Source organism: Flagellimonas sp. B-3 (assembly GCF_056857835.1).
This window is the reverse complement of sequence record NZ_JBSXNW010000022.1, coordinates 229,569-287,239: the sequence shown is the minus strand read 5'-3', so window position 1 is coordinate 287,239 and position 57,671 is coordinate 229,569. Positions and strand designations below refer to the sequence as shown.

Annotated in this window: 41 protein-coding genes (2 of these 41 cut by a window edge); 13 read left to right on the top strand and 28 right to left on the bottom strand. The window is 43.3% G+C overall.

Annotated features, from left to right (window positions below; translation table 11 throughout):
- The 5 genes from AC13CS_RS11250 to AC13CS_RS11230 form a co-directional block, all read left to right on the top strand.
- Positions 1–455 carry the 3' portion of a MarR family transcriptional regulator gene (locus AC13CS_RS11250; RefSeq protein ID WP_293167467.1) on the top strand. 34 nt of this gene lie to the left of the window's left edge, so the window shows 455 of its 489 coding nt (coding positions 35–489); its start codon lies beyond the left edge, outside the window; its stop codon occupies positions 453–455.
- A 131-nt stretch (positions 456–586) separates the two neighbouring features.
- Positions 587–3,928, top strand: coding sequence for a SusC/RagA family TonB-linked outer membrane protein (locus AC13CS_RS11245; RefSeq protein WP_293167469.1), 3,342 nt, complete (start codon positions 587–589; stop codon positions 3,926–3,928).
- A 28-nt stretch (positions 3,929–3,956) separates the two neighbouring features.
- Positions 3,957–5,441: a SusD/RagB family nutrient-binding outer membrane lipoprotein gene (locus tag AC13CS_RS11240; protein ID WP_293167471.1), complete on the top strand. Its 1,485-nt coding sequence runs from the start codon at positions 3,957–3,959 to the stop codon at positions 5,439–5,441.
- An 85-nt stretch (positions 5,442–5,526) separates the two neighbouring features.
- The gene (locus AC13CS_RS11235; RefSeq protein WP_293167473.1) at positions 5,527–7,119 is read left to right on the top strand and encodes a BCCT family transporter; all 1,593 of its coding nucleotides are present in this window, start codon (positions 5,527–5,529) and stop codon (positions 7,117–7,119) included.
- Positions 7,109–7,990: a hypothetical protein gene (locus tag AC13CS_RS11230; protein WP_293167475.1), complete on the top strand. Its 882-nt coding sequence runs from the start codon at positions 7,109–7,111 to the stop codon at positions 7,988–7,990. The genes AC13CS_RS11235 and AC13CS_RS11230 overlap by 11 nt, the downstream gene beginning before the upstream one ends.
- A 12-nt stretch (positions 7,991–8,002) precedes the next feature.
- Here AC13CS_RS11230 and AC13CS_RS11225 read toward each other — a convergent pair whose 3' ends face one another.
- Positions 8,003–8,767: a 3-keto-disaccharide hydrolase gene (locus tag AC13CS_RS11225; RefSeq protein WP_293167477.1), complete on the bottom strand. Its 765-nt coding sequence runs from the start codon at positions 8,765–8,767 to the stop codon at positions 8,003–8,005.
- 164 nt (positions 8,768–8,931) lie between these two features.
- Between AC13CS_RS11225 and trxA the strand changes: the two genes are divergently transcribed.
- Positions 8,932–9,231, top strand: coding sequence for a thioredoxin (gene trxA / locus AC13CS_RS11220; RefSeq protein WP_163626072.1), 300 nt, complete (start codon positions 8,932–8,934; stop codon positions 9,229–9,231).
- A gap of 12 nt (positions 9,232–9,243) precedes the next feature.
- On the opposite strand, the gene AC13CS_RS11215 is transcribed toward trxA, so the two are convergent.
- The 9 genes from AC13CS_RS11215 to AC13CS_RS11175 all read right to left on the bottom strand — a co-directional run bounded on the left by AC13CS_RS11215 (position 9,244) and on the right by AC13CS_RS11175 (position 21,660).
- Complete coding sequence (locus AC13CS_RS11215; RefSeq protein ID WP_293167481.1) at positions 9,244–10,104, bottom strand: universal stress protein; 861 nt, start codon at positions 10,102–10,104, stop codon at positions 9,244–9,246.
- Positions 10,105–10,108: 4 nt separating this feature from the next.
- Positions 10,109–10,954, bottom strand: a complete 846-nt coding sequence (locus tag AC13CS_RS11210; RefSeq protein ID WP_293167483.1) for a universal stress protein — start codon at positions 10,952–10,954, stop codon at positions 10,109–10,111.
- A gap of 166 nt (positions 10,955–11,120) precedes the next feature.
- Positions 11,121–12,740 (bottom strand): sodium:solute symporter, encoded by a 1,620-nt coding sequence (locus AC13CS_RS11205; RefSeq protein ID WP_293167485.1) that lies wholly within the window; start codon positions 12,738–12,740, stop codon positions 11,121–11,123.
- Between the two features lie 6 nt (positions 12,741–12,746).
- Complete coding sequence (locus AC13CS_RS11200) at positions 12,747–13,937, bottom strand: aldose epimerase family protein (RefSeq protein ID WP_293167487.1); 1,191 nt, start codon at positions 13,935–13,937, stop codon at positions 12,747–12,749.
- Positions 13,938–13,959: 22 nt separating this feature from the next.
- Positions 13,960–15,465: an L-arabinose isomerase gene (gene araA, locus AC13CS_RS11195; protein WP_293167489.1), complete on the bottom strand. Its 1,506-nt coding sequence runs from the start codon at positions 15,463–15,465 to the stop codon at positions 13,960–13,962.
- Between the two features lie 14 nt (positions 15,466–15,479).
- Entirely contained in the window at positions 15,480–16,181 is a 702-nt protein-coding gene (locus AC13CS_RS11190; protein WP_293167491.1) for an L-ribulose-5-phosphate 4-epimerase, read from the bottom strand.
- Positions 16,182–16,184: 3 nt separating this feature from the next.
- Entirely contained in the window at positions 16,185–17,861 is a 1,677-nt protein-coding gene (locus AC13CS_RS11185; RefSeq protein WP_293167493.1) for a ribulokinase, read from the bottom strand.
- Positions 17,862–18,129: 268 nt separating this feature from the next.
- Complete coding sequence (locus AC13CS_RS11180; RefSeq protein WP_293167495.1) at positions 18,130–20,121, bottom strand: glycoside hydrolase family 127 protein; 1,992 nt, start codon at positions 20,119–20,121, stop codon at positions 18,130–18,132.
- 6 nt (positions 20,122–20,127) lie between these two features.
- On the bottom strand, positions 20,128–21,660 hold the full coding sequence (locus AC13CS_RS11175) for an alpha-N-arabinofuranosidase (protein WP_482888751.1): 1,533 nt from the start codon (positions 21,658–21,660) through the stop codon (positions 20,128–20,130).
- 381 nt (positions 21,661–22,041) lie between these two features.
- Between AC13CS_RS11175 and AC13CS_RS11170 the strand changes: the two genes are divergently transcribed.
- Positions 22,042–22,779: an NUDIX hydrolase gene (locus tag AC13CS_RS11170; RefSeq protein ID WP_014031935.1), complete on the top strand. Its 738-nt coding sequence runs from the start codon at positions 22,042–22,044 to the stop codon at positions 22,777–22,779.
- A 21-nt stretch (positions 22,780–22,800) separates the two neighbouring features.
- Here AC13CS_RS11170 and AC13CS_RS11165 read toward each other — a convergent pair whose 3' ends face one another.
- The 9 genes from AC13CS_RS11165 to AC13CS_RS11125 all read right to left on the bottom strand — a co-directional run bounded on the left by AC13CS_RS11165 (position 22,801) and on the right by AC13CS_RS11125 (position 39,810).
- Positions 22,801–24,951 (bottom strand): family 43 glycosylhydrolase, encoded by a 2,151-nt coding sequence (locus AC13CS_RS11165; RefSeq protein WP_293167500.1) that lies wholly within the window; start codon positions 24,949–24,951, stop codon positions 22,801–22,803.
- Between the two features lie 30 nt (positions 24,952–24,981).
- On the bottom strand, positions 24,982–27,684 hold the full coding sequence (locus AC13CS_RS11160) for a DUF5695 domain-containing protein (protein ID WP_293167502.1): 2,703 nt from the start codon (positions 27,682–27,684) through the stop codon (positions 24,982–24,984).
- Positions 27,685–27,758: 74 nt separating this feature from the next.
- Complete coding sequence (locus tag AC13CS_RS11155) at positions 27,759–29,456, bottom strand: DUF885 family protein (protein WP_293167504.1); 1,698 nt, start codon at positions 29,454–29,456, stop codon at positions 27,759–27,761.
- Positions 29,457–29,539: 83 nt separating this feature from the next.
- Positions 29,540–32,587, bottom strand: a complete 3,048-nt coding sequence (locus tag AC13CS_RS11150) for a beta-L-arabinofuranosidase domain-containing protein (protein ID WP_293167506.1) — start codon at positions 32,585–32,587, stop codon at positions 29,540–29,542.
- Between the two features lie 58 nt (positions 32,588–32,645).
- A complete protein-coding gene (locus AC13CS_RS11145) occupies positions 32,646–34,898 on the bottom strand; it encodes a S9 family peptidase (RefSeq protein WP_293167508.1) in 2,253 nt (750 codons plus the stop codon).
- Positions 34,899–35,045: 147 nt separating this feature from the next.
- The gene (locus AC13CS_RS11140; RefSeq protein ID WP_293167510.1) at positions 35,046–36,290 is read right to left on the bottom strand and encodes an FAD-dependent oxidoreductase; all 1,245 of its coding nucleotides are present in this window, start codon (positions 36,288–36,290) and stop codon (positions 35,046–35,048) included.
- 14 nt (positions 36,291–36,304) lie between these two features.
- Positions 36,305–37,312 carry a 4-hydroxyproline epimerase gene (locus tag AC13CS_RS11135; protein ID WP_293167512.1) on the bottom strand — a complete coding sequence of 336 codons (1,008 nt, stop codon included), beginning with the start codon at positions 37,310–37,312 and terminating at the stop codon, positions 36,305–36,307.
- A 54-nt stretch (positions 37,313–37,366) separates the two neighbouring features.
- On the bottom strand, positions 37,367–38,890 hold the full coding sequence (locus AC13CS_RS11130) for an aldehyde dehydrogenase (NADP(+)) (protein ID WP_293167514.1): 1,524 nt from the start codon (positions 38,888–38,890) through the stop codon (positions 37,367–37,369).
- Positions 38,887–39,810, bottom strand: a complete 924-nt coding sequence (locus tag AC13CS_RS11125; protein ID WP_293167516.1) for a dihydrodipicolinate synthase family protein — start codon at positions 39,808–39,810, stop codon at positions 38,887–38,889. Before AC13CS_RS11125 ends, AC13CS_RS11130 begins: the two co-directional genes overlap by 4 nt.
- A 132-nt stretch (positions 39,811–39,942) precedes the next feature.
- Between AC13CS_RS11125 and AC13CS_RS11120 the strand changes: the two genes are divergently transcribed.
- Positions 39,943–40,785 carry an AraC family transcriptional regulator gene (locus AC13CS_RS11120; protein ID WP_293167518.1) on the top strand — a complete coding sequence of 281 codons (843 nt, stop codon included), beginning with the start codon at positions 39,943–39,945 and terminating at the stop codon, positions 40,783–40,785.
- Between the two features lie 162 nt (positions 40,786–40,947).
- On the opposite strand, the gene AC13CS_RS11115 is transcribed toward AC13CS_RS11120, so the two are convergent.
- Together AC13CS_RS11115 and AC13CS_RS11110 are read right to left on the bottom strand one after the other, a co-directional pair.
- Positions 40,948–42,546: a RagB/SusD family nutrient uptake outer membrane protein gene (locus tag AC13CS_RS11115; RefSeq protein WP_293167520.1), complete on the bottom strand. Its 1,599-nt coding sequence runs from the start codon at positions 42,544–42,546 to the stop codon at positions 40,948–40,950.
- Between the two features lie 12 nt (positions 42,547–42,558).
- On the bottom strand, positions 42,559–45,555 hold the full coding sequence (locus AC13CS_RS11110; protein WP_293167522.1) for a SusC/RagA family TonB-linked outer membrane protein: 2,997 nt from the start codon (positions 45,553–45,555) through the stop codon (positions 42,559–42,561).
- Between the two features lie 387 nt (positions 45,556–45,942).
- On the opposite strand from AC13CS_RS11110, the gene AC13CS_RS11105 reads away from it, so the two are divergent.
- On the top strand, positions 45,943–47,313 hold the full coding sequence (locus AC13CS_RS11105; protein ID WP_293167524.1) for an exonuclease domain-containing protein: 1,371 nt from the start codon (positions 45,943–45,945) through the stop codon (positions 47,311–47,313).
- 18 nt (positions 47,314–47,331) lie between these two features.
- Here AC13CS_RS11105 and AC13CS_RS11100 read toward each other — a convergent pair whose 3' ends face one another.
- The 3 genes from AC13CS_RS11100 to AC13CS_RS11090 form a co-directional block, all read right to left on the bottom strand.
- Positions 47,332–48,108 (bottom strand): aldose epimerase family protein, encoded by a 777-nt coding sequence (locus AC13CS_RS11100; RefSeq protein ID WP_293167526.1) that lies wholly within the window; start codon positions 48,106–48,108, stop codon positions 47,332–47,334.
- Positions 48,108–49,406, bottom strand: a complete 1,299-nt coding sequence (locus AC13CS_RS11095; RefSeq protein ID WP_293167528.1) for a M20/M25/M40 family metallo-hydrolase — start codon at positions 49,404–49,406, stop codon at positions 48,108–48,110. The genes AC13CS_RS11100 and AC13CS_RS11095 overlap by 1 nt, the downstream gene beginning before the upstream one ends.
- Before the next feature lie 64 nt (positions 49,407–49,470).
- A complete protein-coding gene (locus AC13CS_RS11090) occupies positions 49,471–50,712 on the bottom strand; it encodes an FtsX-like permease family protein (protein ID WP_293167530.1) in 1,242 nt (413 codons plus the stop codon).
- A 3-nt stretch (positions 50,713–50,715) separates the two neighbouring features.
- On the opposite strand from AC13CS_RS11090, the gene AC13CS_RS11085 reads away from it, so the two are divergent.
- Positions 50,716–51,939 (top strand): DUF1343 domain-containing protein, encoded by a 1,224-nt coding sequence (locus tag AC13CS_RS11085; protein ID WP_293167532.1) that lies wholly within the window; start codon positions 50,716–50,718, stop codon positions 51,937–51,939.
- Positions 51,940–52,226: 287 nt separating this feature from the next.
- Here the strand turns inward: AC13CS_RS11085 and AC13CS_RS11080 are convergent, their stop codons facing one another.
- Both AC13CS_RS11080 and AC13CS_RS11075 read right to left on the bottom strand, forming a co-directional pair.
- Positions 52,227–53,075, bottom strand: a complete 849-nt coding sequence (locus AC13CS_RS11080; protein ID WP_293167534.1) for a sterol desaturase family protein — start codon at positions 53,073–53,075, stop codon at positions 52,227–52,229.
- A 21-nt stretch (positions 53,076–53,096) separates the two neighbouring features.
- Positions 53,097–53,591, bottom strand: coding sequence for a YkgJ family cysteine cluster protein (locus AC13CS_RS11075; RefSeq protein WP_293167536.1), 495 nt, complete (start codon positions 53,589–53,591; stop codon positions 53,097–53,099).
- A gap of 70 nt (positions 53,592–53,661) precedes the next feature.
- On the opposite strand from AC13CS_RS11075, the gene AC13CS_RS11070 reads away from it, so the two are divergent.
- Positions 53,662–54,372, top strand: a complete 711-nt coding sequence (locus AC13CS_RS11070) for a class I SAM-dependent methyltransferase (RefSeq protein ID WP_163626104.1) — start codon at positions 53,662–53,664, stop codon at positions 54,370–54,372.
- Positions 54,373–54,413: 41 nt separating this feature from the next.
- Positions 54,414–55,214, top strand: a complete 801-nt coding sequence (locus tag AC13CS_RS11065; RefSeq protein ID WP_293167539.1) for a hypothetical protein — start codon at positions 54,414–54,416, stop codon at positions 55,212–55,214.
- Positions 55,215–55,223: 9 nt separating this feature from the next.
- On the opposite strand, the gene AC13CS_RS11060 is transcribed toward AC13CS_RS11065, so the two are convergent.
- Positions 55,224–55,856 carry a 7-carboxy-7-deazaguanine synthase QueE gene (locus AC13CS_RS11060; protein ID WP_293167960.1) on the bottom strand — a complete coding sequence of 211 codons (633 nt, stop codon included), beginning with the start codon at positions 55,854–55,856 and terminating at the stop codon, positions 55,224–55,226.
- A 33-nt stretch (positions 55,857–55,889) separates the two neighbouring features.
- The gene (locus AC13CS_RS11055; protein ID WP_293167541.1) at positions 55,890–56,342 is read right to left on the bottom strand and encodes a Rid family detoxifying hydrolase; all 453 of its coding nucleotides are present in this window, start codon (positions 56,340–56,342) and stop codon (positions 55,890–55,892) included.
- Between the two features lie 56 nt (positions 56,343–56,398).
- On the opposite strand from AC13CS_RS11055, the gene AC13CS_RS11050 reads away from it, so the two are divergent.
- On the top strand, positions 56,399–57,671 hold the 5' portion of the coding sequence (locus tag AC13CS_RS11050) for a helicase HerA-like domain-containing protein (RefSeq protein ID WP_293167543.1). It continues 230 nt past the right edge of the window; only the first 1,273 of its 1,503 coding nucleotides appear in the window; it begins with the start codon at positions 56,399–56,401; its stop codon lies beyond the right edge, outside the window.

Sequence of the window (57,671 nt, the reverse complement as noted above, 5' to 3'; positions counted from 1 at the left end):
TCCGAAAAATAATACGCTCAGTGGATATTGACAGCAAGCGTATCGAAAAAGAGTTTGGCGTAAGTATCCCACAGTTGCTCACACTTCAATTTTTAGAAACCCAAGAGGATTTTAAGGCTACCTCTACCCAAATCAAAAATCATTTGGAACTGAACGCAAGTACCGTGACCGGTATCATTAACCGTTTACTTTCAAAAGGCTTGATTGCCAAATCGCCCAACCCCAAGGACGGGCGCGGCTATTATATTGTTTTAACGGCAAAGGGCAGCCAACTTTTAAGAAAATCCCCGGTCACCTTACAAGGAAAAGTCACCAAAAAAATTGAATCCCTGTCCAATGATGAAACAGATACCTTATATAAAGGTGTTGGTTTATTAATACAGCTTTTGGAAGCCGAAAACTTGGATGCTGCCCCACTTATTACATTATGTGACGACCTGTCCAAAAACCAATAACACAATTTTCTTTAAGAATCTTCAGTAATACCGGATGACTTTCCGTATTTCTTACTGATTTCTCATCAAAATACTTTCTGATGAAACTATTTTCAATAAATTTGGGTTTTCTTAACAAAAAATATTGTTAAATGAAGTTTATTGAAAAAATAATCTTATTTACATTTTTCACAACATCTTTTGCAATAAATGTAAATGCCCAAGAACGAAAAATCACAGGAAATGTAGTTGATAGCAATGGTATTCCCCTAGCGGGAGCCAACGTTATCGAATACAAAACTACAAATGGAACCATTACGGATTTTGACGGAAATTTTACCATAACCGTCTCTTCAGAAAATCCGAAACTGCAAGTGAGCTATGTTGGCTTTAAACCCAAAACCATAAAAGTTGGTACAGAAAGTAATTATTCCATTCAATTGGAATTCGCTGCACAACTGGACGAAGTGGTCGTAACGGCACTTGGTGTAAAACGCGAGGAAAAAGCCTTGGGGTATTCCGTTCAAAAACTGGCCACGGACGAGGTAGCCAAGGTAAAAGCCACCAACTTTACCGACAACTTGGCGGGTAAGGTTTCCGGTGTTTTCATTACAGGATCTTCTGCCGGGCCTTCGGCTTCCTCAAACATCAATATTCGTGGTGCGGCATCCCTTTTAGGGAACAACCAACCCTTGTTCGTCGTCAATGGCATGCCCATAACCAACGACCTATACAGTTTTGACGATGGGCTCAATGGTTCCACCACCATTGACTTTGGTAACGCTGCACAAAACATCAACCCAGACGACATTGAGTCCGTAAACGTGCTCAAAGGACCTGCAGCATCTGCCCTTTACGGTGCAAGGGCCGCAGACGGTGTTATTTTGGTCGAAACCAAGACGGGCGAAAATGCCAAGGGATGGGGAGTTGAAATCAATAACACCACAACCTTTTCCTCTATCCTGAAAATGCCCGATTTCCAAAACGAATATGGTTTTGGCGGGGGAGGTAAATATTCTTACTTCGATGGCACCAACTACATTGGCGAGAATGAGTACTACGAAGCCTACGGTGAAAACTGGGGACCTCGAATGAACGGTCAACTGATAAAACAGTTCAATTCCAATGGGGAAGCAGTTCCTTTTACCCCTGCCCCCGACAATGTTAAGGATTTTTACCGAATGGGATCATCGATCATTAACAATGTAGCCATCAACAATTCCACTGAGGATTCCGATTTTAGGTTTTCGTATACCCGTTTGGACAAAGAAGGCATTATGCCCAACACCAACCTAAAACGAAACACTTTCCAAGTAAGTCTTGGAAAATCCATGTTCGACGACAAACTCCAGTTTAGGGCCAATGCCATTTATGTAAATTCCTTTTCGGACAATATTCCCAATTCCGGTTACGATGAATCATCATCCGTGCAATACGGCTGGCTGTGGTACCCCAGACAGGTTGAAATAGGCGATTTGAGACAATATTGGGTGCCTGGCCAAGAAGGAGTCCAACAACGTTATGTAGAAAAAAGTTGGGTAAACAACCCTTGGTTCATCATTAACGAAAACACCAACTCCTTCCGAAACAACCGTATCATAGGAAACATAGAATTGAACTATGAGTTTACAGACCAATTTTCCATGCGCTTTAAGTACGGTGGCGATGTATTGAGCGAAAGGCGCCAGTACAGGAGGACGCCCTCCACCAAAGCCGTCCTGCTGGGAAGCTATCGTGAGGATGAAATCACCTTTTCCGAAACCAATGCCGAAATTTTGTTCTCTTATCGCAGTAACCGGCAAAACGGGTCGGATTTCCAATACGATGTAAGACTAGGGGGAAACATTATGTGGCAACGCGCCAACTTTTTGGTGGCCAACAACCCACAGTTAAAATTGTTCGGTACAGATAATAGTATATACACTTTGGCCAATAACCGATCAGGAGTATTGACCGAATCACAAAAAACAAGAGTAGGTATCAACAGTGTATTTGGTACTGCTACTTTTTCTTATAAAAACTTTTTGTATTTGGATGCAACTGCAAGAAACGATTGGTCCAGTACTTTGGTAGACCCTGAAATTGGCAACGATGAATCCAGTTTTTCTTTTTTCTACCCTTCAGTTTCCCTTAGTGCCATTATTTCTGAAATGGCCGACCTTTCAAGTACTCCCATTTCCTTCTTAAAACTCAAGGCCAACTATGCCGAGGTAGGTAATGGAGCCCCACCTTACGCATTCGGAACCACATTTACCCCACAAGCAGCATTTGGTGGAAATTCCGTTTTTACGGCAAACCGTACAGTTACCGACCCTAACTTGACCAATGAGCGTACCCGCGCCTTCGAAGTTGGTGCCGACCTCCGCTTTTGGAACAACAGACTCCGCTTGGATGCTACATATTACAACATGTTGAGTTTTGATCAGGTAATTCGCCTGCCCGTTGCCAGTACAAGTGGTTACGATTTTAGTTTGACCAACGGCGGTTCCATTAGAAACAAAGGTATTGAAGTACTGTTGAGCGGAATTCCTGTGCAAAATGAAGATTTTACATGGGAAGCCACTTTGAACCTTGGTCACAACAGGGCTGTGGTAGAGAGTCTCCCCGATATTGTAACGAGTGGACGCTACTCTATAGTGGCAGATATTTTCCCTGGTGATGAGGGAGGTTCCGATCTGGAATTTGTTGCCGAGGAAGGAGAACTCTTTGGACAACTTTATGGACTTGGTTTTGTAAGACACCCGGAAACAGGTGAAATAGTTCACCAAAATGGAGTTCCCATGATGACCCAAGAAAAAGTTTCAGCAGGATCCTACCAACCTGATTTGCGAGTAGGTCTTCAAAACACTTTTAGCTATAAAAACTTTGATTTTGGTTTCTTGTTCGACGGGCAATTTGGCGGTAAAATCTACTCTAGGTCCCACGCGCTTTACAACACAGGAGGTACCATCACCAACAACGACGACCCCAACCTACCACTATCCACCTTGGACGGAAGGCAATCGTATTCTGTTTCATACGATGAAGCGGGAGAACCGGTGTACACCTTGGAAGATGCAGGAGGCGGTGTGGTTGGCCCTGGTCTAAATTGGGAAGACTCCAATGGCGACGGCGAAATTGATTTCGACACCGAAGTATCCGAAAACGATGTGGCCGTACAGCCCGGGGGAATAGGTTATGCTGGTTATTTCTATCAATACTACGGAAATGGCTTCAACAGGGATAATATTGAAGCCGCCACCTACGATGCCACTTATGTCAAGCTAAGAGAAGTTAGTTTGGGATACAACATACCAAATTCCTTTTTGGACAAACTGGGCATTGTTAGTGCCAGGGTAGCATTGGTTGGTAGAAACCTTCTTCTGTTTTCCGATGTTCCAACAATCGATCCGGAAACTTTTTCCATCAGAAACGGAGTGTTTGTTCCCGGTTATGAAAGTCAACAGATATTCTCTACGAGAAACTATGGGTTCACCATAAATCTGTCCTTCTAAAAAATTGCATAAAATCACAAATGAAAATATGATGATTAAAAAATTTAGTTTAACCACAATACTTTCAGTGCTGCTATTTACAGCATGTGAAGATTTTGAAGACTTCAACAGTAACCCCAACGAACCAACGAGTGTAACCACAGATGTGTTGTTGCCAGGGGTTATTAGATCAAGTGTGAACACGACCCAAGATGCATCTTTCCTTGTGGGGAACAACGCGGCCCAATTAACGGCAAAAACCCTTCGTTTGGAAGTAGATGCCTACACTTGGAATGCTTTTCCCATATACTGGGAGGGGTGGTACAATAGCTTGACGGATTTGGAAATCATTGAAAACCAAGCCATACAAAACAACAACCAAGCCTTGGAAGGGGCAAGCATTGTTTTGCGCTCCTGGATTTTTGAAAACATTACCGATTCCTACGGAAATGTGCCCTATTCCGAAGCCACCAAAGGTGCGGAGCTAAACTTCACCCCTGTTTATGACGACCAAGAGGACATTTACATGGACCTGCTTTCCGAATTGGAAAGAGCTGACCAACTATTGGCCAGCAATTCCGGTAGCATTGAAGGTGATATCCTGCTAAATGGAGACATCTCCAAATGGAGGAAATTTGCAAATTCTTTACGACTCAGGTTGCTTATGCACGCTAGCAATCAATTGCCAGACGTCGCCTCAAGATTTCAAACTATTGTAAACGAAGGAAATATAATTACGGGCAATGAGGATAATGTAACGTTGACCTACACTGGGTCTTTTCCGAACGAGTACCCTTTAATTCCTTTAAAAACAGGAGATTTTGATGCAGTGGCCATAGCAGATGCTTCGGTAAGCGTAATGCAGGGATACAACGACCCACGCCTTTTGCGGTACGCCAGGCCCAACAACGAAGATTTTGAAATTGACCCAACCATTATTGGAGCTTTTAATGGTCTTGGGGACGATTGCCCAAAAAATGGAGCTTCGCGATTGGGGATCCAATATTTTAATTATCCCGATTTGACACAAGCCTCTGATTTGGACCTGCAAATTGCCGAAGGAATCGTGATGACCTATGCCGAAGTGGAGTTCTTACTTGCCGAGGCTGCCGCCAAAGGATGGATTGCCGATGATATTGAAACGCATTACAGAAATGGCATCCAATCTTCAATGGAATACCACAATGTGGATCTAGTACCTTTTGGATGGGCAAGTTTTGATGATTTTTATACCAATTCGGGAGTAGCCTATTCCACAGCTACCGATATTTGGGAGCAGAAATGGTTGGCCTTGTTTTTCCATGGTATGGAACCTTATTTTGAGGTAAGACGCTGGTATTTCGAATCTGGTAATTCTTTTGATGGTATACCCTTTTTAGGGCCAAGCTGTGGAAATTCCAACAATGACCAACTTCCCATGAGATTCCTTTATCCGGGTGAAGAACAATCATTGAACATAGATAATTACCAAGCTGCGGTAGATGCCATTGGGGGCACCGACAGTCAAAATGCAACCACTTGGTTAGTTGAATAAAACCAATAAAATGCTGTTTTTCCAAACCAGCGTTTTTTATATTGTAGCAATTTCACTATTCCCTTACGCTAAAACAACACTATAAATGGCCAAAAAAAGAGGAGGAAAAAAGTATTTTGACATTCATGCTCCTGTATTTTATCCCGCAGCGGTCATAATTTTGGCCACCATTCTGGCTTCTTTTTTCTATAGTGAATCTTTGGTGAAGTCCTTTGGCTTTTTCCAAGAAAAAACATCAGAATACGCGGGCTGGTTCTTCATCCTTTGCATGAATGTTTTTGTAGTATCTGCACTGTGGTTTGCTTTTAGCAAGTTTGGAAAAATAAGATTGGGCGGTCCCAAGGCCAGACCTCAATTTTCAACTTTTTCTTGGTTTTCCATGCTGTTTTCAGCAGGTTTGGGCATTGGATTAATGTTTTATGGGGTGGCAGAACCCATGTTCCACTATGGCAACCCACCCCTACCTGTAGAAAATATTGGGGAAAGAGCGGAAAACGCCATGTTGTTTACTTTTTTGCACTATGGCTTCCATGGGTGGGCTCCCTACGTGATCGTAGGTTTGGCATTGGCATTTTTCACCTTTAACAAAGGATACCCCTTAACCATAAGCTCCCTCTTCCGGCCTTTAATAGGAAATCGGGTCAATGGATTCTTGGGGCACTTAATTGATATCTCCGCTGTAATCGCCACATTGTTTGGGTTGGCCACAACCTTGGGGATAGGGGTTCAACAAATAGGCTCGGGGCTCGACTTTCTGTTCGGTATAGAAAATAGCACGAACACGCATATTACCCTTATTGCCTGTATCACTTTGGCAGCCACAGCCTCCGTAATTTTAGGTTTGGACAAAGGGGTTCGTTTTTTAAGTGTCGTCAACATGAGGCTGGCACTTCTTTTCTTGATTTTTATATTATTTATTGGCCCAACCTCTTTTATTATGGATGGTCTTATCCAAAACGTGGGAAACTATTTTAATTCCCTTATAAAAGTGGGAACTTGGGCAGAGACTTATCAAAATAACAATTGGCAGCATGACTGGACCGTTTTTTATTGGGCTTGGTGGATTAGTTGGTCCCCCTTTGTGGGCATGTTTATTGCGCGTGTTTCCAAAGGTCGTACCGTAAAAGAGTTTATTTTGGGCGTGCTGTTGGTGCCCTCTCTATTGGTTTTTGTATGGATGTCCGTTTTTGGCGGGGCGGCAATTTTTGTTGAATCCCAAGGAATAGCCCCAATTGCCCAAAGTGTAACCGATGACCTTTCCACAGCATTATTTGTTCTGTTGCAAGAGTTTCCGCTCTCGTCCATTACCTCTTTTGTAGGGATTGTTTTAGTGACCATTTTCTTTGTAACTTCATCCGACTCAGGTTCTTTGGTCATAGACAGCATCACCTCTGGAGGGAAATTGGACGCCCCTGTGGGCCAACGTATATTTTGGGCCTTGCTGGAAGGTGGTGTGGCAGCATCCCTTTTGTTTGCGGGAGGATTAAAAGCATTACAATCGGCCGTAATATCGGCAGGACTTCCGTTTGCCATTATTATCTTGCTGATCATTTACTCATTGGCCAAAGAGTTTACCAAAACCACGCATAAGATGTGGTTAAAAGCAAAAGAAAAGGAGAGAAAAGAATATTTGGAACAATTGAAAACAATCATCAATTCCGAAGACGATGAAGATTGACAAACTATTTATAGGTCTGGATTTATCCAAATACGACAATGCTTGTATTGAAAATGCCTATTACCTCTTGAACCATATTCCTACGATTGAGACGGTGGTACTCTACCATAACATTAAGTTTGATTTTATCGGGGAACTTGATGAGTTTACAGCTTTGAGCTGTAGTCAATTACGGGAGAAAATCCTGAAGCATTTCAAAAAAGTGTATGTTCCCATGTTCAAAGAACATTCGGAAAAGGTTATTCCCACCGTTACCGACGATAACAACACCATAAATGCTTTAAAGAACCAATTGGCTTACAACACCAATTCAACACTGTTTATTTTTGGCAGTAAATCCCAAGAGGATGGTACCGGAGATGTTCCCATGAAGACCGTATCACTTAAAATGTACGATGCCCCGGCACTTTTTTGCCCCTCACCGGCCAAAACACCTTATAAAACACTTTTTGCGGCTATCGACCTTAAAACAAAAGGGAGCGACAAAAATGTGATTACTTGGTCCAACAACTTTAGGGAACACTTTCCCAATATAGAGGTTACCGGTGTTTATGTAAACGAAACGCCCATTGCCTATTTCCCCTATATTGAACAAGGGGATGATGAAATTGCAGATGAGTTATGGCATAATTGCGAAGCCAAATTCAAGAAACTCACAGAAAACCATCAAAAACATGTAAAAGAATGGGATTTTAAACTTTTAAAAGGCAAGGGTGTGGTTCAACACTTGAAAAAAGCCATCAAAAAAGAGAAACCCAATTTATTGATTGTTGGCAGAAATTCTACTTTTTTTCGCAACACCAACGTCTACGGAAGTACTACCAGAAAACTGCTGATGAGCGCTCCGAAAGTTCCCGTACTTGTAATCTGATGAAGGATTTGCTTAGAGTTCCCTGATTTTTATATTTCGGAACCAAGTTTCAAAATACCAATACTGCAGTGCTATTTTGCCCTCGGTGGTACGGCCAAACTCAGGATATTTGGAAAAATGGGTCTCAGCGATCCTTTCTTTCCATTCAGATGTGCTGAAATCTTCCTCAGCAGTGAGAACCCCATTCAGGTAAAACGCTACTTTCCCGTCCACTTGTTTTATTCGGGTCTTGTTCCACTCCCCTTGTTTTACCTCCACTTTATTTTGCTGAGGCTGAAAAACGTACAAACAACCCGGCCTTTTCTCTGGTACATCGTAATCCATGTGGTCCGCTCCCAACATTTGATATTCCGGGCCACTTTGCCATGCGGTCGGAACATCCGGCATTTCTTGTACATTGATAAAAATTCCGCTATTTCCGTTCCCAGCCACCTTCCATTCCAATACTAGTTCATAATCGTCGTAAGTCTGATCGGTAACCAAATCGCCTGCCGTTAAAGATTCATCGCTGGTATTGCTGTGCAGTTCACCATCCACAACCTCCCAAACCGAATTGGCGTTGGGATCGTTGTACAGGTGCCATCCGTCCATCGTCTCTCCATCAAAAAGCAACTTCCATCCTTCTTTCTTTTCCACCTCCAACAATTGGTTATGGGCAGCATTTTCTATGGCAGCCTTTTTGGTTCGCCAAGTATTGGCCTCTTCCTTTTTGTTCTCGCTCTTGCAGGAAGCCAACACTAATAATGCGATAATACATGGGGTAATTCTTGAATACATTTGTGGTTTAGTTTGATTTATAGTGCAGTCGCTAAAGATAAAAAAAGAAATTCATCCAATGTTGCCCAGATATATATCAATACAATTTTTGATGGTTAAGTGACTTAAGTCACTTTGGGGAAAATCGGGTTTTTATAAATTGCAGTCTATAATTTTTAGAAACAATGAAAGGAAATTTTGCAGCTTTGATCAACAGCGACCAATTAACGCTAGTAGATTTTTCGGCAGAATGGTGTGGTCCCTGTAAAATGTTGGCCCCAATTCTAAAACAGGTAAAAGATGAAATGGGCGATGATCTAAAAATTGTGAAAATAGACGTCGACAAAAACCAAAGCCTTGCCAACACCTACCAAGTTAGGGGTGTTCCTACAATGATCTTCTTTAAAAATGGCGAACAACTCTGGAGAAAATCCGGAGTACTGCAAAAGGGGGAAATTGTGCAATTGGCAAAATCGTTCTTGTAATCTTTTACCGTGTTATTCAAATAAGTGGATGACCAAAAACGGCACCTTGGAGTTAAAGCTCACTTTTTTGATGACAGGTTCCCGTGTCAATCTTTCAAAGAAAGTATGGTTTTGATTGATCATTACAACCATATCAATGGTTTTGTCTTTTTCAACCAATTGCTGAATGGTATTGTTAACTGAAGTATCCTTTTCCACCTCAATAAATTCGTAGTCGATGGATTTAAGACGGTTTTTCAATCCTTTTTTGGAAGCTTGTTGTTCAGGAGCCAGTGCATCCAAACTGCCTACATGGGCTATCCATAATTTAGCTTTGAAATGTTCGACGAAATTCAAAAGTGGTTTCAGTTCGTAGTTTTCAAAGAGGTGTTCATAACCCGTCGCCAATAGTATGGCATCTATTTCTTTTTCTATTTGATAATCATCGGGCACGGCAATAACAGGGCAAAAATCGACTTCCTTGATAACTTTATAGGTATTGCTTCCTATAAAGACTTCTTTTAATCCCGAGGCCCCTTTGGTTCCCATAATAACATAATCAATCTCCTCGCGGTACACTGTCTTGCCAATGGCATTGACAAGGGTATCCGGAACGGAACGGGCAATAAATGTATGTTCTGGGTTTTTGTCAAAGCTTTTTATTTTTTCCAATTCCCTTTTGAGGTCACGGTCGGATTGTTCCTTGATCAAATTGTACAAACGGGTATCATTGGCTCCCGCCATTTTGGTTGATAAGCCGGAGGCACCCACCTGATAAGAATTCAGGATAAAAAAATCACAGGGAACATCTTTAAAGATCGTCAAAGCATAAGCAATGGCGTTCCAAGCATTATTGGAAAAGTCCGTGGGCAATATGATCCGTTTTTTCTTCACGATTTTATCTCTTAATGTTCTGCATTACCATAAATGGTATTTTAATCTTCAACCCCAGTAAATCTACTGTCGACCTATAGAGCATATCCTCAAAAAAGGAGTGCCTTGAGTTCAACATAACAAGCATTCCTGCGTCTTTTTGCTCAATCTGCTCCAGAATAACCTCTGCTTTGTTTTTAACGGGCGTTGTCTCAAAATGGAGGTAGCTATTGGCCAAGGTTTCTTCCAAAAACAACTTGTTATCTTCTTGTCGAGGACTGAGTTCATCAAAATCTGTGATGTACAAACAGTATACCTTGGACTTAAATTTACCGGCCAGGTCGCCTAAAAGTTTTAACTCCCTTCGCTTATAAGGAAGCAAATAATCTGTTGGAAAAAGAATGGCCTTAGGCTGTCTGTACTCAAAATCTTCCGGTATGGCCAGCACCGGACACTTTACATATTTAAAAATTTCTATGGTGAAACTCCCGAATGTGGTTTTGTGATCGCTGGTCTCCCCTTTGGTTCCCATGATCACCACATCAATGTTCATTTCATCCACAAAATCATTTATACTATCCACTAGATTGTCAAAACGTGCTACGGTCTCAAAATTGTGCAAGGGGTTTGGTGGTTCTCCAATTACGGAGTTGACCAATTTATCCAATTTCTTTACCGTTTGTTCCCTTTTCTCTTCTTTCAGTTTCTCAACACCCTCTAACACTGCTGTTTTGTACTTGCCGTACACCTCCTCGCCATAGGCATGCAGTACAAAAAAACAAGCGCGCTCACATTTAAAAAGCTCTTGTGCATATTGCAGGGCATGCAAAGCATTTTTTGAAAAATCGGTAGGAATCAATACGGTTTTCATGGGTATCTCGCTTTTACCAAAGATAAATCGATGAAAACGTATAAAAAATGACGTAGGTCACGATATTGATTGAAAATATCTTAATATCCTTTATTTTGAGAGACTTCCATAAAACAATAGTGCCCCTTAAAAGGAGCACTATTTATACTATATATTCTAATAGTTATTATTTACCATTGAACCATATCATCACATAAGCAACGATAGCTATAATAATCACAGAAATGGCAATATCTTTCCAATTGTAGCTGCTTTTGTTCTTCTTTCTTTCTTCATCAGAAATAGTGGCATAAGTAAGGTTCTTTAGTTTTTCATCTGATGGTGCCGGAGTAGCATAACTCACGACCACAATCAATATAATACAGAAAAGGAAGAACCATGATGCAAAGGACAAAAAGTTCATATCTCCTAAAAGGAACCAGAAACTTGCGGGATCCAATGAATCTTTGACCAATTCAAGAACAATCCTTAAAGCTCCAACAATAAATCCAACCACCATGGTTACAAATGCGCCTTGTGAGTTGATTCGTTTATGGAAAATACCCAGTAAGAACACCGCCGTAATCGGAGGAGCAATATAAGATTGAACGCTTTGCAGATATTCGTAGAGTACCCCGGAGATATTGGCCATGATCGGAATCCAAATAATACCGATAATCACAACTATTATTGTTGCGATCTGTCCTGTTCGCACCAATTTTTTCTCTGGCGCATTGGGTCTTAGTTTTTTATAGATGTCCACCGTAAACAAGGTAGAGCACGAATTAAATACTGAGGCCAAAGAACTCATCAAAGCGGCCAAAAGTCCTGCTGCCACCAACCCTCGAAGTCCCGATGGCAACAAGTTACTCATCAAAACCGGGAATGCTTCATCTGGACTGTCCCAGTGCAATTCTCCCCTCATCTTTAAGGTAAGGGCGATCACACCTGGAATCAAGAACAAGAATACAGGGAAGAGCTTTAACAAAGCACCAAAAATCGTTCCTCGCCTACCTTCTTTAATATTCTTTGCGGTTAAGGCACGCTGCACAATATATTGGTCCGTACACCAATACCAAATACCGGTAATGGTACTGGCAATTAAAAGTGATGGCCAAGGAAAATCAGGGTCTGAGGCCGACCTCCACATGTTAAGGTATTCAGGGGTTACGGTTTCTTTCATACTTTCCCATCCGCCTACATGGTCTAAACCAATAAATGTTAGGGCCGCGGCTCCTATTACCAAGATAATGGCCTGCAAGGTTTCTGTATATACCACGGCACGCATACCTCCAAGCACAGTATAAATCCCTGTAAGCACAACGGTTGCTATGGCACCTGTCCAAAAGTCGATACCCAATAATGCCGACACCACTACTCCACCAGCATAAATGGTTACGGAAATTTTGGTGAGCACATAGGCCACGATGGAAAATACGGAGAGAATCCATCTGGCCCTTGCATCAAATCGTTTTTCCAAAAATTCGGGCATGGTAAACACTCCCGCTCTTGCATAGAAGGGCAAGAACACCCAACCAAGAATAAGAACGATCCAAGCCTGTATTTCGTAAATAAGCATGGGCAAACGGTCCCCTGCACCAGCTCCTGCCAATCCCACAACATGCTCCGAACCAATATTCGATGCGAAAATTGAAGCACCAACAACAAACCACCCTACATTTCTACCTGCCAAGAAATAATCCTCGGTGTTGTTCTCTTTTTTTCGGATTACCCATAGGGCTATTCCTAGAAGTACCAGAAAATACATGGATATAGCAATCCAATCAAAAGTATCCAGCGTCTGCATAATAGTTTATTGTTTGGTTGATAGTTTGAACATAGTCCTAGTAGAATACGTTTCCCCAGGATTTAACCTAACTGAGGGAAAATTAGCTTGGTTAGGGCTATCTGGATAGTGTTGTGTTTCCAAACAGAACCCAGAACGTTTCCCGTAGGCACCCCCATCCTTTGCCGGTAATGTGCCATCCAAAAAGTTTCCGCTGTAAAATTGCATGCCCGGCTCATTGGTATACACCTCTAACAATCTACCCGTGTTGGGATGGTACGCCGAAGCTGCCAAACCAAAATCTTCTTCTCCCTCGTTGAGCACCCAACAATGGTCGTATCCTCCCCCAAGGTCCAACTGTTCATTGTCGGCCTCTATCTCTTCTCCGATGGATTTAGGCTCTTTAAAGTCAAAAGGAGTTCCAGCAACTTCCCTAAATTCCCCTGTTGGAATCAAACCTCCATCAACCGGCAGGTACGTATCTGCATTCAAATAGATCTCATGGTCCAAAACGGGCGTGGAAAGTTGCCCCGAAAGATTAAAATAACTGTGTTGTGTCAAGTTGACAACGGTTGGTTTGTCCGTAACAGCTTCATATTGAATATCCAATTCGTTATTATGGGTAAGGGTATAAGTAACTTTTACATCCAATTGTCCAGGGTATCCTTCTTCCCCGTCTTCGCTGGTGTAGGTAAGCTCCAAAGTCGCTCCCGCTCCTGTATTTTTGGGTATAGCGTTCCAAATTACCTTATCGAATCCTTTTTCTCCTCCGTGAAGGTGATTGTTACCATCGTTCGTGGCCAGCGTGTAGGTCTCGCCATCCAAAGAAAACTTCCCATTGGCAATACGGTTCCCATACCGGCCAATAAGTGCTCCAAAGTATGGGCTACCATCAAGGTATTGTTCCAAACTATCAAAACCTAGGACTATATCCTCGAATTTCCCCTGTTTGTCAGGGGCCGTCCAACGGGTAATGATACCACCATAGGTGATGACATCCACTTCCATTCCTGCTTCATTTTTTAAAGTGAATTTCTTCACCTTTGTGCCATCGGGCATTTCCCCAAAGATGGTTTCTTCAATGGGGCTTTGTTCATTTTCAGTTTTTGCGGTTTCCATTTCTGACTGGCTTTCTTTTTTGTTTTGCTTACAGCCTATAGTTGTAAAGACCAAAAGTAAAACACAGTAAAATATAGAAGGTTTGGCTATCCTCATCATTTATAGTTTTATGTTAGTTTGATTACATTCCATGCTGAAACAAATGATAGTATGCTTCGTTCGCGTGGAGTTGATCTTTAAATGCTCTAAGTTTCGTGTCCGAATCTATAACTAAAAGTTCTATTCCGAAAATATCGGCGAAATCTTCCATGTATTCGGTGGTCAATGCTTGTGTATACACGGTATGGTGCGCTCCACCAGCATGAATCCATGCGGTAGCGGCCACATCCAGATTTGGTTTTGCGTCCCAAAGCACACGTGCCACAGGTAATTTTGGTAAATCGGCCATGGGTTCTACGGCTTCTACTTCGTTTACGATCAAACGGAACCTGTTTCCCATATCAATCAATGATGCATTCAGCGCTTCTCCCGCTGGTGAATCAAAAACCAATCGCACAGGGTCTTCTTTCCCTCCAATACCCAAAGGATGCACTTCGCAAGATGGTTTTGCACTTGCAATGGAAGGACAGATCTCCAACATATGCGAGCCCAATACATAATCTTTTTCAGGGGTGAAGTGGTAGGTATAGTCCTCCATGAACGAAGTTCCACCGTCCAATCCGTCGGCCATTACTTTCATAGTTCTTACCATGGCAGCGGTTTTCCAATCGCCTTCGCCACCAAAACCATATCCGTCGGCCATTAAACGTTGTACTGCAAGGCCTGGCAACTGTTTTAGGGCCCCAAGGTTCTCGAAAGTGTCGGTAAAGGCCTTAAAACCACCATCGTCCAAGAAGGTTCTGAGTCCCAATTCAATTTTTGCCGAATCTATCAAGGATTGACGTTGTGCTCCATTTTTTTGAAGCGATTCCGACAAATTGTAACTGGCTTCGTATTCATCAACCAATTGATCAACGGCATGTTGGTCCAATCCATCAATAATATTGGTTATATCTGACGAATCATAACCGTTCACAGCTACGCCAAAACGCATTTGAGCGGCGACTTTATCCCCTTCGGTAACAGCAACTTCACGCATGTTGTCACCAATACGAGCGACTTTCATGTGTTGCAATTCGTCTGCCCCCAAAGCAACTCTCGCCCAAATAGTTAGTTTTTGTTGCACGCGCTCATCTTTCCAATGACCGACCACTACTTTGCGATTTTTGCGCATTCTGGACATCATAAATCCAAACTCACGGTCACCATGCGCGGATTGGTTCAGGTTCATAAAGTCCATATCAATATTATCCCAAGGGATTTCAGCATTAAATTGCGTATGTAGATGACACAATGGCTTACTCAATATTTTAAGGCCGGCAATCCACATTTTTGCCGGTGAAAAGGTATGCATCCATGCTACCAAACCAATGCAGGATGGATTGTTGCTTGCTTCACGACAAAGAGCGGTTATTTCTTGAGGTGTGGTAACAATGGGTTTAAAAACCAAGGTGACAGGCAATTTTCCAGCTGCATTCAATCCATCAACAATATCTTTTGAATTGGCGGCCACTTGTTTTAAAGTCTCTGGTCCGTACAAATGTTGGCTTCCTGTTACAAACCAGATTTCTTTTTTAGATATTTTCATTTACTGTAATTTTTTTATTGACCGTAGTAAGCATTTTTTCCGTGCTTACGTTCGTAGTGTTTTTTTATTAGTGAATCTTTTAATCTAGGCGTTTGGGGGTTTATCTGTAAGGTCAAGTAGGCCATTTGGGCCACTGTCTCCAACACTTTGGTATTGTAAACCGCCTTGGCCGCGTTTTTGCCCCAAGCAAATGGGCCATGGTTTCCAATGAGTATCATTTCAACCTCGTTGTAATCCAAATTTCTTTCCTTGAAGCAATCCAAGATTTGGATGCCCGTATTGTGCTCGTAATTTCCTTCAATCAGTTCATCTGCCATCGGCGGGGCACAGGGAATATCTTGTGTAAGGTGATCGGCATGTGTGGTTCCAAAAATTGGAATATCCCTTTGCGCCTGCGCCCAGGAAACGGAATACATGGCATGGGTATGGGCCACTCCACCAATATTTTCCCATTTTTTATAAAGATAACTATGGGTTTTGGTGTCGGATGATGGCCTAAGGTTTCCTTCAACCACATTATTATCGTAATCCACAATTACGATATCCGCTGGTTTTAGGGTTTCGTATGGCACACCACTGGGTTTTATAGCGAAAACAGCATTGTCCCTGTCCACGGCACTTACATTACCAAAGGTGTATATGACCAACCCCAGGGCATTGAGTTCCATGTTCGCCTCGTAGCATTCTTCCTTAAGCGATTTGTATTTTGAGCTCATGGCTTATTTGTTTTTGTTGGTTTGCTGTTCCACAAAACTTCCAAGTTGTTTGTAGTCTTCCAATAATTTGGCGTACACTTCCACTTGGGAGGACTGTGGAGAATATTCTGCTTCAAAGTCACTTCCCATTACTTTACTGGCCTCGATCACATTTTTATGGATACCTGATGCCACCGCAGCATAAATAGCTGCTCCTAAAGCGGGTGCTTGGTCCGATTCTGCCACTTTTATGGGCATGTTCAATACGTTGGCCAAGGTTTGCATAATAAAAGGTGACTTCCTTGCCACCCCACCGATACCGATTACGGTCTCGATTTTCACCCCTTCCTCTTCAAACCGGTCCACGATCATTTTGGAACCAAAGCAAATGGCATTGACCAAGGCCTTGAAAATATGGGGGGCTTTGGTTCCCAATGATATTCCCGAAATGGCACTTTTTAATTCTTGATCGGCATCCGGGGTTCTTCTACCATTTACCCAATCCAAGGCAACTGGCACAGCTTCGGCAAGTGGGATATTTTCTGCTTGTTCTGCCAAAGAGCGAATAAATTTTGATTCCACCTCGGCTTTAAGCTCGGCTTTTTGTTCTTCGGAAAGCACTTTGGAGTTCAAAACTAGATTATCAATGGGCCATTGCAATACGCTTTTGAACCAGGCCAACACATCGCCAAAGGCAGACTGTCCGGCTTCGAGACCGACCATTCCCGGGATTACTGAACCATCAACCTGGCCACAAATACCTTTGACGGTCTTGTCGCCAATGGCTTCATTGGAGGACACCATAATGTCACAGGTGGATGTACCCATGACCCTTACAAGTGCGTGATGGTCCACTTTGGCACCAACTGCCCCTGCATGGGCATCAAAAGTACCTACGGCAATCACGGTATCGGTGGTTAGGCCCAATTTGCCCGCCCATTCTTTGTTTAGATTTCCTGCTATTTCGTTGGATGTAAATGTTTCTTCGTACAAATTATCACGAAGTGAGGCCAAGTAGGGGTCCAGTTTTGATAAAAATGCCGCATCGGGCAGTCCGCCCCAGCTTTCGTGCCACATGGCCTTGTGGCCTGCTGCGCATCTGCTACGCTTGAATTTTTTCAAATCCTTTTCATCTGCCAAGAGATAGGTGATAAAATCGCAATGCTCCATCCACGTGTGTGTGGCATCGATTACATCTTTGTCTTCCCTGGCCACATGGAGTATTTTGGCCCAGAACCATTCCGAAGAATAGATCCCGCCTTCGTACTTGGTGTAATCCTCACCGCCCCAATTTCTTGCCAATTCGTTAATCTCGTTGGCTTCCTTAACCGCGGTATGGTCCTTCCAAAGTACCATCATAGCATTTGGATTTTCCTCAAAACCCGGCACCATGGCCAATGCCGTCCCATCTTGGGTCACTGGCATGGGCGAAGAGCCTGTGGTATCGATACAGATTCCTTTTACGGTTTCCGGGGCCACCCCACTCTGTTGTACCACAGAGGTTATGGTGTGTTCCAATCCTTCGATATGATCCAGGGGGTGCTGCCGGAATTGGTTGATTTCCGGCTTGCAATATTTCTGTGCCTTCCATCTGGGATACCAAAATACTTCCGATGCCAGTTCCGCCCCATTTTGGGTATCAATCAGTACAGCTCTTACTGAATCGGAACCATAATCAACTCCTATTACGTATGCTTTCATTGTGTTGGTCAGTCTTCATAGGGCATTTTCAATGCCCGGTGTTGTATTTGTGTAAAATCTGATTTTTAATATATCAACATGAATAACTTTTAAACCATAACCTATTTTCGATACAATTCTTCAAAACGCTGTTTTGAAAAACCACTCAAATTGACGGTTTTGAACATAAACACACTTCAGTTCGAGTTTTTTTTGGTCGATTTTTAAAAAAATGTCCGAAAAATGTATCATGAACAAGTGTTTTTTTTATCCATTATTCAAATTAATCTCAATCCATATTACCTTCTGCCTTAGCTGGCAACCATACCTTCATTTTCCCGATTCCCCTATTGGACCAAGCATAATAGGGTATGGCGGTCAATTTTTTGTTAGATATGGTATTGACACCTCCCAATAGCTCAGGTTGCTTCTCCACATTGAACTCGTCACTCGGGGTCAATTGGATATCATCAAAGCTACCTTTGTTATCAATTTCCTCAACTGCATAAACCATTGGGCCATATTCCAAGGACATTTTACCCTTGTTTTCCTCCACCAGTTGATCGGCTTCCACCTTTCTTACCTCCATCGGAAATTCCAGTTCTAACACATCCCCCTTTGTCCACTCCCTTGAAATGGTGAAATAACCGTCTTCGGCTTGAACATCGAGTTCTTCGCCGTTCAGGCTTATCTTGTTTGTTATGTTTGTGGTTGTGGCATATTGGTAAAGGTTCCCGGGCAATACTTCGTTCCTAGCCCAGCCGGGAATCCTGAGTTTCATGGCAAAGTTTCCTTTTTCCTCTTTTGGGTCGATGGAGATTTTTACCTTTCCGTTCCAAGGGTATGAGGTTTCCTGTGATAGTTTTACGGTTTGAGATTTAAGGTCTACCGTGGCATCGTTCGCTGCGTATAGGTTTACAAAAATCGTATCGTCCGTTTTGGAATAGATCAGACCGGGCATTGCGGGAAGGAATCGTATGACGTTGGTGGGGCAACAGGAACAATCGAACCAGTCCTTTCGGGTGCAGGCCCCTTGATTGAATTTGTATACCCCATCGGATTCCAAGGCATTGGGATAAAAGAATTTTTGACCGTCCAAAGAGAGTCCAGAGATCAACCCATTGTACAGGGTTCGTTCAATCACATCAAAATATTTTACATCCCCTGTCAGGTTGTGCAATCTGTGGTTCCAATAGACATCGCCAATGGCCGCACAAGTTTCGTTGTAGGCCGTCAGGTTGGGCAATTCGTAGTTCTCACCAAAAGCCTCCCCTTCATGTTTGGCGCCGATTCCACCGGTGATGTACATTTTCTTGTTCACCATATTGTCCCAAAGGGCGTTTACCGCTTTTAAATATGCAGTATCCTTTTCAATGGCTGCTATGTCCGTCATACCGGCGTACATATATACTGCTCGTACGGCATGCCCCACCACTTCATCTTGGTCTATAACGGGCACATGATCCTGGGAATAATCACCAAAAAGTTCGTGGTGCTTCGGTTTTCCTCTATGGTCCAGGAAGTATTTGGCCAAATCAAAATAGTCCTTCTTTCCAGTAGTTTGATAGAGTTTGATCAAACCTGTTTCAATGATCTGGTGTCCTGGCACAGCAGCAATTTTACCTTCCCCCTCACCAAAGGTCTGCACCATCAGGTCGGCATTTTTTATGGCAATATCCAGAAAGTTTCGCTTCCCGGTAGCCTTGTAATGCACTACGGCAGCTTCGAACAAATGTCCTGCATTATAGAGTTCGTGGCTCATGTCCAAAGATTCCCAACGTTCGCCCTTGTCCACCTTTACCCAACTTGCCGGGGGTTTTGCGGGGTCTATGGTCCGCCAGGTAGTAAGATATCCGTCCGTTTCCTGCCCCACTTTTATGATGGACACCAAGGAATCCAGCAATTTTTCCAGTTCGGGGTTGGGTGCGCTGATCAGCGAATTGGAGGCTCCCTCTATAATCTTATACACATCCGTATCATCAAAGGGCATGGCCCCTTTAACCGAGCCTTCCATCTCACCGCCGGCAATCAAAAAGTTATCGAACCGTCCCTCTTCCCTACATTTTTCTATGGCATATTCGATGGTTTTTTCCTGTACCCTTTGGATGATGGGCAGCCAAAAATCGTCGTGCACTTTTACATTTCTGATATTTATGGGCTCAATGGGATACCCAGATGCCACATGGGCCTTCTCCTTGCTCTCTTGTTGTTTTTCTGGCTGCTCTTTACATGATGTGGTCAACACCAGAAAACTGGTCATTGCCAATAATGTTTTTTTCATTTGGTGCTATTTTCCTTGTAAAACAATAAGCGAGTGTGCGGGAACGACAAGCGAGATTTTCCCTTTTTTCAATTTGGCTCCTTTGAATTCCTTTGGGGTCACTTTTTCGGGGTCATCAAAGGAATTATAGTCCTGCAACCTATCCGATGTCAAAACCTGTCCATTGATGTTTTTGATGTCCAGACCGGAAATATCCAGTTCTACGGACATATTGTTTTCAGGGTCTATGTTCACCAAGGAGATATGGATTTTGCCCGCTTCATCCCTTGACGCGGATACAGATAGGGCCGGAAGTCCCCTGAACATTTTATTTTTATCAATTTTGGATGGCAACAACTGCGCATCTTGGTGCACTTTGTACATGTGCATGACATGGTAAGTGGGGGTTTTGATCATTTTCTCCTCGTCAGTAAGGATCACGGCCTGTAGCACATTGACCATTTGGGCCAGATTGGCCATTTTCACCCTTCGGGCGTGGTTATTGAACGTATTGAGCACGGTTCCTGCGATCATTACATCACGGATGGTGTTCTGTTGGTAAAGTACTCCGTTTTTTACTTCGGGCTCGGCATCGTACCAGCCTCCCCACTCGTCCACAAAAAGGTCCACTTTCCCTTCGGGATCGTACTTGTCCATGATCTCGATGTGCTTGGTGACGTACTCTTCCATTTTCAGCGCCTGCTCCATCGACTTGAAGTAGATCTCATCGTCGAAATTGACAGATGGCCCTTTGTTGGACCAATCAATCACTGCGTAATCGTGAAGGGCCACGGCCTCCATTAATTCATGAGGTACATTTTTCATAAGGGTTTCCGTCCAGTGATAATCATCTTCCGATGCACCTGATGCAATCCTATATACTTCCGTATCACCAGACCAACCGGGCATGAAAGTGGCATATTGTCTGTAGATATCCGCGTAGTATTCCGCTGTCATGTTGCCACCACAGCCCCAGGTTTCGTTGCCAACCCCCCAATATTTTACTTTCCACGGCTCTTCCCTGCCATTTTCACGGCGCCAATCGGCCATGGGACTGATCCTGTCATGGTTGGTGTACTGTACCCAGTCTATCAACTCCTGTACAGTGCCACTGCCCACATTGGCAGAGAGGTAGGGTTCCGCACCCAATTCTTCACAAAGGTTCAAAAAGTTATGGGTCCCAAAACTGTTGTCCTCTGTGGTTCCGCCCCACCATCGGTTCACGATGGTAGGTCTATCTTCTTTGGGCCCTACCCCATCTTTCCAGTGGTAGGTATCCGCAAAACAACCTCCTGGCCACCTTAAATTAGGGATATTGAGTTCCTTGAGGGCCTCGATAATATCATTTCGGACTCCATCGGTATTGGGAATGATTTTGTTTTCCTCCCCAACATAAAGCCCCTCATAAATACAACGTCCCAGATGTTCGGCAAAATGGCCATAGATGTGTTTACTAATTTGCGGCGAATCGGATTCTTCTGTTATTTGAACCACAACCGATTGTTGTGCGGACAACTGCATTGAGAAGATCAAGCTGAAAAGTAAGGCAAAATATTTCATAAAAAACTGAATTACGGATTACAAAAAGTCAAAAAAAGACCACGAACCTACTATGGTCTTAACTATATATCATTAAACTTAAACCAATCCAAACAAGTCGACTTGGTCAACTATTGAAGGTCATTTTTTTAAGTGTTGTTTTTACATTTATAAATATAGCAAAAGTTTTTGCGTTAAAACAAATTAAATTACAATTTTTATGTGTTTAATTTACACAATTAAAACTAAAAATACATTTAACTGATTTTATGGACCTTAAATATCCCCAAGTATCAAGCAATTATTTATTATTGTGAATTTTGGAGAGACCAAAAGTGATTTTGGGGCCATTTCAGTACTGGATATTTGTCAAAAAAAGTTAGTTTTAAGAATTTAGAGCCCATGGAAATACCCAAAGAAGCGAAATTGACCAAGGATATCAACACACAACTCAATTTCTATCAAAAAGAAGACCAAGTACTTTTGGCCGTGGACTGCATTATTTTTGGTTTCGACAAAACCAACCTGAAAATTTTGCTGATCAAACGAAATTTTGAACCTGAAAAGGGAAAATGGTCCCTAATCGGTGGGTTCTTGAAAAAAAATGAAAATCTCGACCAAGCTGCGATACGGGTGCTGAACACCCTCACCGGATTGAGCGATATTTACATGGAACAGCTCTACACCTACAGTAAAGTGGATCGAGACCCTGGGCAACGCACCATATCGGTGGCATATTTTGCTCTGATCGATGTGGATTCCCACCAGTTTGACGGGATTCAAATCGATTCTGCCCGTTGGTTCGACCTTGATGAAGCTCCCGAACTGATTTTTGACCATAATGAAATGATCCGGAAGGCCATTTCAAGATTACAGCGTAGGGCCATGACCATGCCCATCGGTTTTGAACTGCTCCCTGAAAAGTTCACCATGCGCCAACTTCAAAACCTGTACGAATCCATTTTGGACAAAAAACTGGATAAGCGCAACTTCATCAACAAGATCAATTCTTTGGACGTACTGGTAAAATTGGACGAAAAGGACATGACCGTCTCACGCAAGGGTGCCTATCTGTATGTTTTTGACAAAGAGAAGTACGAGAAAAAGGTCGAGGAAGACGGGTTCAGTTTCAAACTGTGACCATTGTCAAAAGCTGTTCTGTTACTTTTTACCGTCTGACGGTTTTGTTGCCTCCATCAATTTTTTGATTTCACTTTCGGTCAGCGCATAATCATACATCTGCATGGATGCCACATAGCCCGAATAGTTCTCGCCCACATCCGAGGCACCTATCCTTATTTTGGCAGCATCGATTTGTGAGGCAAGGGTCATGACTTGGGAATTGTCCAATTTCCCATCCACATATATTTTTTCCACTACTCCATCAAACGTCAGCACTATATGGTGCCATTCATTGGGCAAGGGAAGATTGTTGTATTTCATATCAAAATGGTCATCCAAATGTGCGGCTGCCCCATAATGTCCACTGTTAAAATGCAAAGCATTGTACGAATTGGCCAGATTGAACCTGAACCTATCGCACCAAGACACCAAGCACTCGTCTTCTTTAGCTATTTGAGGGTTTTTGACCCATGTGGCCACGGTAAAAGAACCGTTCCATTCCAGACTTTTTGGAACCGGTCTGTCCAAAACAAGTGCCCCCTTGGTGAAGTTGAATGCCCTTGTCCCTTCCGCATCTTCTTCAATGGTCACTTCGCCTTCTTTCTCAAAATTTCCCCCGATGTTTCCACTATTGGGCAGACTGGCAAGGTCATGTTGGATAGGTAAATCATTTGCATCAATAGCTACCAATTTCCTATTCAAACTTTTTGCTCCAGGGCCTTTTCTTGATGGTTTGCTTTGCAAATTCAATGGCGTTTCAAACAAGGAACCGAACACCTTCATGTTCCAGACCGCTGCGTACAGACCTGTTTTTTCTACATCAAGCACCCTAAGTTTTAAATAGCGGGCCTTGACATCCTTGTCATCAATCATGGGACTACCGGAAACCTTGTTATTGGAACGATCTGCATAAAGTTTCCAGTTTTCACCATCGGTGGAATATTCCAGTTTATATTGGTAGTAATATCCTGCAAACTCAAATTGGGTCATCACTCTTTTTACATTGGTCACTTTTCCCAAATCCAAGGTCAAATACTGCGGAAATGAGTTGTCCCCAGCTTTCCACATCGTCGCGTTATGGTCGTCAGTAGCGAATGATGGTTTGTACTGATAATCGTATTGCAGCGATTGTAAATGATAAAAGGAAGATGCTGTTGCCTTGGCCCCAAGTGCCAAGTTCTTCGGAGCATTGGATTTTACCAAATGCTGAAGACCCATGCTTCCAGGAACCACTTTCCTTATAGTGGAATCGTTTTCAAAGACCATTTCATCCACAGTAACTTGACGCGAGAGGCCTCCCCTGGTCATGGGGTAATCGTGCTTATGATAAACGATATAGTAGCGTCCATCTTCTTCCAAAACCGAATGATGTCCGGGCCCGTGAACGGTTCCTTCCTCATTGGTGCCAAGAATTGGATTGTTGGCACCTGGGGTAAAGGGTCCGTAGGGGTTGTTGGAATAGGAATATCTAACGTTGTAGGTTTCATCATGGCAGGAGCCACCGGAATACATCAAAATGTATTTGCCCCCTTTCTTCATCATATAGGCGGCTTCAAAAGGTTTTTGGGTCTCCTCCAAAGGAATGTTCTTTGCGTTGCTGACCTTTGACATGTTTCCACTGTCCAATTCGCCTACGGCATATCCGCCATTGTAGTGCACCCAAGTGCCCCAAAAGGCATAAATTCGTCCATCATCATTCTTAAAGAATTGGGCATCAAGGGATGGAAATCCTTTTCTGGGATAGTTGTGGGCGATTACCGGGGTATCATCCTTGTTCAATTTTTCCCAAGGGCCAACAGGGATGTCGGACACATATCCATAGATATTGCACCCCGCCTGACAATTGCCGAAATAAAGGTAATATCTGCCATCATTCCCTTCAATGATATCCGGCGCCCAGAAATTCCTAAGGTTGACGGATTCCAGCGAGGGAACTTCCATGGTATAGTTGTACCAATGCTCAAAATCCTTGCTATACCAAACCGTAGGAACCCCGGAGGCCAACATTTCGTTGTCGGTCGTGGCATAGATGTAGTAGATATCCCCAAACTTTTTGATGGTAGGGTCGGCAAAATATCCGGGAAGAATCGGGTTGATATCTTCCATGGAAAGTGGTCCCATACGTTGCTGACCGGAAATGGTCCCCCATGCCAAAATCAACAACAATATGTTCAGCACCCTACTCTTCATTCAATTCCCCGGATTTGATTTCTTTGGTTTTTATAGTTTGACCTCGATTTCTTTTTTGCCCAGTTCAATTTGGTATGCCCCCCTTACATTCTTGTATGGAAGTTCAACATCGCTTCCATCCACACGTAAATAAGCAAAAGGAGTATGCTCTGTTTTTCCATTCAAGGTCAAGGTCACTTCACCAGTACTTTCATTGTAGGTCACTTTTTTAAACGAGCCTGCATCCAAATTGACCCAAAGTTTTTTGGGCGCAATGAAAACCTTGGACTTTGCAGCCGTAGTCAATTCCATTTCCACCTCATCCCCTTTTTGGGACAGATTACCGCCAAAGGCCAACCATCCCATATCCTCATCCTTGACAAGGTAGGAGGACGTGTTCACGGCATAGCCATAGAAACCAGAACCATAATCCCCGGAAATGCCATCAATTTTAAGGGTTGATGGGTATGAATGGAACGCTGCCGGGCCAAACCCGTCTTGGGTAATGTTGGAAATTCCGCCCAAAAGTCCTCCGTAACCCACTTTCAACAAATACAGATCATCAGGTTTCTTTCGGAAGTGGCTCAATACGGGAATGGCATTCAACGATGATCCATAATGATGGATCTGTCGTTCGACACGCGATGTTTCCCCCGCCTTTCCTCCATACAAAAAGTCCCAATACCTCCTGGCATTGCCGTTATAGCCCCAATGCGGCATAGTGGGCATATAGGCCAAAATGGCATTCAGGGTAACCATCGCCTTTCGGTCATATCCGAAGTAATCTGACCACATATATACTTCCTCCTGCCCAGTGGAATCCCAGGGCATCTCACTGCCAAAGGGATAATCCAAGGCTTTCCAGTGGTCCGCCCTTTCCTTCATCCGTTTTTCCAGATCGGTGGCCATTTCCGTCAGCCCTTCGTTTTTCAGATCTTCCAAAATGAAGAGGAACACCGAACCTTCCATCTGCCCAAACTGGGCATAGTAGGGGGCTTTCTCCACCATGGCCACACTGGTGTGGTAGGCATTTTCCAAATACCAATCCCAAGGACGGTTGTCCACCAGTCCCTCCTGATAACGGGACAAACGGTACATTGTCCAATAGGCCGCTGCGACATGCGGATAATTGTACGATCTTCCCGGATCATTGGCATGCTTATGGTCCCATGCCGCCCAAGTATTGTAATTGATCTTATCACTATAAGTTCCTTTCGGCAAAGAGTCGGGTTCGTAATAGAAAACACTTTTCTTCACCCCATACTTTAGGGGCCCCTCATTGTACTGGATGCCTCCCCAAAGGGTTTCATCGACAAAGGCTTGTAATTTTTGAATCTCTCCTTTGTCGGGCTGCACCAACTGCTTCATCACGGCGGCCAACCAACTTCCAGCCCCGCCTTCGTCACTTAATCCACTGATCCAGACCCTTCCATCCTGTACCACCTGTTCTTTCTTTTCATAATCATAACTGATGGCCGATGGATTACGTCCAAAAGGGTCGTTGGGATCATCGAACCACTGTTCCGTGGTCAAAAAATGTCCGAAATCCTTGATGACCTCTGTTTCCGGTTTGATGGTTTTGTAATTGATGGTCTGCTCCACGCCATCAGCGTAGGTTATGGTAAGCCTTGCCCTGCCCCATTTTTTACCTTGGACACGATATTTTTTCTTTCCTGATGGGGTCTTGCCATCCTCTTTGATTTCCAAGGAACCTTTAGGTTCAATCTCCAAAGAAGCCACTTCACTTTTGTAATCAATGAACAACTGGCCCTCCACATCTTGGGGCAATACATAACCGGGCACCCCGACCGCTAAGGGATGCTCTTCCTTGACCAAGGTTTCCTGAATATTTTTGATTCCTTCGGAAAGGACAAATTTCAAGGAAAAGCTTTTTGTTTCCTTGGGCTGTAGGGTGAGCGATGTAGGCTCGTTCCACTGCTCCACACCTGTCCATTCTTTTTCTGCGTAGGCCTTACTGTGGACCATCCACTCGTGAAAACCTTCAAAAACGATACTCTTGGGCGTGGGGTCGTCCAATAAAGGTCTGTACGCCTCAAAGGCCATGTTCTCTTTGGGCAACACCAATAGTGCCGGGCCTCTTCCGCTCAATCTTTTCACTTCCAGATAGCCCGCATCTTTTCCAATGTAAGGATCAAAAAACACGTTTTGGGCATGGGTCTCGGTCAATGATTTCCCTTCAAGGATGTTATTGAAAATCATGGGAACGCCCAACGCCCCAATTTCCACGGGGACATTTTGTTTGTTGGTGATTTCAAAGCGCATCACCAATTGATCGTTGTCCAATTCATAATATCGTTTCACCGAAACCGGAATGTCACCGGGCAAGGTGTTGGCCAAATCGGCACCAGCAAGGATATTTCCACTGACCTCCAAAGGTTTTACGGCTGCACGGCTGGTGGCCGTGGAATAATTTTTCCAGATACCTTTGGCATCCTTTATCCGAAGGTTGATGTCGCCAAGGTGATAGAGACTGTCCTTATCCCTGATTTCGAGCCGTTCCCCGGGGGTAAAATCAAAGTAAGGCTCGCTGTTTGGATTAAGTGTAGCAACCGTTTGCGAGGCCCGCACCAATTTCAATTGAAAATCGGGGGTACTGAATTTTTGATAAACATCGGCAATGCCCAAGGTCGATTCTCTTTTTTCAACCCTGCTCCAATAGGTTTCTTGTGCTTTTAGGGTTGATATGGTGGCAAAACAAAATGCCGAGACCATCCAATACTTTATATGCTTCATTTTAGTGCTAGTTTGGTTTTTGGGTGAAGTGTCTATTGATACCTCCCTCCATCTTTAAAATAATCTGTAGGTTCTTATTGGAACGCTGTGGAGAACTTCCACTTGGTTTTATAGTTTTTGTTGAGCGGCAGGTCTTGCAAAAGACTGCGAAGGAGCTCCACTGGCATTCTTCCTTCTTGCATCACCCGATCGTGAAATTGTTTTTCTGTCCAACCCTTTTCCAACATTTCGTTTCGGAGCGCGTAAAATTGGAGGCCACCCATCATATAGGCCAATTGGTAGAGCGGTGGATAATTGGTCGTGAACGAACGCCGCACCTCTGCTTCGGCATTGGCATACTCGTGACCCACTTCATCCACCAAAAGGTCGATACACTCCTGTGGGGTCATTTCGCCCAAGTGGAATTTGAGCGAGAAAATGATCCGTGCACACCTGTGAATCCTCCAGAACAGCATTCCAAGTTTTTGCTCGGGTGTTTGCGGGAAATCCTTGTTCCATAGGTTAATTTCCCAATAGAGGGCCCATCCCTCTGTCCAAAAAGGGGTGGAAAAAGCCCTTCGGTAACTCTTATGACGGCTGGTCATGAAGTATTGTAGATTGTGTCCGGGCAACAATTCGTGCTGCACCGTGGGGAACGAGAAATTGGGATTGTTTCCGCGCATGCTCATCAACTTGTCGTCATGGTCCATTTCCATGGTCGGATAGGAAATGATGATGTCCCTTCCGCCCAAAAAGAACGGATTGACCTTCTGTCTTTCGGGGCTCATCATTTTCATGCCCCAGGTTTCCTTGGCCAAATCCGGCAAGGTGATCAAATCTCTTTCTTCAATAAACTCAACGGAATGTGAATACAGGTCCATGATGGCCTGTGGTTGCTCCCCGGCCGGAACGTAGGTGTTCTTCACGTGTTCCAAAGCCTTTTTCCAGTCATCGCCGTAGCCCAATTCACGGGATGCCTTTATCATTTCATTTTTGCACCACTCAAATTGTTCTTCGGCAGTTTTTATAAGTTCGGCCGGCGTGTAGGGAATGAATGCCATGGCAAGGCTTTCATTCAACGCGTCCTCACCAATTGGTTTACCTATAATGCCACTGCCATCGTCCTTGACACTGTTCTGTGCATAGTTGTTTTTAAGGAAATCCGCATAAGCGGTCAACTTTTCGTTCAGTTTTTTATAGGGTTCTTCCACCCACCAAGTAAAATCGGGGTCGTAGCCGTAATAAAAGTTATATGCTTCTTCCAATCCCCTTTGCAATGAAAGTACAATCGTCGAAGCTTTGTCCGCAGTTTGCCAGTCCTTAAATGGCTTTGATTTCCATGATTCCATTTCAGAATCAATGGTTTTGGTGGCATTTTGAAATAGCTGTGCCAAATTTTTGGCATCTGGTTTTTTGCCCCTGCGTCGTTCTTGGATGAACTGAAAGATGTCCTTGGCAAAATGGCCTACTTCATCAACTTCCTTGAAGGCATTGTAATCTTGGTTCAAAAAATACTCCCCTTTGGTCACCAAGTTCTTCAGAAGAACATAATCCACCTTCCCCTGTTGGGATAAAGAACCAAAGTCTATACTGGCCATTTTCTTTTCCCAGTCGGAATAGAATTTGGAAAAGCGCTGATAGTACTCTTCGGATTCGTCAACGATGTAGGTTCGGTCCAAGGCCCAATTGTCGGCTTCGAACTCCGTGACAAGGTCGGCCAATTGGCTGGTCTGCGCTGTTGCGAAAGAGCCAACCATGACCGCTGCAATGATTCCTATTTTTTTAAAACCCATATTGTTCATGTTTAGTTTTTGTCCGTTTCTACCTAAAGGTAGCGATTGGTTTTCATTGTATTGGTTTCATTGATAAAATGGACCTATTTCAAGGTGACATCCAAATAGACCGAATGACGCCCGTAGGTTTCATAAAACGGCTTATAAACCACACCGTCAATGATAAATTCAAGTGCCTTGGGGTCACCTTTTATCGTTTTTCCTATATCCTTGGCATCCAAAGTCACTTTACGCCATTCATTTCGCGGTTCAGTTTCTTGGGCCACCAACAAAATGGGGCCATAAAAAAGACTTGCTATGTTTTGTTGGTCCATCACTGGGTCCAAATGGAACTGGAACGGCATTTTTATCTCGATCTTATCACCATCTTTCCACTTGCGGCTCAGGGTAATGTAGGTTCCTGGTTTCGCCTCGACTTTTTCTTCCTTACCGTTCACTTTCACATAGAAACCTTTGGTCGCCCACTGTGGCACCCGGATATTGAGATCAAATTTTCCTTTGCCCTTGATGGTCAATTGGGTATTGTCCGCTTTTGGGAAAGCGGTTTTTTGCTCAACAGTGATATTCTTCTCGGTCCATTCCAAGGTTGATGGAACGAAGAGATTAACAAAAAGTGCACTGTTGTCCCTGCTTCTGAAATAGATGGAATTCTGGAGCTTGGTGCTACTCTCCAAAGCGGTACCGTTGCAACAGGTAAATCCGGTCATGTCCGAGTTGCCGAACCGTTTTACGGAACCCGGTCTCAAGGGCACGTGATAGGTATTGGCCGGGCTGTCCTCGGCCACGGAGGCAAGGATGTGGTTATACAGTCCACGTTCATAATAATCCATCAACTCTGTCCTTTGGTCAAAAAGAAACAGATTTTTGGTCAATTTCAGCATATTGTATGTGGCGCAGGTTTCATTTTGCCCCCCGGATGAAAACCCATTTTCGTACAATGAGGCCGGTTGGGCGATAAAACATTCGGCGTTCGTGGGGTTTCTTGCCCCGGCAACCCCGCCAATGCTGTACATATAATCATTTTTGGCTTTGTACCAGAAATTGTCGGCCACTTGGTAATATTCAGGGGATTCCGAATCGCGATATATTTCCAACGCCCCCACAATTTGGGGAATGTGCTGATTGGCATGCAATCCACGGAAGGAGTCCACATTTCTGGCCAATCCATGTGAATGTTCTGCATCGCCAAAAAACATTTTGATATTATCGAACAATTGGGCCACTTTGAGGTAACGGGGTTCATCGGTGATTCTATCTAAACGGGCCATGGCCTCGTTCATACCCCCAAACTCACCTGCAATATAAGTGTTCCACATGCTAATCAATGTATCGGTAGGTAGCTGGCTCAATCGGGCATATACCCAATCGCCCATTCCTTTGGCAATCTCAAGTGCTTTTTCATTTCCACTGGCTTCGTAAATGTCCATTAGTCCGGCCAAAATCTTGTGCAAGGTGTAATAGGGCGCCCAAATTTGCGTAGGTTGTGTTCCGTAGGTCGCTCCTTTTTCCAACATAATAAATTGGTCTGGCGGATAGGCGCTTATAAATCCTTCGCCCCAATTCCAATAATCAGTTCGGATACCGTTTTCGCTCAGATCAGAATCATAGGTTGATTTACCCGGACCTGGAGGAACCGCCGTTGGGTCTGCTTCGTATTCTCCACCTGTATTTACCGGCTTCCCTGACATTTGTGATAGCTTGTACAACACATCCACCATGTAATCCATTTTATCGGCAAAGTTGGCCTGTAGTTCTTTATCGTAACCCGTACTGGCATAGGCTTGGGCTATTGCCGTAAGGTAATGTCCTGTAGCATGCCCCCGTAATTTGGTTTCTTGACTGTCCCATACGCCCAAGGGTTTTGCTCCCTCTGGCTGTTTCTGACCAAAGGCATTTCGGAACATATAGAGAAAGGAATCCGGGTTGGTTTGGGCCAATGTGTTTATGAACTTATCACGATTTTCAATGAACTTTGTTGGTTGGCCATGGGCATCTGCATCCAGCAATACCTGATCCAATCCAAAAACGTCCAGTTTAAGGCTGGGTGTATCCGATTCTTTACCTGCTTTTACCGTAACTCTGGCCTTTGGTTGAAAATCCGTACCGGAAACCTGACCTGTGACCACATAATTTCCAGGTTTTGAAACTTCGGAATTATCTGTTGGGGATGGCCACAACACTCTCACTTTTGGGCCTTCGACTCCATTGCGATATGTGCCTTGGACGAAACGGGGCAATCTTGGTAAAAAACCTACTTCGGTTTCTACATCAACATCAGTAACACCTACCAAATATTCATTGTACAATTGTGGAGTATTTGGAGTGAATTTTGGAAGATCATCTTCTGGTTTCTCTCGTTTCACTATTTCGTCACCCTTCAGGGCTATGTAGTGTATCCTTGTTACCTGCTTTTGGCTCAATGGAATCCGATACAATCTAAAATCGTGAATTTTGGCATTGAGGTAAGGATTTCCTGATGTAATTGACCTACCTATATAAAGTAGATTTTCGTGCGTGAACAATTGCCCCAACTCCATATCCATATTTTCAACTTTGGCCACTTGCTTTCCATTGATGAAAGTGCTCATGGTTTTTGATGGAATATCGAGAACCACAGCAAGATGTACCCATTCGTCAGTTTCTATTTTTGAATCTGGTGAAAATGCTTCGTATGCTTTCTTGTCGTCTTTGATGATGACGGACTGAAATGCTTCATTTTCCCCAATGCCCGATGGTGCCACAAAAAGATGCGTCCTGTCATCCTTGCCGAAATCAAAAAGTCGTTGTCCGGGTTCCAAGGATTTAAAATTGACCCAAGCAGTGATGCTCAGGGATTCTTCCCCTTCCAAGGACTCACCGGGGATTGAAACATAAGATTCGCCATCCCCTGGCAAAACAAGTACCTTACCGAACTTTTCATCCTCGGCAAAACTGGCATTGGGGCCGTGAATCCTTCCATGCAAATTGTTTCGTGACCAATCCTTGGCATCGCCGTCAAAAATGTACCGGGCAATCATTGCGGTCTCACCAATTCCGTCCAAAATCTGATTGCCGCTCTGCGCTTGTACAAAACTTGTACACCAAGCGGAAAAAAACAATATCGTACCAACGAACAACTTACGTAACTTCATAATAAATCTTTTCTCCAATATTTATACTAACCTTTGGTTCTATGTGTTTTCAATTTTTCTATTCGTAGATTTCTTCCCAAGAAGGGGGATCAACACCCATCAAGTGTTTCACAAAAAAATCCTTGCGTTTCCGTTCCCCAAATTCCCCACCGGAAGAATGTCCCATTCCGGGAATGGTGATCAACTCAAAATCTTTGTTGGCTTTGATCAAGGCATTGGCAAACTGCATGGTGCTGGCCGGATCTACGTTGTCGTCCACCTCGCCCAAAATGAGCATGAGGTTACCGCCCATTTGGGCTGCATTTTCCACATTGGAACTGGCTGCGTAATGGGGGCCAATGGGATAGCCCATGAACTGTTCGTTCCACCAGATCTTGTCCATCCTGTTGTCGTGGCACCCACATGAGGAGACCGCTACATCATAAAAATCCGAATTGAACACCAAGGCTGCCGCCGCGTTCTGTCCACCAGCAGACGTTCCGAAAATTCCAACCCTTTCAGCGTCCATATAGGGATACTTTTTGGCCGCTTCCTTGATCCATATCTTCCGATCGGGAAAACCACCATCTTTTAAATTCTGCCAACATACGTCATGAAAAGCCTTGGAACGGTTGGAAGTGCCCATCCCATCTATCTGAACCACAATGAAACCCAATTCGGCCAAGGAGGACATGGACCAGTTGTAGGCCCTGAAATCCTTGGGCACAAAGGAACTGTGGGGTCCGGCGTAAATATATTCAATGACCGGATAGGTCTTGTTAGGGTCGAAAGAAGTCGGCCGAATGATAATGCCCCAGATATCGGTAACGCCGTCCCGGCCCTTTGCCGTAAACACTTCGGGGGCGATCCATCCTTCTTTCAGCAAAGCGGAATGGTCGGCCTTTTGCAACTGCATAATGGTCTTACCGTTTTTTGATGATTTCAAAAGCGTGATAGGTGGTGCATCCACCCGTGAATATTGATCGACATAATAGGCGTAATCGTTGGAAAATGTGACCTCGTGGTTGCCATTTTCTTTGGTGAACCGGGTGAGGTTCTTTCCGTCAAAACCAACCTTGAAGTAATGCAGAAAATAGGGATCTTGATCCTTGTCCAGTCCGCTTGCCGTGAAATACACTTCCCTGTTCTTTTCATCCACATGGATGACCTTGCGCACTACCCAATCACCTTTGGTGAGCTGCTTTTTCACCTGTCCGGTCGCCCCGTCATAAAGATATATGTGGTTCCAGCCGTCCCGCTCGGAAGTCCATATAATTTCCTTGCCGTCGGCCACATCGTATCGGTATTTTTTACTGCTGTAGTCAATGAATGTGTCACTGGTCTCGCTTACCAATACCTTCACGTTTCCAGTGATGGCATTTACCTCGATCACTTTGTACGCTTGGTGCCCCCGTTGGTTATATTCGAAGGTAAATGCGCGGCTGTCCTCCCTCCAATCCATATTGTTCAGTCCAAATTGATGGTTGAATTCGTCCGTTGGAATCGGGATATGTTTTTGAGCATCTACCAAAAACAGTTGTGGGCTTTTGAAGGGAAGTTCATCCCCTGGCTTCAAATAATCCCTGGATTGCAACTTGGGCTGAAATTGGTCCTCTGGGCTGGATTCCACAAAGTAAATTTTACGGTCGTCACCAGGGCGCACCTTGTAGGCCATGATTTTTTTGCCGTCGGGGGACCATTTGATATAAGTGGAATAGAAAAACCCGGGAGCGCCATCATAGCTCAACTGGGTTTCCTGTTTGGTCTTGTTGTCCTTAATGTATACGTTGTTGTTTTTGATGAATGCGGTCATAGTGGAATCCGGGGAAACCACGGGCGGATTGTTTTTCTCATCAAACCTGCTGCCCCAATAGCCTCTGTTCCTGCTTCTATCCTCCACATTCGCTTCAATTACCGTCAGTTTATTGGCATTGGGACGATAGGAAACCCTTGCCTTGTCAAAAATGAATTTCAACTCGCTCAAATCCGTATCAAACTCCAGTTCACTAATCTCTATGTTCTTCGGATCTACATCCTGATCAAATTCTTTGGAAAGCAATTTGGCCAAGACCTCATGATCAAAACATTTTGCTTGCGTTTTCTTGATGGCATCCACCCATAAATATTCTTTCCCCTCAGCAGTATTGTTAACATACCATAACAGGTTGTTTTCAAGCCAATGAAAAGTTGAGGGCGAGTTGATGACCTTGTCCCGGAACAGGGAATCCAACGCTATCGCCTTTTTATATTCCGCTAAAGTTCCTTGGGCAAATGATGTGCCTACTGTTATAAGTATAAAAAATACACTTATTTTTTTGACAAAAGATTCCATAGTTTAAATAAGTCTAAAACTAGAGATAATCTCCCGTTGTACGCCAATCCAAATTATCATATACTTATACTATATTACCCTTAACACCACTTTAAGCACAAAAAGATGCAAGTTTATAGTAATGTAGTCTGGATATTGCGGATTTGGTTATTTGAACCTGTCCGGTGAAAGTGATGCAAGGTTTACCATGGTTTTTGCCTTGGCTATTTCTTGTGCCACCAACTTTCCGGTTACAGGTCCCAAGCTCCACCCCATCATGGCGTGACCTGCAGCAATGGTCAGGTTATGGTACTTGGAAGTTTTGCCAATGTAGGGCAACCCATCTGGGGACACAGGCCTGAGCCCGGATGTTGCCTTGTTCAATTCGTCTGCCTGTATTTCAACATCCCGATAGTGGGTCTTAACAGCCTTGGCCAAGGCCTCGACCCGTTCCTTTTGGATGGTGTCGTTGTTGCCTGAGAATTCCATGGTGCCTGCGAAACGGGTAAAACCGTTCATTGGGGTCACCGCCATTCGGGCGTCCACCAAAATGGTCGGCAAAGTAATACCTGTGGGTCTGTTCACATCCATACTGTATCCTTTTCCTCCTTGGATGGGAATATCCAAACCAATGGATGAAACTAGTTTTGAAGTCCAGCTTCCACTGGCCAGTACAAATTCATCGGCCTTAAAAACGGTATCCTTGGTCTTCAAGGAGACTATTTTTTCCTCTTTAACGGTAAACCCTTCAACCTTTTGGTTGAACTTAAACTCCACACCTTGGGACAGTAGCCAATTCTTTAGTTGTTGCATAAAATGGTTGGGGGTCATGTGGGCATCACACTGGTAGTGCACCGCTCCCTTTACCTTATTGGAAAAAACGGGCTGGATTTCTTGCAGCTTTTCCTTGGAAAGTATGGACGCCTCCAGCCCTTCTCTTATGGCCTGTTCGGCTACTTCACGTTCTTCATGTTCGGCTTTGTCCGAACAATAGGCCATCAGCACCCCTTTTCTTTCATAATGAAAATCAAAATCGTGGGAAGCCAAAAGCTCTTCGTACAGATCTCTGCTCTTTAGGTTGAGTTCCTTGAGCACGGGCATTGCTTTTTTGACCATGGAGGTGGTCGCCGATTTTTTAAAAAGCAGGGCCCATTTAAAGAATTCCATATCCCATCTGGGCTTTATATACAAAGGACTGGAACTGTTGAGCATCCATTTAAGGCCTTGGGTAATGATTCCCGGTGTGGCCAATGGAATAAAATGGCTCGGTGTGATGTATCCAGCATTGATAAATGAGGCCCCGCTGGTCATATCGGTTTGGTCCAACACAGTCACTCCATATCCTTCATGTACTAAATAATAGGCACTAAAAAGCCCGGAGATTCCTCCCCCTACAACAATCACTTTCTTCATTTTGGAACATTGGTTTATAATACCTGGAACCCATGGGCGTATGGGTCGTCATCGTCTATAATGATGTTGTTATAGCCCGTTATCTGTGCCCATCCTTGAATACTGGGTACAATAGCCTTTTTGCCAGCCAATGTGGTTTCCTTCTCAATCCTTCCAACAAATTTGCTTCCAATAAAGCTTTCATGAATAAAAGGTTCACTTGATTTCAATTTTCCTTTGACGTACAATTGCGCCATTCGGGCCGAGGTTCCCGTACCACATGGGGAACGGTCTATGGCCTTGTCCCCATAAAAAACGGCATTTCTTCCTGAAGATGTTGGGTCGATGGGATCTCCTGTCCAGAGCATGTGGCTGACATCCCTGATGGTGCTATTTTCGGGGTGGATGAACATATCTGGGTATTTCTCATTGATTCGTTTCCGGACTACTTGGGAATAATGAATAATCTGTCCTGCCGTAAAATCTTGCACACCTTTGAAGTTTTCTTGGGGGTCCACGATGGCATAATAGTTTCCGCCGTAAGCCACATCAAAAGTAATTTCACCCAGTTCAGGACACTCAATGGTCAAGTTTTCGGCGGCCAAATAGGATTTCACATTGACCAAACGGACCCAATCCACTTTCTTTCCAGTCTGCTGGTATTCAATTTCCACCAGTCCCGCAGGAGCTTCCATCTTGATTTTTCCGGGTATTTTGGGAACGATCAATCCCTCTTCAATGGCCACGGTAATGGTTCCGATGGTCCCGTGTCCGCACATGGGTAAACAACCAGAGGTCTCGATAAAGAGAATGGCAAAATCATTTTCGGGTTCATGAGGTGGGAGCAAAATGCTCCCACTCATCATATCATGTCCCCGAGGCTCAAACATTAACCCTTTTCTAATCCAGTCAAATTCCTTAAGGAAATGCTGTCTTTTTTCACTCATGTTGCCCCCCACCAAATTGGGGCCGCCCCCTGCCACAACCCTTACCGGATTCCCGCAGGTATGTGCATCAACACAAAAAAAAGTTTTTCTTGCCACTCGCTGTCTTTAAAACTGACACATTTATTTTTAATAGATTTCTACCTGTATACCTTACCCCTTTAGATGGTCGGGTAACAGATTTTTTGGGAAAGACTGATAGCTTACAGGCCTTACCCATCTTTTGATAGCGTGTGTACCCACTGCCGTAAATCGGGAATCCGTAGATGCCGGATATGGGCCACCGTGCTGCATGGATGGACATACCTCTACTCCTGTGGGAACTCCATTGTAGATAATTCTACCTACTCGATTCTGAAGGGTGTCCACGATTTCCATTAAATCAAGGGAATCAATTTCCTCTGCGATAAGGGTACCCGTCAATTGTCCTTCCAGTCCTTCTATAATCTGCAAAAGCTCTGCTTCATCCTTGCATTGAACCACCATGGAAAAAGGTCCGAAAACTTCTTGGTGCAATTTGGGATTGGCCAAAAAATCTGTTCCAGATACAGTTGCAACCACTGAAGCTGCATAATTGGGTTCTAAATCTCCTTCAACTTTACCAACAACTTCTACTCCTGATTGTGAAGTTACATCGTCTCCTTTTTTTTCGTAGCCACTTTTAATATTTGGATGCAGCATGCACTGAGGATCCAAAGCAATGGTCTCTTTTGCCAATTCTTTGACAAAATCTTGGGTGTTTTCATTCTTTATCGTCAATAAAAGTCCAGGATTGGTACAGAATTGACCTGTTCCCAAGGTAATGGATCCCGCATAAGTCTTTGCTATTTCATTTCCTCTTTTGGAAATGGCACTGGGCGTTATGATCACCGGGTTGATGCTTCCCATTTCCGCAAATACGGGAATAGGTTCTTCCCTTTTTGCCGCTAGGTCAAACAGTGCTCTTCCTCCTGTGATGCTTCCCGTAAAACCGACCGCTTTTATCTTGGGATGGTTCACCAAATCAACCCCTGCCTGAATACCTCCATTGATACTGGAGAACACTCCTTTGGGCATTCCGGTTTTCCCTGCAGCCCTTACAATGGCAGAGGCCACCAATTCTGAAGTTCCGGCATGCATGGGGTGCGATTTAACAATTACGGGGCAACCTGCCGCTAAAGCACTAGCTGTATCGCCCCCAGCAGTGGAATAGGCCAATGGAAAGTTACTGGCCCCGAATACGGCCACTGGCCCCAAGGGAATCATCGTTTTTCTCAAATCATCCTTTGGTAATGGTTTCCTATCCGGTTGGGCTGCATCAAAGGTGTTTTCCCTCCAATCGTCATTGGCAACTAGTTCAGCAAAGGACCTTAACTGGTTCATTGTACGTCCTCTTTCTCCCTTTGCTCTTCCTTCGGGAAGCCCGGACTCTGTAACGTACATATCTACCAACTCTTGATCCAGCGTCAAAATTTCATCGGCAATGGCATTCAAGAAAGCTGCTCTTTGCTTGCCTGATACTTTTCGATAAACTTTAAAAGCATTCCACGCCGAGATAGCAGCCTCTTCAATTTCTTCTTTTGTGGCTTCCACAAAAGTTGTGGGGTTTTCAATGTTCAATTTGGGATTGGTTGTTTTGAAAACAACATTTCCCTTTGCGCTAAAATCTCCTGCTATACAGTTTTTTCCTGTAATCATACTTCACTTTTTAGGTTTTTATATTCCGGGAGTACCGGTCTGTTTTTCATGGCATCGTCGATAACCTTGATCACCCGCTCCCTTTCTTTACCCTGCAAGGGCAATCTTGGTGCCCTGACATGTTCGGTCCCGATTCCTGTGGCCACTTCGGCCAATTTGATGTTCTGCACCAATTGCGGGCTTATGTCCAACTCCAGCAGGGGCATAAACCATCGGTATATATCCAAGGCTTCGTTGATTTTGCCCGCTTTTACCAATTCATAGATGGCGACGGTCTCCGCTGGATAGGCACAGACCAACCCGGCTACCCAGCCGTCCGCTCCTATCACCAAACTCTCTAGACCCAGTGTGTCCACGCCCGTAAAGACCTTCAAACGGTCACCGAAGCGGTTCTTTAATCGGATGACATTGGTGATGTCTCTTGTGGATTCCTTAATGGCCTGAATATTGTCACATTCCAACAACTCCTCCATCATGTCCAAAGTTACCTCAATTTTATAATCCACCGGATTATTATAGATCATTATGGGAAGCGAAGTGCTGTTTGCTATGGCCTTAAAATACACTACTGTTTCATGATCGGTTGCCTTATACCTCATGGGAGGCAACACCATAAGTCCTTTAGCACCCAATTTTTCTGCATTTTGTGCCACGGCTATGGCTTCTTTGGTACTCTGCTCTGCAATATTGATAATTACAGGAACCTTATGGCCTACAATTTCCAAAGCGGTCTTGATCAAGGTTTCTTTTTCCTCATTGGCCAGAGTGCTTGCTTCACCCAGAGTGCCGCCCAAAATGATTCCATGAACCCCAGCTTCCACTTGAGCCCTAATATTTTTTTCAAACATGGCAAGGTCCAATTTGTCCTCACTTGTAAATTTTGTTGTTACAGCAGGCATAACGCCTTCCCAATGTATCATAATGCTTAGTATTTTGATTACAAAAATAAAATACAACAAGCCAAGAATCGGTCTATTTATTAGCTCGTTGTGATACTATATTGACCCAAATTGTTGACCAAGGACGATTTTTTAACGATATTTGTATAAAAAATGAAAGTTCTCCCATTCAAAATACCAAAACCCAAAGATGAAGCCTTGGTCTACCAGGTAGACCGGGAACGGGTTTTTTATGACCAGCTTCATCAACATGCAGAAATTCAGATAAGTTATATAGCCAAAGGTGCCGGGTCTCTGATCGTGGGCGATTCGATCAGTGATTACAGCGAAGGGGACATCTTGGTTATTGGAGGGTATGTGCCCCATGCATTTAAAAGTGATGTTTCGGCTTCACCAAAATCGCTTATGTACACTTTGTTTTTTGACATCAATTCTTTTGGCAAGGATTTCTTCCGTATTACAGACCTTTCGGCAACTAAAGAGTTTTTTAAAAAATCGGAGCTTGGAATGCGAGTGATTTCCAATACAGAAATCATTATTGAAGAGTTCAACAAATTAAAGACGCAGAACAAAGTGGAGCAGATAGCCACGCTTTTGATCATTATCAGCCATATAATGCAATCGGAAACTGAGCCTTTGTCTTCCTTTGTATACAGAAAGTCGTTCTCTGATGATGAAGGGAAACGGATGAACGATGTGTTCAAATATGCCATGGACAGGTTTCACGAGCCCATTAACCTTGATGAGGTGGCGGATGTAGCGAATATGAGCAAAAATGCTTTTTGCCGGTATTTTAAAAAGCGAACGAACAAGACTTTTTTCCAATTTTTGATCGAAATACGGATAGAGAATGCCTGCAAGCTTATTTTAAGCAACCCAGAACTTGCCATTTCCATGATTTCCGATCAATGTGGCTTCAACAATATTGCAAATTTTAATAGAAAATTTAAAGAATTGAAGGGCTGTTCCCCCACACAATTTAGGGCCCAGTTTTAATTTGATCCTTATCCCATAAGGAAAAGAACTTGGGTTTCTTTCTTCTTGAAATTTACACAAGCCATAAAATTATAAAAGCGGATGGAGACCCATCCGCTTTTTCACTAAACTACAAACTCAAATAATTACTAAATAAGAATATGCTTGAATCGTATTTTTAATTTAATACCCAGGATTCTGACTTAGATTGGTATTGGTATTCCTCTCTTCCAATCCTATTGGGAACAGGATGGTATGGTTTCCTTGGGGGGTGTGGTTATACCAGTTCTTGGTCTGGAACACCCCAAATCGGATCAAGTCTGTCCTTCTTCTGGCCTCTGCGGCAAATTCCCATCCCAACTCATCCAAAAAGCGTCCATAAGGCACTGCTGACTGGTCTCCTGGATCATCAATGGTTCCATCTTCGGCCAAAGTACCGTACTCCACTGTGGTATCACCTTCCAATTCAGCTCCGGTAACTGTTGCTTGGGCAGGGTCCTCAAAGGAACGCATACGCACTTCGGTTACAATGGCTGCTGCTTCATCGCTCTTGTTGGTTCTAAGGAGTGCTTCGGCCTTCATCATGAGCACATCGGTATATCGCAAGAAGGGAAAATCAACACTTAGTCCTCCTGTTGCTCCTGATTCTATCTCATATTTTCCACATCGGAAACCATCGGTAAAATCACAATCATAAATACTTGGCATTTCTTTTCTCAAGGTCATTACCACACTACCATCCGATGCATTCAATTGGTCTCCCATCAACCAAGTATCCTCCAAACGGTTGTCGTTTGGATCATAACTATCTATAAACTGTGGGTTACAGCTAGACCCTCCCCAAGGTTGGGCCTGCATATCAAAAACCAATCGGTGATCGGGCAAAAGCATTTTCATGTGAGCACTCCATTGTCCCGCAAAAATTTGATCATAGGGTATGGCAAACACCATTTCTGGATTGGTTTCATTATCTGTTTTGAAAATGTCGGAATAACTAGGCGACAATTCAAATGCATTGCTGTTGATGATTTCGTTACAAGCTTCTATGACCTTGCTCCATTGTGGGGTTCCGGTGTACACTTCGGCATTGAGATATACTCTGGCCAATACGTGATAAGCGGCCCATTTGGTCATACGTCCGTATGTAGATTGATCAACGGTTTCTGTTAAACTGGGTATAACCTCGGTCAATTCAGATACTATAAAGTTGTATACCTCTGTACGGCTACTTTGTTCCGGAAGCTCATCACTATAACTTGCAATAATTGGCACATTTCCATGGGTATCTACCAACATGGAGTAATACAGTGCCCTCAACGCCCTCATTTCGGCAACGATGGATGCTGCTTGCTCCTCACTAACGGGAAGTTCTCCCGATTCTATCTGAAGTATTACCCTGTTGGCACTATTGATTCCGTTGAAACAGCTAATCCATGTGTTTCTTGGCTGCCATTGGGTCTCTGTCCATTCGTGGAAATGCATCCGCTTGTAGGTACCTCCATCATCCCATCCGTTGGGTCTTGTTGGGGTTACAAACATATCGCCAGGTTCTTCCTGTAGATCAAAATATCCTTGCCATCCCATTACAAAACGCATGGGTGTGTAGGCCGAGGCCATTACCGAAATTATATCCGACTCGGATGGCGTGAACGAAGACTCGGTTACTTCCGAGTATACTTCCTCTTCCAGGTCGGTACACCCGATTGGCAGCAGTACTAAGCCGACAAGGAGTGTCAATAATTTTATTTTAAGTGAAATCACTTTGTTTATTATATTTTTCATAATCTTATTTTTTTAGAATGTGAAGTTGATACCCAATGTAAATGTCCTGATGGAAGGATATTTATCCCTCTCATCATTACCAGGGGACAATCCATTTCTGTTCACTTCAGGGTCTATCCCCTTATACCCTGTTATGGTAGCCAAGTTTAGACCTGATGCGTAAATGCGGAAGCTCTGGGCAAACTTAATGGCATCTTTTGGCAAGGTGTAGCCCAAGGTAACATTGTCTATCTTCAAGAAGTCCCCATCTTCTACATAATAACTCACAAATCGCTGCACATCTTGCAATACGGCTTTGCCGTAAACCATATCGTAAGCAGAATCCAAGGTATTGTAGCTTATTGTAGGGTTTTCATAGAACATACGGGAGAAATTCAATATCTGATAGTCCAAGGCGCCTCTTAAATTGACCATTAAATCCCAGTTCTTGTACCTTACCGTATTGTTCCAACTGTAATATGCCTTTGGCAGTCCGTTACCCAATACCTGCCTGTCATCATTAGTGGCTTCGGTGGCTGGAACCAAAGATCCATCAGGTCTTTCTATGACCCAAATACCGTCATCGTTAATGTCTACACTTTTAAGTCCATAAAAATTACCGATCGGTTGGCCTTCTTGCACACGGTGCGTACTTATTTGGATAGGCTCTCCGGTATAACCTTCATCAAAGAAATCATTGGTCAACTGGAATTCATCATTGGAAAGCGACATGATTTCGTTGGTGTTTGTAGAATATGTCAAGTTAGCGGTCCACTGAAAATTATCTGTTTGGAACGGAGTTACATTCAATAAAAACTCTAGACCGGTATTCTTGATTTGCGCAACGTTGGCGGCAATGGTACCGAAAAAGTATGGAGGTGTTGGCACACTATAATTGAACAATGCATCCTTTGTGGTTCTGTTATAATAATCAACAGATCCATTGATTCGTCCATCAAGAACACCAAAGTCCAATCCTAGGTTAAACTCTTCCTTTTTCTCCCAACGTAAATTTGGATTGGCATTACGTGAAGGTATCAGTTGCCTTACCCATTGTCCGTTATTCAAGAAATAATCCCCGTAGGTAAGTCCGCTCAATGATTGATAATTGGAACCTGCATTGATTCCTGTAACCCCAAAGCCAGTCCTTAACTTTAGGTTGGAAAGCCAATCCCAATTTTCCGCAAAGGATTCTTGGTTTACACGCCATCCCACTGACACACCTGGGAAATTACCCCATTTATAATCCTCACCAAATCGAGAGGAACCTTCACGGCGCAAACTGGCCATTAACAAATAGCGATCATCATAATTATAAGTGACCCTAGAGAAGAACGCAATCAATTTATCGGAATTCTTGTAGCTGCCCATTCCGGCCTCACCCAATTGAAGTCCTTGTCCGCTACCAAGGTTGTTATAAGTAAAGCCATCTGTTGGAAAACGTCGGTTTGTGGCCCAAAAGCCTTCGTTGGTATTATCTTCATAATTGTAACCTACCAAACCTGTTACTTTGTGTTTTCCGAAGCTATTGTCGTAATCCACGGTAAACTGACCGTAGTTGCCCACATAATCATCGGTACCTCTAGAAGCAAACCCTTCTTGTCCGTTTTTTGTGGTGGACACGTGGTCTTTGGTTTGGTAAAACCCTCTTATATTGGAGTTTCCTTTACGGGTGTACAATCCTTTAACCGTAACATTATCACCAAAATCATAGCTTAAAGAAAAGTCAAACCTTGTGTTTCTATACCTGTTCTGGCCTATGGTCTCTTCAATATACGCAACTGGGTTATCGTAGAAATATACATCTCTTTCGTACCAGCTTCCATCTTCATTGTATACCGGCTCAGTAGGGTTCCTAATAATGGCCTGTCTGTATATGTATGGGTTAAAGCTTTCACCGTCACCAAGGGCATTATATGTTTGTTCGCTTAAAATCACCCCAACATTGGCCTTTAATCGGTTATCGAACATCGCGTGGTTTACACTTACTCTGGCTGTGTGTTTTTTATTGTCCGATTTCTGAAAAATACCTTCTATATCTCGATAGTTCAATGAAGCTGTCATATTGGAAGTTGAGTTCCCTCCCCTGAAAATAAGGTTGTGTACTTGGCTAAAGGCATCTCGGGTAATCTCATCAACCCAATCTGTATTTGCACCAAAATCTTGAAGATTGGCCCCATTAAAGGTGTATCCCTCTTCAAATTTTTGTCTTAGTTCACCTGCATCCAAAAAGTTCATTCGGTTGGCTATGGTAGAAAGTGAAGCGTACCCATTATACTCAATGGTCGATTTCATGTCATTTGTTCCTTTCTTTGTTGTGATGATAATCACGCCATTAGTGCCCCGGGTACCGTATATTGCCGTAGCGGAACCATCTTTAAGTACATCAATGGATTCGATATCCTCGGGTGCCACGGTATTTAAACTCCCCGGAACCCCATCGACCAAAACCAAGGGGTTGGTTCCACCCAAAATTGAAGATGTACCCCTTAAATTAATCTGTGTGCCTTCGGTCGGGTCGCCAGAGGGAGCCGAAACGGACAGACCCGCAACTTTACCTTGAATAAGCTGTGCGGCATCCTTTACGTTACCCTGCACAAAATCCTCCGATTTTACCGTTGCCACCGAACTGGTCACATCGGCACGTTTTTGCGTACCATAACCGATTACCACCACTTCGGAAAGTTGCTCTAAATCCTCTTTAAGCACCACATTTATGGTAGATTTTCCTTGTGCCGGTATTTCTTGGCTCACAAAACCTAAATAAGAAAACACCAATACTGCATCGGATTGCGAAGTTGTAATCTCATAATTTCCATCAAAATCGCTGGCAGTACCATTGGTGGTATTCTTTTCCAATACCGATACACCTGCAATAGGTATCCCCTGCTCATCTGTAATGCTACCCGTAACCGTCTGTTGGGAAAACCCAGCTTGCGCCATGAAAACGCAGAGCAAGGACAAAACAATCTGTTTTTTTAAACGATTGGTTCCCAGACATTCTTTAAATAAAAAGCTAGCCAATTTCATAATACATTTTAATTTGTTTAGTTAATTCTCCAAGTAAAAAACCATTGCTCAACATCGTTAATGTTTTATTAAAGATTAATAAGCGTTAATTTCACACTTGTAAATGTAAACTTATGTATCAGAAGATTTCTGGAAATATTATCCGGTTTTGATATTATATTGACCAATCAAGGCTATTTTCTTTATCATAATCGACTTAATCCTATCAATACACCTATATTAAGTATAATTTACACACTTGTTTCTAAGGGGTTGTTATTATTAAAAATTGGAAAGACACCCTTTTTACCTTCCATATAATCCTATCCCAAAAAAGAAACACATCATTCCACCAACTCAAATTAAGTGCAGATAAAACCCTAACTTTAAAAGCCAATTTTTTAGACTTTGTACACCATAATTGACATAGAAACCACAGGTAACGGAATCAAGGGAAATAAGATCACCGAAATCTCTATTTTTAAATATGATGGTAACCAAGTCGTGGATGAATTCACTTCACTGGTAAACCCTCAATGTCCCATTCCCTATTTTATAACCGGACTTACAGGAATTGACGACCAAATGGTGCAAAATGCACCTACCTTCCCGGAAATTGCAGATACTGTAAAATTTATTACGGAGGGTTGCATTTTTGTGGCCCACTCCGTTAATTTTGATTATGGTGTGATCAAAGAAGAGTTTCGACAAATCGGCATTGATTTTACTCGTAAAAAGCTCTGTACGGTACGTTTATCCCGTAAGTTGATTCCCGGTCTACGTTCTTACAGTCTGGGAAAGTTGTGTTCTGCGGTCCAAATTCCCTTGGTGGATCGCCACCGTGCTCGGGGAGATGCGCATGCTACAGTGCTTTTGTTTGAAAAGCTTTTGAGAAAACCTGAATCGGAAGTGGTTTTTAAAAAGTTTTTGAATGCCCGAAGTCAAGAAGCCACCCTTCCGCCCCATCTGCCCAAATCCGTTTTTGACAAGATTCCCCAAAAACCCGGCATCTATTATTTTATGAACCAAAAAGGGGAAATTATTTATGTGGGAAAGGCCATCAACTTAAAAAAAAGGGTGTTGGGACATTTTTACGACAAGAGCCGCAAAGAAATCCAAATGTGCAGCGAAACGGCCAATATTGACTTTAAGTTGGCTGGCAGCGAATTGGTGGCCCTTTTGATGGAATCCGCAGAAATAAAAAGATTGTTCCCACCATACAACCGTGCCCAAAAAAGAACAGGGAGACAATATGCCATTTTTGCCTACGAGGACAGAAACGGAATAATGCACCTTGCCTACAATACCATTAAAGGGGTTCCCAACCCATTAAAAGTGATTCATAACCAAACAGAGTGCCGAGCATATTTGGAAGAAGTGTGCAAAAGTTTTTCGCTCTGCCCAAGGTATTGCCATTTACAACAGACCAACGCGGCTTGTTCCCATCATGAGATAAATTCCTGCGGAGGTATTTGTACGGGCGATGAAAATGCCGAAGATTACAACCAAAAGGTTGAAGAAGCGATTGCGAACATGAAACTATTGACTTCGGAGGTTCGAATCATCAAGGAAAAAGGCAGGGATGAAAACGAAAGTGCCGTGGTTTTGATTGCGGATGTTATTTACAAAGGTTTTGGTTTTATTGATACCGATATTCAAATTTCAACCATAGATGATGTTGAGGCCTTTATCACTCCACAAAAACATACCGTGGAAACCGAAAGTATTCTTACCCAATATTTTTTGAAGCACGACAAGAGCCAAATACTTGTCCATTAAAGCAATCTTAGCCTTAAGCTATGCTTCTGGCTTCAAAGTCACTTTAAAACGAGCCGAATCATTCAGTTTTTGAAATCCTTTGTGCAATTCGGTTTGATTTACGGCATAGGGGTAAAACGATATGGGTTCAATACAGACCATATTCCGCACCTCTGTCCAGCACATAAAATTTCCAAAACCTTCGGTTTCAATGGTGATTTGTTTCTCATCTTTAAGTGTGATGGAAGCGCAATCTGCCACTTGAAGCGCCCGACTCCCAACTTCCAAAACCTCATCCAACGTAATTTCTTGTCCCTTGGCCACAATCATTGGCGATTTTGAATGTAATTTAAAAGCAGGATGATACCCTAACATAAAAGGCATTCCCTTTTCTCCATAGATTTTAAAATGAATTTCCAATCCATCATCGGTCAATAAGAAGGATTTCTCGAACCTAAAATCGTAAGGCCATGATAAAACTGCTTCGGTGGATTTTTCCGGAAATTTTGAATTGGAAACTTCGGTTCCCGATTGGTATTGCTTTACAAAAACGGCAGAAGTATCGGTTTGGTGCTCCAAATTGTACTCCATTTGTCGCAAAAGTCCATGTTGGTCTTGAATTGCATCCCCTTTTGGTGTTTTTACATGAAAATCAGACTCGTTTACCGGACCGATTATAGGGAACATTTCAGTATCGGTGCTGCCCCACCCCGGGCTTCCTTTTTGGTGAATAAATTCGTGTCCGTTTACTTCATAGCCCACAAGTTCCCCCGCATCAATCTTTACTACGGAAGTAGTTGTTTGTAGTGTTACCATTATTTGGTGTTTATCAATCGGTAAATCAAAATGGCAGTACGTTTTGTCAACGCTTCAATGGTATTCAAGTTAACGGTTTCCTGAGGGGTATGTGCTCCAGAGCCCATAGTGCCCAATCCGTCCAAGCCATCCACATAATTGGCAACAAAAGAGATATCGGCAGCACCTCTTTTGCCAGGGTCATAGGCCAAGACTTCACCTTGTTTTAGATCCAAACTTACATCATTAAGTGTGCTCAACAATGCACGATTTCCTTCTGTAGGACCCATGGCAGGGTAGCTATCGGTAAAACTAATACTTGCTGAAGTCTGTGGAAGATTATTGGCTGCGATTTCCCTCATTTTGGCTCTAGCACGTTCTTTTTGCCCTTCGGATATAAATCGAAGTCCACCTTTAACCACAGCTTTTTGAGCAACCACATTGGTCTTTCCGAAGGCATCACCCTTGCTGGTCAGTTCATCATAATTCACAAAAGTTCCACCAAGCAGTACACCTGGATTAAAGGTTAGCAAGTCCTCCCCTTTTACATCAGTGTAAAATTGATGTAGGATTCGGGACATTTCAAAAATGGCACCTGCTCCTGTATTTTCACTAAAAACACCAGAGGAATGTGCACGTTTACCCTCAACCTCAACTGCCCATCCCGAGGATCCTCTTCTAGCAACAGTGGCATAGTTGAAGCCCGTGGAGGTTTCAAATCCCAAGGCTACATCGCTTCGCTTTGCGGCATCAATCAAATCTTTTCTACTGATGGACAAAGGCTTACCTGTACTCTCTTCGTCCCCAGTAAAGGCTACAATAATCTGTGCATCATCCAACAGACCATTGTCCGATAATGCTTTTAGGGCATACAGTACAATTACATCGCCGCCCTTCATATCGTTGCCACCCGGGGCATGGGCAATACTGTCGTTAACCATTTCAAAAGTTTGAAACGGACTGTCTTCCTCAAAAACGGTATCCAAATGACCAATAAGCAGCAGCTTTTTTCCTTTTGAGCCAGAGGTTTCGGCAAATAAGTGACCTGAGCGGTTCATTTCGGCTGGCATTTCTATCCACTTGGTCTCAAATCCGATATTGTCAAAGGCATCTTTAAAAACCATACCCACTTTTTTAACGCCTTCGGCATTAAGGGTACCGCTATTTATGTTCACTACCCTTTCCAAAAAATCAATTGCATCGGAATTATTTTTTTCAATGGTCGAAACAATCTTTTTTTCGGTTCTGGAAAGTTTTTGTGCAGTTATGGATGCAGTTAAAAGCAAAGCAAATAAGGTGGAATAATATTTAAATGTCATGGTGGGTTATTTTGTTTTACAAGTTATCAATTTAGATTGAAAAGCCCACACGGGAAAACGGCTTCTATTCGAATTGAATGGCTTTTACCGGTGTTATTTTAGTGATGATGTACGATGGCACCAAAAGCATCAATAAACAAAGCAACATCACCCCGATGTTCAAAAGCAAGATGGTCGGCATATCCATGTGCACGGGAATGTAGTCGATGTAATATTCCTCGGGGTTCGGAAATTTGAACATACGGTACTTATTCTGAAGAAAAATGAGTCCCAGACCTATGAGGTTGCCCCAAAAAAGCCCGATGGCGATCAAATAGGCAGCGTTGTACAAAAAGACTTTCCGGATGCTCCAATTGGCGGACCCCAGTGCTTTTAAAATTCCTATCATTTGGGTACGTTCTAGAATCAAGACCAGCAAAGCTGTGATCATGTTGATACCGCCAACAATGATCATAATGCCAATGATCAGGGCAATATTAAAATCAAAAAGGCCTATCCATTCAAAAATTCGGTAATATTTACTTCTGATGTTTTGGGTATCCAAAACGGATACCGTTTTACCGTAGATCTCGTTGCTTTTTTCTTCCAATTGGTCAAAATCATCGAGAAAAACCTCAAAATTGCCAATCTGGTTTTCTTTCCATTTGTTCATCCGTTGAATGTGGCGAATATCCACAAACACATAAGTTTCGTCAAACTCCTCAAAACCGCTATCATAAATACCGACAATCTTAAACCTCCTATTGTTGGGCATTTTGGAGGCATCACCATCCCGAAGAAAAAAGGAAAAGAAGGTATCGCCAACTTTTAACCGTAATCTATTGGCCATTAAACTGGATATGAGCACCTCCTCGTTCAGTTTACCGCCATAATCGGGCAATCTGCCCTCGACCAGATATTCTTTAAAGGTGCTCCAATCGTAATCGGTTCCCACGCCTTTGGCCAACATGCCCTCAAAAGTATCGGCCGTTCGGATAATTCCACCTTTGGTGGCCACTGCCTGTACGTGCTTTACGCCTTCTACATTCTTAAACTCAGGATAAAAATCTTGATTTATGGAAACCGGCATCAGGGAGACTTCGGAATTGTTGTTGTCGAAATTGGAAATTTGGATATGGCCATTGAATGCGGCGACCTTTTCACGAATTTTATTTTTTAGGCCGACACCCGTTGCAATGGCAATAAGCATCATTACCACACCGATTGCGATTGCAGCGATTGCAATTTTTATTATCGGGGCGGAAATACTAATTTTATGTTCCTTCCCTGTAACAAGGCGTTTGGCAATAAATAACTCTAAATTCAACGAATGCCCATTTTATCTAAAATCAAAAGTACAGTTTTATTGTTGTTTTTGGTCTTTTCATCATGCAAGGGACAACAAAAAGAGGCCTTTTCTGCTTCAGAACCCTCAACCGAAGCACCTGCTCCCATTAAAGTAGCAGCTAATCGTACCGAAGTTTATCTCCCGCTTTTAAAAGGTAAGGCAGTAGGTGTAGTTGCCAACCCAACAAGTGTTGTTTTTAACGAAAAAGGGCATACACATTTGGTGGACTCCCTACTTTCCTCTGGTGTTGATGTGAAGCAAGTTTTTGCCCCCGAACACGGTTTTAGGGGTACGGCAGATGCGGGGGAACATGTTAAAGATGGTGTGGACACCCAAACTGGCCTGCCCATAATCTCCCTTTACGGCAAAAACCGTAAACCTTCCAAAGAACAGCTGAGCAATTTGGATGTCGTTGTTTTTGATATTCAGGATGTGGGGGTTCGATTCTATACATTTATTGCCTCGTTGCAACTGGTGATGGAAGCCTGTGCCGAAAATGACATACCCATTATTGTTTTGGACAGACCCAATCCCAACGGGCACTATGTAGATGGCCCTACCATGATGAAAGAGCATACCAGCTATTTGGGGATGAACACGATTCCGTTGGTCTACGGGATGACGATGGGCGAATACGCAAAAATGCTCAACGGCGAAGGATGGTTGAAAAATGGCAACAAAGCTGATTTAACCGTTGTGGAATTGGAAAACTATACGCACGAATCCGAATATCATTTGCCTATTAGACCCTCCCCTAACCTGCCGAACGACAAATCAATTACGCTGTACCCGAGCTTGGGCTTGTTTGAAGGCACCAATGTGAATGCGGGACGTGGCACCGAGTTCCAATTTCAACGTTATGGGGCTTCTTTTATGGACAGCACAGCCTATGATTTCAGTTATGTGCCCGAACCCAATTTTGGCTCTAAATATCCTAAAGAGGAGGGCAAGACCTGTTATGGTCGAGACCTGTCCAAAACCCCCAGAATGAACAAAGTGACGATGGAATGGATCATTGATGCCTACAACAACACCTTGGACAAGTCCAAATTCTTTTTAACGAGCGGTTTCACCAAACACGCGGGCACTCCCCTACTTCAAAAACAGATTGAGAAAGGTATGACCAACGAAGAAATCAAGGCCACTTGGCAAGCGGATCTGGAAAACTTTAAAAAAATACGAGCGAAGTATTTGATTTATGATTGATTTAGAATCTGATAAAAATTGCACGAATTAGCACAAATAAGGCGTCTGTCGAATCGAGCTGGTGCCCTAGTGCAGTCGAAGGGGTAGTCCGTTATCCGATAAAAGGGTAAAAGGTCTTGACACGAATTGCACGAATTTTCTCGAATACTGCATTTGTCACATCGAGCGCCCGCCTGCCGGACGGGCAGGCAGTCGAGATGTCTTAAAAAGTAAAGTTTTCTCAATCGATGCAAAGCATCTCATTCCGAAATGACTTTTCATCGTCATGTTGAACTGGTTTCAGCATCTCAGTCCGAAATGATTTCTTGATTTTCCGTGGTCGGTCTACGGTATTTGTGAAATGGTTGTTTTAGCAAACCTTTAATGCTGCTGTTTTCCTTTTCATCGGGAAAGGTATCCACTCCGTAAACAATATCTTTTACGTCCATCGACATGTACGTGCCAAATAGTCTGTCCCAAATGGAGAAAATGTTTCCGTAGTTGGAATCGGTATAAGGTAACTGATAATGATGGTGCACTTTGTGCATATCAGGGCTTACGATTATCCAACTGATCGCATTGTCCACCCTTTTTGGCAAACGAATATTAGCGTGATTGAACTGTGAGAACACCACGGATAAACTTTGATACAACATAATGATACCAATGGGCGCGCCTACAAGTATAACACCCGCCAAAGTAAATGCATACCGAATCAAACTTTCCAATGGATGGTGCCTGTTGGCGGTCGTGGTATCCACATTGTGATCGGAATGGTGTACTAAATGAACCATCCACAAAGGTTTTACTTTGTGTTCTACCCAATGGGCCGCATAAGCACCTATCAAATCCAAAAGCATCACCCCGAGCAAAACATAAAGCCACAAAGGCATCTCTGGAAGCCAGTTAATGATACCAAATTGGTTTTCCACCGCCCAATCCGATGATTTTAACAACAAAAATGCCAGCGGAAAATTCACGATAATTGTGGTCAACGTAAAAAAGAAGTTGGGAACGGAATGTCGCCATTTTTTATAGGGAACATTGAAAAGTGGTACCACACCTTCCAAAATCCAGAAAAAAGTGATTCCGCCCACCAAAATCAGGCTGCGGTGCCAAGAGGGAATGTTCTCGAAATAAGAAATCAGTTGCTCCATTCCTTCAAATATAGCAAATCATTAAAATTTTATGGATTTTTTCATCTCCTCCACAATATTATAAGCTGCGGGACAAATTGCTACATTTTTTAAGGTAAGGTTGGTTATCTGTTGGAACTTTTTCCTATCCGTATGCGGAAATTCGCGGCAGGCTTTAGGTCGAACATCGTAAATAGAACAGTAATTATCGGCCCCTAAAAAAGTACAAGGAACAGCTTGAAGCACATAGTCGTTTTCTTCATCAACCCTTAAATATTCATCTATAAACTGGGAGGGTTTCATTCTAAAATGCTTAGAAATCCTGTTAATATCAGCATTGGTGAAAAGTGGGCCCGTAGTTTTACAGCAATTGGCACATGTTAGGCAATCCGTGCGCTCAAATTCCGCTTCGTGCAGTTCTTGCATGGTATAATCCAGGTCTTTGGGAGGACGCTTTTTTAACTTGGCAAAAAACTTTTTGTTCTCAGAATGTTTCTCCTTGGCCCTTTGTGGTAAATCACTGAGTATTTCATCCATAACACAAACTTATCCATTTTAAGGCTTTCCAAACAATTAAAATCACACCTTTGTAAAATAAATGCGAAACATGGCAGATGTTTTTGGAAGGGCCCTATTGGATTATCAAAAAGGGGACTATACGGAGGACATTAAAACGTATTCATCTTTAGATGAAGAAGATGTGATACCCGTTCCCTATTTGTTCCGAGAGTTTGATGAAATGCCCAAAATTGAACAAAAAGCACTTCAATTAGCTCGTGGAAAAGTCTTGGACATTGGTGCCGGTGCTGGAAGTCATGCCCTTTATCTACAAAACAAAGGATTTGATGTCACCGCCTTGGACAATTCCGAAGGATGCATTGCCGTTTGCAAGGAAAGAGGCATCCGTTCAACAGTTGTGAGTGATGTTTTGGATTATGCCAATGAACGTTACGATACCTTGCTTCTACTTATGAATGGCATTGGATTGGCAGGCAAACTGAACAATTTAAGCCGTTTTCTACTGCATTTGGCCTCATTATTGCAGCCCAACGGACAGATTCTGTTGGATTCCAGCGATATTGTTTACATGTTTGAACAGGATGAAGATGGTGGTTACTGGATTCCCAATGATGGAACCTATTATGGCGAAGTAGTTTTTGAAATGGAATATAAAGGCCAAAAAGGCAAAGCATTTGATTGGGTTTACGTAGATTTCGATACCTTGCAAAACGCTAGCGAATCCAATGGATTGGATTGCGAACTTGTAATTTCTGGTGAGCATTTCGACTATTTGGCTAAGCTCACATTAAAGAAATAATAGTTTCCGATGCGGAACGTTTTAGTACATATTGACTTGTTATGAAAAAAATTGCGCTTTACGCTTTATGTAGTTTTGGATTACTGATAAGCTGTTCCAAGGATTCGGATATCTCATCAGCGGATTCCACCATTAACATTGACAAATCTGGAAATCGCCTGTCCACAGGGGCTTCTGCTAGAAACTTGTTATCCAATGATACTTTTGACAAACTTTTGATTGAAATTGATTATGTCACCGGTTTTGCCCCCACCGCTGGAGCCATTGCCAATTTTGAGGAGTTTTTAAGGACGGACACCCACAAAGAAAACATTGAGCTTAAATATACTGCACTATCCTCTCCGGATGAAGAAACATTGACCCTTGAAGAAGTTGTTGACCTTGAAAATGAAAACAGGGACGAGTATAACGATGGCTCAACATTGGCCATTTATATTTACTTTGCCGATGCCCCTGCCGACAGCGACGATGATAGTGAAGGACTAGTAACCTTAGGAGCTGTGTATCGCAATACTTCCATGGTTATTTACGAATCTACCGTAAAAAAAATAGCCAACAGCAGCACATCAGTAAGTACTGAAGAGGTTGAGACTGCCACGCTCTTGCATGAGTTCGGCCATTTATTCGGTCTGGTTAATTTGTCAACCCAATCCGTGAACGAGCACGAAGATCCCGAATCCGACAATCATTGCAATGTGGATGGCTGTTTAATGCGCTCGGAACTGGAATTTGGGTCTTCTTTGCTTAAACAAATGGAAAAAAATGCTTCCAAAGGCTTGGCTACCATTCCAGATTTGGGTCCCGAATGTATTTTGGACCTTCAGAAATATGGGGGGCGCTAACCTTTTAGCTTAAGGAATATTCAAATACTTATGGGTCTGTAGGGAAACTCTCCATTTCGGATGCTTCATTACATAATCCACAATTTGCGGAACCATTTTGTCACGAACGCTCCATTCGGGTTGTAGGTAGAGTATGCAATCATCACTTACTTGCGCAGCTTGTTCCTCGGCAAAAATAAAATCGTGCTTGTTGTAAATAATTACCTTAAGCTCGTGGGCTTTTTTATAAATATCGCCCACGGGAAGTTTGTTTTTTTTGGGAGATAGACAAATCCAATCCCAAACACCTGTCAAAGGGTAAGCTCCAGAGGTTTCGATATGAATCTTCATGTTTTTGGCCTTGAGACCTTCAGTTAGTGGCCCCATATCCCAAGTAAGCGGCTCACCTCCAGTAATTACTATGGTATCCGAATATTTTTCTGCATTGGCTATAATACTATCAATAGGTGTTGGGGGATGTGTTTCGGCATTCCAACTTTCCTTAACATCGCACCAATGGCAACCCACATCGCAGCCGCCGATTCTTATAAAATAAGCAGCCGTACCTTTATGGTAACCTTCCCCTTGAATGGTATAAAATTCTTCCATCAGGGGCAGCATCAAGCCCTTTTCCACCAAATCCATCACGTTTTCTTCCATCATGGTGCAAAGATAATTCACTTCTATGGTTTGGCCCTATTTTACGGCAATAACATCAATTTCTATGCTACCGTTGGCTGCAATGCCTTTAGCTGCAAAGGTGGTTCTTGCTGGTTTTTTGGTGAAATATTGGGTATAAATTTCATTAAAGGCCGCAAAATCATCAATATCGGCCAAAATCACGGTGCATTTTACCACATGGTCCAAGGTCATATCATACTGCACCAAAACGGCCTCAATATTTTTAATGGCCTGTTCAGTTTCTGCTTTGACCCCGCCTTTAACAAGCGTGCGAGTCGTATGGTCCATCCCTATCTGGCCAGCCAAAAAGTACATATTGCCAGCCTGTACCACATCACTAAAAGGAGCGTTTTGTTTTTTGGGCTCATGCGACTTATGGAAAATAATCTCGGTGGTTTCTTGTGCATAGGAAGTGGCCATTGCCCCGCTCATCAAAATAGACAATATTGCATAGTGGAAAGGTTTCATAATCTCATTTTTAGTTTTGCTTAAAATTACCCTATTTTTATCGGAAATTGAACAGGATGGGCAGCAAAGAAGAATTCTTTGAACACATAGAACAAGGCTACACCACTAAGGGCGATTACATAACCTTGGGTGCCGGAATGTTGGATGGCGAAACCATGACCAACGCTTACATTAAGGTTCCCTTAAAAATGATGAATCGCCACGGCCTAATTGCAGGGGCAACGGGAACCGGAAAGACAAAATCGCTACAAGTACTGGCCGAAAACCTATCCGATAAAGGGATTCCCGTATTGCTCATGGACCTTAAAGGCGACCTTAGTGGCATTGCCAAGCCCAGCCCTGGACATCCAAAAATTGATGAGCGTCAAGAAAAAATAGGCCTTCCGTTTGAAGCCAAGGGGTTTCCCGTGGAAATCATGTCACTTTCTGAACAGCACGGTGTTCGCTTGCGGGCCACGGTATCGGAGTTTGGGCCTGTGCTGCTTTCCAGAATCTTGGACCTGAGCGTTACCCAAGAAGGTATTGTTGCCGTAATATTCAAATATTGTGATGACAACAAGCTGCCACTCCTTGACCTCAAGGATTTTAAAAAAGTACTGCAGTATGCCACTGGCGAAGGGAAAGAGGAGTTCCGAAAAGAGTACGGTCGTATTTCAACCAGTTCCACAGGAACCATTTTGAGAAAAATTATTGAACTGGAGCAGCAAGGTGCCGACCTCTTTTTTGGGGAAAAATCCTTTGATGTGGAAGATTTGGTCCGAATTGACGAAAACGGTCGTGGCTATGTGAACATTATCCGTTTGACAGATATCCAAGACCGTCCAAAACTCTTCTCGACCTTTATGTTGAGTCTTTTGGCTGAAATCTACTCCACTTTTCCCGAACAAGGGGACAGCGACAGACCTGAATTGGTGCTGTTCATAGATGAAGCCCACCTGATTTTTGACAATGCCAGCAAAGCACTTTTGGACCAGATTGAAAGTATTGTGAAACTAATTCGCTCCAAGGGAATCGGGCTTTATTTTGTAACCCAAAACCCAACCGATGTACCGGACGACGTTTTAGCGCAGTTGGGCTTGAAAGTTCAGCATGCGCTCCGCGCCTTTACCGCCAAAGACCGAAAGGCGATAAAGCTTACGGCACAGAATTACCCAATTTCCGAATTTTATGATACCGCCCAAGTGCTTACTTCATTGGGGACTGGAGAGGCTTTGGTATCCGCCTTGGACGAAAAAGGACGCCCAATGCCATTGGCAGCAACAATGATGCGAGCGCCGATGAGCCGCATGGATATTTTGAACGATAATGAGATAAAAGATGTACTGGGCC

Excerpts from the sequence above, each read along its gene's own strand:
- AC13CS_RS11245 (WP_293167469.1), top strand. The coding sequence starts at position 587 with ATGAAGTTTATTGAAAAAATAATCTTATTTACATTTTTCACAACATCT.
- AC13CS_RS11240 (WP_293167471.1), top strand. The coding sequence starts at position 3,957 with ATGATGATTAAAAAATTTAGTTTAACCACAATACTTTCAGTGCTGCTA.
- AC13CS_RS11235 (WP_293167473.1), top strand. The coding sequence starts at position 5,527 with ATGGCCAAAAAAAGAGGAGGAAAAAAGTATTTTGACATTCATGCTCCT.
- AC13CS_RS11230 (WP_293167475.1), top strand. The coding sequence starts at position 7,109 with ATGAAGATTGACAAACTATTTATAGGTCTGGATTTATCCAAATACGAC.
- AC13CS_RS11225 (WP_293167477.1), bottom strand. The coding sequence starts at position 8,767 with ATGTATTCAAGAATTACCCCATGTATTATCGCATTATTAGTGTTGGCT.
- trxA (WP_163626072.1), top strand. The coding sequence starts at position 8,932 with ATGAAAGGAAATTTTGCAGCTTTGATCAACAGCGACCAATTAACGCTA.
- AC13CS_RS11210 (WP_293167483.1), bottom strand. The coding sequence starts at position 10,954 with ATGAAAACCGTATTGATTCCTACCGATTTTTCAAAAAATGCTTTGCAT.
- AC13CS_RS11205 (WP_293167485.1), bottom strand. The coding sequence starts at position 12,740 with ATGCAGACGCTGGATACTTTTGATTGGATTGCTATATCCATGTATTTT.
- AC13CS_RS11200 (WP_293167487.1), bottom strand. The coding sequence starts at position 13,937 with ATGATGAGGATAGCCAAACCTTCTATATTTTACTGTGTTTTACTTTTG.
- araA (WP_293167489.1), bottom strand. The coding sequence starts at position 15,465 with ATGAAAATATCTAAAAAAGAAATCTGGTTTGTAACAGGAAGCCAACAT.
- AC13CS_RS11190 (WP_293167491.1), bottom strand. The coding sequence starts at position 16,181 with ATGAGCTCAAAATACAAATCGCTTAAGGAAGAATGCTACGAGGCGAAC.
- AC13CS_RS11185 (WP_293167493.1), bottom strand. The coding sequence starts at position 17,861 with ATGAAAGCATACGTAATAGGAGTTGATTATGGTTCCGATTCAGTAAGA.
- AC13CS_RS11180 (WP_293167495.1), bottom strand. The coding sequence starts at position 20,121 with ATGAAAAAAACATTATTGGCAATGACCAGTTTTCTGGTGTTGACCACA.
- AC13CS_RS11175 (WP_482888751.1), bottom strand. The coding sequence starts at position 21,660 with ATGAAATATTTTGCCTTACTTTTCAGCTTGATCTTCTCAATGCAGTTG.
- AC13CS_RS11170 (WP_014031935.1), top strand. The coding sequence starts at position 22,042 with ATGGAAATACCCAAAGAAGCGAAATTGACCAAGGATATCAACACACAA.
- AC13CS_RS11165 (WP_293167500.1), bottom strand. The coding sequence starts at position 24,951 with ATGAAGAGTAGGGTGCTGAACATATTGTTGTTGATTTTGGCATGGGGG.
- AC13CS_RS11160 (WP_293167502.1), bottom strand. The coding sequence starts at position 27,684 with ATGAAGCATATAAAGTATTGGATGGTCTCGGCATTTTGTTTTGCCACC.
- AC13CS_RS11155 (WP_293167504.1), bottom strand. The coding sequence starts at position 29,456 with ATGGGTTTTAAAAAAATAGGAATCATTGCAGCGGTCATGGTTGGCTCT.
- AC13CS_RS11150 (WP_293167506.1), bottom strand. The coding sequence starts at position 32,587 with ATGAAGTTACGTAAGTTGTTCGTTGGTACGATATTGTTTTTTTCCGCT.
- AC13CS_RS11145 (WP_293167508.1), bottom strand. The coding sequence starts at position 34,898 with ATGGAATCTTTTGTCAAAAAAATAAGTGTATTTTTTATACTTATAACA.
- AC13CS_RS11140 (WP_293167510.1), bottom strand. The coding sequence starts at position 36,290 with ATGAAGAAAGTGATTGTTGTAGGGGGAGGAATCTCCGGGCTTTTTAGT.
- AC13CS_RS11130 (WP_293167514.1), bottom strand. The coding sequence starts at position 38,890 with ATGATTACAGGAAAAAACTGTATAGCAGGAGATTTTAGCGCAAAGGGA.
- AC13CS_RS11125 (WP_293167516.1), bottom strand. The coding sequence starts at position 39,810 with ATGATACATTGGGAAGGCGTTATGCCTGCTGTAACAACAAAATTTACA.
- AC13CS_RS11120 (WP_293167518.1), top strand. The coding sequence starts at position 39,943 with ATGAAAGTTCTCCCATTCAAAATACCAAAACCCAAAGATGAAGCCTTG.
- AC13CS_RS11115 (WP_293167520.1), bottom strand. The coding sequence starts at position 42,546 with ATGAAAAATATAATAAACAAAGTGATTTCACTTAAAATAAAATTATTG.
- AC13CS_RS11110 (WP_293167522.1), bottom strand. The coding sequence starts at position 45,555 with ATGAAATTGGCTAGCTTTTTATTTAAAGAATGTCTGGGAACCAATCGT.
- AC13CS_RS11100 (WP_293167526.1), bottom strand. The coding sequence starts at position 48,108 with ATGGTAACACTACAAACAACTACTTCCGTAGTAAAGATTGATGCGGGG.
- AC13CS_RS11095 (WP_293167528.1), bottom strand. The coding sequence starts at position 49,406 with ATGACATTTAAATATTATTCCACCTTATTTGCTTTGCTTTTAACTGCA.
- AC13CS_RS11085 (WP_293167532.1), top strand. The coding sequence starts at position 50,716 with ATGCCCATTTTATCTAAAATCAAAAGTACAGTTTTATTGTTGTTTTTG.
- AC13CS_RS11080 (WP_293167534.1), bottom strand. The coding sequence starts at position 53,075 with ATGGAGCAACTGATTTCTTATTTCGAGAACATTCCCTCTTGGCACCGC.
- AC13CS_RS11075 (WP_293167536.1), bottom strand. The coding sequence starts at position 53,591 with ATGGATGAAATACTCAGTGATTTACCACAAAGGGCCAAGGAGAAACAT.
- AC13CS_RS11070 (WP_163626104.1), top strand. The coding sequence starts at position 53,662 with ATGGCAGATGTTTTTGGAAGGGCCCTATTGGATTATCAAAAAGGGGAC.
- AC13CS_RS11065 (WP_293167539.1), top strand. The coding sequence starts at position 54,414 with ATGAAAAAAATTGCGCTTTACGCTTTATGTAGTTTTGGATTACTGATA.
- AC13CS_RS11060 (WP_293167960.1), bottom strand. The coding sequence starts at position 55,856 with ATGATGGAAGAAAACGTGATGGATTTGGTGGAAAAGGGCTTGATGCTG.
- AC13CS_RS11055 (WP_293167541.1), bottom strand. The coding sequence starts at position 56,342 with ATGAAACCTTTCCACTATGCAATATTGTCTATTTTGATGAGCGGGGCA.